Annotated in this window: 50 protein-coding genes and 1 pseudogene; 35 read left to right on the top strand and 16 right to left on the bottom strand. The window is 72.3% G+C overall.

From position 1 onward, the window contains the following. Nucleotides 1-43: 43 nt before the first annotated feature. Complete coding sequence (locus tag ACTYVM_RS23420) at nt 44-991, bottom strand: DUF3048 domain-containing protein (RefSeq protein WP_445527921.1); 948 nt, start codon at nt 989-991, stop codon at nt 44-46. Between the two features lie 270 nt (nt 992-1261). Here ACTYVM_RS23420 and ACTYVM_RS23415 point away from each other — a divergent pair, with 270 nt between their 5' ends. Next, the gene (locus tag ACTYVM_RS23415) at nt 1262-2452 is read left to right on the top strand and encodes a zinc-dependent alcohol dehydrogenase (protein WP_445527823.1); all 1191 of its coding nucleotides are present in this window, start codon (nt 1262-1264) and stop codon (nt 2450-2452) included. Nucleotides 2453-2658: 206 nt separating this feature from the next. Here ACTYVM_RS23415 and ACTYVM_RS23410 read toward each other — a convergent pair whose 3' ends face one another. Then, nucleotides 2659-2829 (bottom strand): hypothetical protein, encoded by a 171-nt coding sequence (locus ACTYVM_RS23410; RefSeq protein WP_445527822.1) that lies wholly within the window; start codon nt 2827-2829, stop codon nt 2659-2661. 25 nt (nt 2830-2854) lie between these two features. On the opposite strand from ACTYVM_RS23410, the gene ACTYVM_RS23405 reads away from it, so the two are divergent. Next, nucleotides 2855-5188 carry an FUSC family protein gene (locus ACTYVM_RS23405; RefSeq protein WP_445527821.1) on the top strand — a complete coding sequence of 778 codons (2334 nt, stop codon included), beginning with the start codon at nt 2855-2857 and terminating at the stop codon, nt 5186-5188. 400 nt (nt 5189-5588) lie between these two features. Here the strand turns inward: ACTYVM_RS23405 and ACTYVM_RS23400 are convergent, their stop codons facing one another. Next, nucleotides 5589-6656, bottom strand: coding sequence for an ATP-dependent DNA ligase (locus ACTYVM_RS23400; RefSeq protein WP_445527820.1), 1068 nt, complete (start codon nt 6654-6656; stop codon nt 5589-5591). Between the two features lie 74 nt (nt 6657-6730). Between ACTYVM_RS23400 and ligD the strand changes: the two genes are divergently transcribed. Both ligD and ACTYVM_RS23390 read left to right on the top strand, forming a co-directional pair. Further along, the gene (gene ligD, locus ACTYVM_RS23395) at nt 6731-7768 is read left to right on the top strand and encodes a non-homologous end-joining DNA ligase (protein WP_445527819.1); all 1038 of its coding nucleotides are present in this window, start codon (nt 6731-6733) and stop codon (nt 7766-7768) included. Between the two features lie 106 nt (nt 7769-7874). Next, nucleotides 7875-8951 (top strand): LacI family DNA-binding transcriptional regulator, encoded by a 1077-nt coding sequence (locus ACTYVM_RS23390; RefSeq protein WP_445527818.1) that lies wholly within the window; start codon nt 7875-7877, stop codon nt 8949-8951. Between the two features lie 25 nt (nt 8952-8976). On the opposite strand, the gene ACTYVM_RS23385 is transcribed toward ACTYVM_RS23390, so the two are convergent. Further along, the gene (locus tag ACTYVM_RS23385; RefSeq protein ID WP_445527817.1) at nt 8977-9768 is read right to left on the bottom strand and encodes a VOC family protein; all 792 of its coding nucleotides are present in this window, start codon (nt 9766-9768) and stop codon (nt 8977-8979) included. A 268-nt stretch (nt 9769-10036) separates the two neighbouring features. On the opposite strand from ACTYVM_RS23385, the gene ACTYVM_RS23380 reads away from it, so the two are divergent. Continuing rightward, the gene (locus tag ACTYVM_RS23380; protein ID WP_400031312.1) at nt 10037-10303 is read left to right on the top strand and encodes a WhiB family transcriptional regulator; all 267 of its coding nucleotides are present in this window, start codon (nt 10037-10039) and stop codon (nt 10301-10303) included. Here ACTYVM_RS23380 and ACTYVM_RS23375 read toward each other — a convergent pair whose 3' ends face one another. From ACTYVM_RS23375 to ACTYVM_RS23365, 3 genes are all read right to left on the bottom strand, one after another. Next, nucleotides 10304-11278, bottom strand: a complete 975-nt coding sequence (locus tag ACTYVM_RS23375; RefSeq protein ID WP_445527816.1) for an acyl-ACP desaturase — start codon at nt 11276-11278, stop codon at nt 10304-10306. A 238-nt stretch (nt 11279-11516) separates the two neighbouring features. Then, nucleotides 11517-12293 carry a dimethylargininase gene (ddaH, locus tag ACTYVM_RS23370; protein ID WP_445527815.1) on the bottom strand — a complete coding sequence of 259 codons (777 nt, stop codon included), beginning with the start codon at nt 12291-12293 and terminating at the stop codon, nt 11517-11519. 103 nt (nt 12294-12396) lie between these two features. After that, entirely contained in the window at nt 12397-14022 is a 1626-nt protein-coding gene (locus tag ACTYVM_RS23365) for an ABC-F family ATP-binding cassette domain-containing protein (protein WP_445527814.1), read from the bottom strand. 309 nt (nt 14023-14331) lie between these two features. Between ACTYVM_RS23365 and ACTYVM_RS23360 the strand changes: the two genes are divergently transcribed. Beyond that, nucleotides 14332-15003, top strand: coding sequence for a GOLPH3/VPS74 family protein (locus ACTYVM_RS23360; protein WP_445527813.1), 672 nt, complete (start codon nt 14332-14334; stop codon nt 15001-15003). 9 nt (nt 15004-15012) lie between these two features. Here ACTYVM_RS23360 and ssgD read toward each other — a convergent pair whose 3' ends face one another. Further along, complete coding sequence (gene ssgD / locus ACTYVM_RS23355; protein ID WP_445527812.1) at nt 15013-15429, bottom strand: spore wall synthesis regulator SsgD; 417 nt, start codon at nt 15427-15429, stop codon at nt 15013-15015. Nucleotides 15430-15669: 240 nt separating this feature from the next. Between ssgD and ACTYVM_RS23350 the strand changes: the two genes are divergently transcribed. Together ACTYVM_RS23350 and ACTYVM_RS23345 are read left to right on the top strand one after the other, a co-directional pair. After that, nucleotides 15670-15996, top strand: a complete 327-nt coding sequence (locus tag ACTYVM_RS23350) for a plasmid stabilization protein (RefSeq protein ID WP_400031325.1) — start codon at nt 15670-15672, stop codon at nt 15994-15996. A gap of 90 nt (nt 15997-16086) precedes the next feature. Next, nucleotides 16087-16788 (top strand): endonuclease V, encoded by a 702-nt coding sequence (locus tag ACTYVM_RS23345; RefSeq protein WP_445527811.1) that lies wholly within the window; start codon nt 16087-16089, stop codon nt 16786-16788. 149 nt (nt 16789-16937) lie between these two features. Here the strand turns inward: ACTYVM_RS23345 and ACTYVM_RS23340 are convergent, their stop codons facing one another. After that, complete coding sequence (locus ACTYVM_RS23340; RefSeq protein ID WP_445527810.1) at nt 16938-18116, bottom strand: saccharopine dehydrogenase family protein; 1179 nt, start codon at nt 18114-18116, stop codon at nt 16938-16940. Nucleotides 18117-18358: 242 nt separating this feature from the next. Between ACTYVM_RS23340 and ACTYVM_RS23335 the strand changes: the two genes are divergently transcribed. The 3 genes from ACTYVM_RS23335 (at nt 18359) to ACTYVM_RS23325 (ending at nt 23111) form a co-directional block, all read left to right on the top strand. Next, a complete protein-coding gene (locus ACTYVM_RS23335; protein WP_445527809.1) occupies nt 18359-19552 on the top strand; it encodes a CaiB/BaiF CoA transferase family protein in 1194 nt (397 codons plus the stop codon). 98 nt (nt 19553-19650) lie between these two features. Continuing rightward, entirely contained in the window at nt 19651-20865 is a 1215-nt protein-coding gene (locus ACTYVM_RS23330; protein ID WP_400031334.1) for an acetyl-CoA C-acetyltransferase, read from the top strand. Between the two features lie 50 nt (nt 20866-20915). After that, on the top strand, nt 20916-23111 hold the full coding sequence (locus ACTYVM_RS23325) for a 3-hydroxyacyl-CoA dehydrogenase NAD-binding domain-containing protein (protein ID WP_445527808.1): 2196 nt from the start codon (nt 20916-20918) through the stop codon (nt 23109-23111). A gap of 8 nt (nt 23112-23119) precedes the next feature. On the opposite strand, the gene ACTYVM_RS23320 is transcribed toward ACTYVM_RS23325, so the two are convergent. Then, the gene (locus tag ACTYVM_RS23320) at nt 23120-23884 is read right to left on the bottom strand and encodes a MerR family transcriptional regulator (RefSeq protein WP_445527807.1); all 765 of its coding nucleotides are present in this window, start codon (nt 23882-23884) and stop codon (nt 23120-23122) included. 240 nt (nt 23885-24124) lie between these two features. Between ACTYVM_RS23320 and ACTYVM_RS23315 the strand changes: the two genes are divergently transcribed. Together ACTYVM_RS23315 and ACTYVM_RS23310 are read left to right on the top strand one after the other, a co-directional pair. Next, nucleotides 24125-25591 (top strand): amino acid permease, encoded by a 1467-nt coding sequence (locus tag ACTYVM_RS23315; protein WP_445527806.1) that lies wholly within the window; start codon nt 24125-24127, stop codon nt 25589-25591. A gap of 41 nt (nt 25592-25632) precedes the next feature. After that, nucleotides 25633-26112: a macro domain-containing protein gene (locus ACTYVM_RS23310; RefSeq protein ID WP_445527805.1), complete on the top strand. Its 480-nt coding sequence runs from the start codon at nt 25633-25635 to the stop codon at nt 26110-26112. A gap of 33 nt (nt 26113-26145) precedes the next feature. On the opposite strand, the gene ACTYVM_RS23305 is transcribed toward ACTYVM_RS23310, so the two are convergent. Beyond that, a complete protein-coding gene (locus ACTYVM_RS23305; protein ID WP_445527804.1) occupies nt 26146-27639 on the bottom strand; it encodes a M1 family metallopeptidase in 1494 nt (497 codons plus the stop codon). A 219-nt stretch (nt 27640-27858) separates the two neighbouring features. Further along, nucleotides 27859-28794, bottom strand: a complete 936-nt coding sequence (locus ACTYVM_RS23300; protein WP_445527920.1) for an FAD-dependent oxidoreductase — start codon at nt 28792-28794, stop codon at nt 27859-27861. Nucleotides 28795-28968: 174 nt separating this feature from the next. Here ACTYVM_RS23300 and ACTYVM_RS23295 point away from each other — a divergent pair. Beyond that, nucleotides 28969-29605: pseudogene (locus ACTYVM_RS23295) on the top strand (oxidoreductase); the annotation flags it as partial. Nucleotides 29606-29641: 36 nt separating this feature from the next. Continuing rightward, nucleotides 29642-31297, top strand: a complete 1656-nt coding sequence (locus ACTYVM_RS23290; RefSeq protein ID WP_445527803.1) for an ABC-F family ATP-binding cassette domain-containing protein — start codon at nt 29642-29644, stop codon at nt 31295-31297. Between the two features lie 504 nt (nt 31298-31801). Here the strand turns inward: ACTYVM_RS23290 and ACTYVM_RS23285 are convergent. After that, on the bottom strand, nt 31802-34183 hold the full coding sequence (locus tag ACTYVM_RS23285) for a Tex family protein (protein WP_445527802.1): 2382 nt from the start codon (nt 34181-34183) through the stop codon (nt 31802-31804). Nucleotides 34184-34377: 194 nt separating this feature from the next. On the opposite strand from ACTYVM_RS23285, the gene ACTYVM_RS23280 reads away from it, so the two are divergent. Both ACTYVM_RS23280 and ACTYVM_RS23275 read left to right on the top strand, forming a co-directional pair. Continuing rightward, a complete protein-coding gene (locus tag ACTYVM_RS23280; RefSeq protein ID WP_445527801.1) occupies nt 34378-35340 on the top strand; it encodes a GlxA family transcriptional regulator in 963 nt (320 codons plus the stop codon). Nucleotides 35341-35360: 20 nt separating this feature from the next. Then, nucleotides 35361-35996, top strand: a complete 636-nt coding sequence (locus tag ACTYVM_RS23275; RefSeq protein ID WP_445527800.1) for a DJ-1/PfpI family protein — start codon at nt 35361-35363, stop codon at nt 35994-35996. Nucleotides 35997-36003: 7 nt separating this feature from the next. On the opposite strand, the gene ACTYVM_RS23270 is transcribed toward ACTYVM_RS23275, so the two are convergent. Further along, nucleotides 36004-36759 (bottom strand): enoyl-CoA hydratase/isomerase family protein, encoded by a 756-nt coding sequence (locus ACTYVM_RS23270; protein ID WP_445527799.1) that lies wholly within the window; start codon nt 36757-36759, stop codon nt 36004-36006. A 142-nt stretch (nt 36760-36901) separates the two neighbouring features. Between ACTYVM_RS23270 and ACTYVM_RS23265 the strand changes: the two genes are divergently transcribed. Together ACTYVM_RS23265 and ACTYVM_RS23260 are read left to right on the top strand one after the other, a co-directional pair. Beyond that, entirely contained in the window at nt 36902-37480 is a 579-nt protein-coding gene (locus ACTYVM_RS23265) for an HdeD family acid-resistance protein (RefSeq protein ID WP_445527798.1), read from the top strand. Between the two features lie 229 nt (nt 37481-37709). Further along, nucleotides 37710-38243: an ATP-binding protein gene (locus ACTYVM_RS23260; protein WP_445527919.1), complete on the top strand. Its 534-nt coding sequence runs from the start codon at nt 37710-37712 to the stop codon at nt 38241-38243. An 81-nt stretch (nt 38244-38324) separates the two neighbouring features. Here the strand turns inward: ACTYVM_RS23260 and idi are convergent, their stop codons facing one another. Together idi and ACTYVM_RS23250 are read right to left on the bottom strand one after the other, a co-directional pair. Then, a complete protein-coding gene (gene idi / locus ACTYVM_RS23255; protein WP_445527797.1) occupies nt 38325-38915 on the bottom strand; it encodes an isopentenyl-diphosphate Delta-isomerase in 591 nt (196 codons plus the stop codon). Nucleotides 38916-39198: 283 nt separating this feature from the next. Next, nucleotides 39199-40137, bottom strand: a complete 939-nt coding sequence (locus tag ACTYVM_RS23250; protein ID WP_445527796.1) for a cation diffusion facilitator family transporter — start codon at nt 40135-40137, stop codon at nt 39199-39201. Between the two features lie 551 nt (nt 40138-40688). Here ACTYVM_RS23250 and ACTYVM_RS23245 point away from each other — a divergent pair. The 16 genes from ACTYVM_RS23245 to ispG form a co-directional block, all read left to right on the top strand. Next, entirely contained in the window at nt 40689-42494 is a 1806-nt protein-coding gene (locus tag ACTYVM_RS23245; protein ID WP_445527795.1) for a DUF5941 domain-containing protein, read from the top strand. Continuing rightward, nucleotides 42491-43243 carry a phosphocholine cytidylyltransferase family protein gene (locus ACTYVM_RS23240; protein WP_445527794.1) on the top strand — a complete coding sequence of 251 codons (753 nt, stop codon included), beginning with the start codon at nt 42491-42493 and terminating at the stop codon, nt 43241-43243. Before ACTYVM_RS23245 ends, ACTYVM_RS23240 begins: the two co-directional genes overlap by 4 nt. Continuing rightward, complete coding sequence (locus ACTYVM_RS23235) at nt 43231-44295, top strand: iron-containing alcohol dehydrogenase family protein (protein ID WP_445527793.1); 1065 nt, start codon at nt 43231-43233, stop codon at nt 44293-44295. The genes ACTYVM_RS23240 and ACTYVM_RS23235 overlap by 13 nt, the downstream gene beginning before the upstream one ends. Beyond that, nucleotides 44273-45052 (top strand): CDP-alcohol phosphatidyltransferase family protein, encoded by a 780-nt coding sequence (locus ACTYVM_RS23230; protein ID WP_445527792.1) that lies wholly within the window; start codon nt 44273-44275, stop codon nt 45050-45052. Before ACTYVM_RS23235 ends, ACTYVM_RS23230 begins: the two co-directional genes overlap by 23 nt. A gap of 53 nt (nt 45053-45105) precedes the next feature. Continuing rightward, on the top strand, nt 45106-45960 hold the full coding sequence (locus ACTYVM_RS23225) for a glycosyltransferase family 2 protein (RefSeq protein ID WP_445527918.1): 855 nt from the start codon (nt 45106-45108) through the stop codon (nt 45958-45960). Nucleotides 45961-46062: 102 nt separating this feature from the next. Further along, complete coding sequence (locus ACTYVM_RS23220) at nt 46063-46992, top strand: ABC transporter permease (protein WP_400027747.1); 930 nt, start codon at nt 46063-46065, stop codon at nt 46990-46992. 28 nt (nt 46993-47020) lie between these two features. Beyond that, nucleotides 47021-47803 carry an ABC transporter ATP-binding protein gene (locus tag ACTYVM_RS23215; protein ID WP_445527917.1) on the top strand — a complete coding sequence of 261 codons (783 nt, stop codon included), beginning with the start codon at nt 47021-47023 and terminating at the stop codon, nt 47801-47803. Between the two features lie 359 nt (nt 47804-48162). Beyond that, nucleotides 48163-49059: a squalene synthase HpnC gene (gene hpnC, locus ACTYVM_RS23210; RefSeq protein ID WP_445527791.1), complete on the top strand. Its 897-nt coding sequence runs from the start codon at nt 48163-48165 to the stop codon at nt 49057-49059. After that, nucleotides 49056-50003: a presqualene diphosphate synthase HpnD gene (gene hpnD, locus ACTYVM_RS23205; protein WP_445527790.1), complete on the top strand. Its 948-nt coding sequence runs from the start codon at nt 49056-49058 to the stop codon at nt 50001-50003. Before hpnC ends, hpnD begins: the two co-directional genes overlap by 4 nt. Further along, nucleotides 50003-50149: a DUF6380 family protein gene (locus ACTYVM_RS23200; RefSeq protein ID WP_445527789.1), complete on the top strand. Its 147-nt coding sequence runs from the start codon at nt 50003-50005 to the stop codon at nt 50147-50149. The genes hpnD and ACTYVM_RS23200 overlap by 1 nt, the downstream gene beginning before the upstream one ends. Next, entirely contained in the window at nt 50146-51576 is a 1431-nt protein-coding gene (hpnE, locus tag ACTYVM_RS23195) for a hydroxysqualene dehydroxylase HpnE (RefSeq protein ID WP_445527788.1), read from the top strand. The genes ACTYVM_RS23200 and hpnE overlap by 4 nt, the downstream gene beginning before the upstream one ends. A 71-nt stretch (nt 51577-51647) precedes the next feature. Then, on the top strand, nt 51648-52712 hold the full coding sequence (locus ACTYVM_RS23190; protein ID WP_445527916.1) for a polyprenyl synthetase family protein: 1065 nt from the start codon (nt 51648-51650) through the stop codon (nt 52710-52712). Nucleotides 52713-52831: 119 nt separating this feature from the next. Continuing rightward, nucleotides 52832-54871, top strand: a complete 2040-nt coding sequence (gene shc / locus ACTYVM_RS23185) for a squalene--hopene cyclase (protein WP_445527787.1) — start codon at nt 52832-52834, stop codon at nt 54869-54871. Further along, entirely contained in the window at nt 54871-55512 is a 642-nt protein-coding gene (locus ACTYVM_RS23180) for a phosphorylase family protein (protein WP_445527786.1), read from the top strand. The genes shc and ACTYVM_RS23180 overlap by 1 nt, the downstream gene beginning before the upstream one ends. Nucleotides 55513-55517: 5 nt before the next feature. Beyond that, a complete protein-coding gene (hpnH, locus tag ACTYVM_RS23175; protein WP_445527915.1) occupies nt 55518-56540 on the top strand; it encodes an adenosyl-hopene transferase HpnH in 1023 nt (340 codons plus the stop codon). Between the two features lie 4 nt (nt 56541-56544). Beyond that, nucleotides 56545-57671, top strand: a 1127-nt coding sequence (gene ispG / locus ACTYVM_RS23170) for a flavodoxin-dependent (E)-4-hydroxy-3-methylbut-2-enyl-diphosphate synthase (protein ID WP_445527785.1), incomplete at its 3' end; no start/stop codon positions are given.

The following is a 57671-nucleotide window of genomic DNA, read 5'->3' as shown; positions in this document are numbered from 1 at the left end:
CCGGCCGCCGTCCGGTCGCCGTCCGCGGGTCACCGGTCGGGGGTCACCGGTCGGAGGTGAAGACCACCCAGACCTGGCCCCGGGCGAAGTTCACGTCCGTGCCGTCGGCGGCCGTGAACCGCGTGCCGTCGGCCGCGCTCGGGCGTTTCCAGGTGGCGTCGTACACCCGCCCGTCGCGCAGCACCTCCGCCTTTCCCGAACCGACGGTCTCGGTGTACGGGGTGTAGTTGCCGAGCGCGTCGTGCAGGTCCGACCTGCGCACCCTCACGTGCTGCACCACGACCGTCGCGGGAACCACCTGCCCGCCGTCGGTCGTGACGGCCGGCCGGCCATCCATCGCCACCTTCCAGCCGTGCCGCCCCGCGGACCAGGTGAAGGTGAAGCGGGCCGCCGGGTAGCGGACCGTGCGCGAGGTCTCGGCGCGGCCGCCCGCGGGTGCCGGGCCGTAGTGGAAGCCGGTGGTCAGCGCGTCCGCGCCGGAGGCCGAGCCGAGGAGCCTGCCGGGGCGCAGATAGAGGTTGTGCGGGGCCGGCTTCGCGGTGCCCCGGAAGTACGCGTCGGGTTTGGCGTCGGGTGTTTTCGCGGACAGCGGGGCGGCCTCGATCAGCGGCAGCAGCTTCTTCTGGGCGCCGGAGAAGGCGAGGGTGGGGCGGTCGAACTGGCGTAGTAGTTCGAGGTCGGACTCGCGCGCGCTGCGCACCGGTCCGACGACCGGGGGCAGCCGGGTGGCGTAGAGCGCGATCAGGCGGCTCAGCCCGCCCTCGACCTGCTCGGTGTACACGATGTCGGCGGCGTTCAGACCGGTCTGGGGGCGGGCCGCCCCCACGTTGTCGATCTTGACGGCGAGGACCGGTCCGGCGTGCTTCGGGCTCGGCGCAGGGGGCTGCGGCGGGTCCGGCTCCGGCACCGGGGAGGACGCCTTTCCGCCGCGCCCGTCGTGGACGGTGCCGTGCCGCGCCGTGCAGCCCGCCGTCGGGGTGGCCGTCGCCATGGCGGCCAGCAGCGCCACCGCCGAGGCCGCGTACCGTGCTCGCGCGTTTCGTCCGTTGCCCACCGTTCGGCCCCCGTCTCCGCGTCCCTGCCTCTGAATACCTCTGAATATGTGTTTGTCCGTTCATCGGCGGCCATACCCGTTCGGCTCCGACCGGGCACGGCCTACTGGGCCGATCGGCCCCATGAGCCGACCTGCGGTTCGGCGGGTCGGGCCCGGGTACCCGGGCGCGGCAGGGGAGACGCGGAACGACGGAGGGAGCGCGCCGCGATGAAGGCAGTGACGTGGCAGGGCAAGCGCGACGTTCGGGTCGAGGAGGTCCCCGATCCGAAGATCCAGGAGCCGACGGACGCCGTCATCCGGATCACCTCGACCGGTCTGTGCGGCTCCGACCTGCACCTCTACGAGGTGCTCACGCCGTTCATGACACCGGGCGACATCCTCGGCCACGAGCCGATGGGCATCGTGGAGGAGGTCGGCGCCGGGGTGGCGAACCTCAAGCCCGGCGACCGGGTGGTCGTACCGTTCCAGATCTCCTGCGGCCACTGCTTCATGTGCTCCGCGGGCCTGACGACCCAGTGCGAGACCACCCAGGTCACCAGCGAGGGCATGGGCGCCGCCCTGTTCGGCTACACCCGCCTGTACGGGGCCGTCCCGGGCGCCCAGGCCGAGTACCTGCGCGTGCCGCAGGCCCAGTTCGGCCCGGTCAAGCTTCCCGAGGGCCCGCCCGACGAGCGGTTCCTCTACCTCTCGGACGTGCTGCCGACCGCCTGGCAGGCGGTCGTCTACGCCGACGTGCCGCGCGGCGGAAGCGTGGCCGTGCTCGGACTCGGCCCCATCGGCGACATGGCGTGCCGGGTCGCCAAGGCACGCGGCGCCGAGCGGGTGTTCGGCGTGGACCTGGTCCCGGAACGGCTGGTCCGGGCGCGTCGGCGGGGCGTGGAGACGTACGACCTGCGCGGCTTCGACAACGAGAAGGAACTGGTCGCGGCGATCCGCGACGAGACCCAGGGACGCGGACCCGACGCCGTGATCGACGCGGTCGGCACCGAGGCGCACGGCAGCGCGGCCGCCCGGCTCGTCCAGCAGGCCGCGACGGTGCTGCCGCACGCCCTGGGTGGACCGCTCGCGGAACGCTTCAGCGTGGACCGGCTCGCCGCCCTGCACACCGCCATCGAACTGGTGCGCCGCGGCGGCACGCTCTCCCTGAGCGGCGTCTACGGCGGCACGGCCGACCCCATGCCGATGATCACGCTCTTCGACAAGCAGATCCAGATGCGCATGGGCCAGGCCAACGTCCGCCGCTGGACCGACGAGATCATGCCCTTCCTGACGGACGAGGACCCGCTGGGCGTCGACGACTTCGCCACGCACCGGCTGCCGCTGACGGACGCCCCGCACGCGTACGAGATGTTCCAGCGCAAGCAGGAGGGGGCCGTCAAGGTCGTCATGCGCCCGTGAGCGTCCGCGACCCGCGGACGCCATCCAGTACGGGCACATGCGCACCGTCATGGGCGCCCGCACCTCCAGCGGCTACGCGAGCCGCAGCCGCCGCGGCATCCACGGCGTTCTCGACATCGAGACTGCCCTTCGGGATAGGGGGCAGGGCGCCCGACGCCTGCAGCAGCGGGCGCCCCGGCCGTGAACCTGCAGGCAACCGGTGCTGCCTACTGCCGGGCCTTGTTGATGGCGTTGTGGAGCTTGTTGAACCCCACCCATCCCCAGTAGACGCGGTGGTGGGTGATCAGCCCGTGGTCGAGATCCATGGACTCGACCACGTCCGTCTGGTCGCCCTTCGGAGTTTCGCGCGGGTACTCCCGTCCAGCGTCACCCGGCACGAGTTCCGTAGGTAGGGTTGACTGGGTGCCGCAGGAATGGTGGAAACCGACCTGGTCAGTACCAGCCGCGATGCGCGCCGTGCGGGCGGCCGTCGTTGTCCCGTCGCTGTTCGCGATCGCCTACAAGGTGATCGGCAGCCCACAGACCGCGCTGTACGCCACCTTCGGCGGGATCGCCACGCTGGTCATCGCCGGATTCGGCGGTACCAGGACCAACAAGCTGTCCGCGCACACGCAGCTCGCCGTCGTCGGCAGCCTCGCGCTGATCATCGGCACGCTGGTGAGCGGGACAACCTGGCTCGCCGCCCTGGTCACGGTCCCCGTCACGTTCGCGATCTTCTTCGGCGGGATCGTCGGCCCGAACGCGGCGACCGGCGCCATCGCGGCCATGTTCGCCTACGTGCTGCCGGTTGTCTCCGCGGGCGGCGCTGCCACGATTCCGAGCCGGCTTGAGGGCTGGTGGATGGCGTCCCTCGCCGGAACCATCGCGGTGCTGCTGCTCTCGCCGCCCGCGCCGGGGGAGCGGCTGCGCGCCGCCACCGCCGAACTGGCGGGCGAGCTGGCCGACCGGCTGCGCGCCGCCGCCGACAGCCAGACGACGACGCCCGCGGCGATGCGCGCGGCCAAGGAGCGACTGCGCGCCGTGTTCGACGCCGCGCCGTATCGCCCGACCATGATTGGCACCGCCGACCAAGCGCTGGGCAGCCTGGTGCAGCTGCTGGAGTGGGGCGCGTCGCAGGTCGGCGACGCGTTCGACGGGCACATCGACCTGACCCGTTCCTGCCCGCAAGACCGCGCGCTGCTGCGCGCCGCCGCAGGCCTGTTCGCCGATACGCAGGCGCTGCTCGCCGGCCAGGCGGCCAACCCCGATTTCGCCGCTTTGGAGAAGGCGCGGACGCTGTCGGCGGAGCGTCTGCGTGACCTGTCCGGCCGCGCCGGTGAGCCGGACGCACGGGTCGCGGCGGCGCAGGCGGTGCACGCGCAGTCGATCGCGGTCGTCGCCCGCGGCGCCGCCGCGGACGCGCTGATCGTCAGCCACCGTGCCTCCGCCGAGGCGGTCGAGGCGGAGCGCCGTGACTGGTACGGCTTCTCCACCGACGCTGCCACCGCCGCGGCGGCCCCGGCCGCCATCGTGCCTGCAACCGCCACGCCTGCCGCCGCCGCGCTGGCCGCGGCGGCCAACTCACCCCGGATGCAGGGCCTGATCGGTGCGGTCACACTGGTGCGGCGGCACGCGTCCGTCCGCTCGGTCTGGTTCCTCAACTCGCTGCGCGCGGCGGTGGCGCTCGCCGCTGCCGTCGCCGTCGCGGACGCGTCCGGGGTGCAGCACGCGTTCTGGGTGGTGCTCGGCACACTGTCGGTGCTGCGCACCAGCGCCGCGGCGACCGGATCGACGGCGTTGCGCGCGCTGGGCGGCACCGTCGTCGGCTTCGTGGTGGGGGCGGCGCTGCTCATCGGGGTCGGGACCCATCCCGGCGCGCTGTGGGCGGTATTCCCGGTGGCGGTGCTCGTCGCCGCGTACGCGCCGGGAACCACGCCGTTCCTGGTCGGGCAGGCCGCCTTCACGGTGACGGTCGTGGTGGTGTTCAACCTGCTCGCCCCGGTCGGCTGGACGATCGGGCTGCTGCGGATCGAGGACGTGGCGATCGGCTGCGGTGTCAGCGTGGCGGTCGGCGTGCTGCTGTGGCCACGCGGGGTGTCGTCGGTGGTCGGCGACGATCTCGCCGACGCCTTCCGCTCCGGCGCGGCGTTCCTGACCCAGGCGGTGGACTGGGCGCTCAGCGAGCTGATGGTGCCGCCGGCCGCCTCGATCGCCGCGGTGAGCGCGGGCATCAGGCTCGACGATGCGATGCGCTGCTTCCTCACCGAGCAGGGAAGCAAGAAGCTGGGCAAGGAAGACCTGTGGACGCTGGTCAACGCCGCGACCCGGCTGCGGCTGACCGCGCATACCCTGGCCGCGCTGCGGCCGGCCACGCCGGTCGCGTCGGCCGGCCCCGGGAGCGCCTGCCTGCCGCTGGCGGGGTCGGACGGGTACGCGGGCGCGCCGGCCTGCACCGGGCTCCGGATCGAGGCGGCGGACCTGGCCGGGTTCTACGGAACGATCGCCCAGGAGGTGAGCCGGCCATCACCCCGACCGACGACGGTTTCGCCGCCGCTGTTGATGGCGTCAGCCATGCCAGGGCAGGCGTCAACGGCCGACGCGAACGCACCAGTCGAAGCGTCGCCGGAGCCTGAACTGCCGCACCCGCACCTGCTCTGGGTGCAAGAGCACCTGCGTCACCTGAGCAAAGACGCCCAGTCGGTGAGCGAGCCCGCGCAGCACATGGCGGAGGTCCGCCGCCGCCCCTGGTGGCGGTAGCACAAGGTCGGTTAACGGCAACCTGGTCGCGGACCTCAAGCGGCACGGCGACCTGAAAAACCAGTTCTACGAACGCGTTCGCAACGAAACCCAGCAGATCCCGGAAACCGAGAAGCGACTCAGGGAAACCGTCACCAAACTCAGGAAGACCGTCTCGAACCAGAAAGCCGAGATCGAAGAACTCCGCCAGCTGGTCACCAACCTCACCCTCGCCAATGCCGTTCTCACCCAGAACACGGACGCTCCGATAGAACCTGACCCGGTTCCCGACAACATCTCCCGTTCCGCCGACCCACCATTTGAGGCCCTCCCACACACTGGGCCGCTCCGGTGCTCTCAAACCGGGTCGGCCCCTCTTCACTCTGCCCCCCCCCGGAGCAGCCTGCCGAGCCGAACACTCTCACTTGACAGAGAAGATCTCCGCCAGGTCGTAGCGGACCGGTTCCTCCAACTGGGCGTAGGTGCAGCTCTCCGGCGTGCGGTCCGGGCGCCAGCGGCGGAAACGGGCCGTGTGCCGGAACCGCGCCCCGTTCTCCATGTGGTCGTAGGCCACCTCGGCCACCCGCTCCGGCCGCAACGGCACCCAGGACAGGTCCTTCTTCCCCGACCAGCGGCTGGGCGCGCCGGGCAGCCGTGCCGCCTCGTGGGCCGCCTCGTCCGACCAGGCCGCCCACGGGTGCCCGGCCACGTCGTCCATCCGCAGCGGCTCCAGCTCCTCGATCAGCTCGGCACGCCGCTTCATCGGGAACGCGGCACACACACCGACGTGGTGCAGGGTGCCCCGGTCGTCGTACAGGCCGAGCAGCAGCGAGCCGACGACCGGGCCGCTCTTGTGGTGGCGGTACCCGGCGACCACCACGTCCGCCGTGCGCTCGTGCTTGACCTTGAACATGGCCCGCTCGTCCTGGAGATAGCGCAGTCCCAGCGGCTTGGCGACGATGCCGTCCAGGCCGGCGCCCTCGTACTGCTCGAACCACCGCCGGGCCACCTCGATGTCGGTCGTCGCGGGTGCCACGTGCACCGGGGCGGTCACCTCCGCCAGCGCCCGGACCAGCAGCGCGCGCCGGTCGGACAGCGGCACGTCGAGCAGTGACTCGCCGTCCAGGGCGAGCAGGTCGAAGACCACGAAGGAGGACGGGGTCCGCTCGGCCAGCATCCGCACCCGGGAGGCGGCCGGGTGGATCCGCTCGGTCAGCGCGTCGAAGTCCAGCCGGCCCTCCCGTGCGATCACGATCTCCCCGTCCAGCACGCACCGCTCGGGCAGCCGCTCCTTGAGCGCCTCGACCAGCTCGGGAAAGTACCTGGTCAGCGGCCTTCCGGTGCGGCTGCCGAGCTCCACCTCGGGGCCGTCGCGGAACACGATCGCCCGGAAGCCGTCCCACTTCGCCTCGTACTGCATGTCCGGCGGGATGCTCGCCACCGACTTGGCGAGCATCGGCTTCACGGGCGGCATCACCGGCAGGTCCATGCCTAGATTCTGCGCGCCCGCGCGCGTGCCCGCCCGGTGTGCGCGGTCGGCGCGCTGCCCCTACCGTGGCTCGCATGGGCGATGCGGTGGAACTGGAGGTGGGCGGCCGGACCGTACGGCTGTCCAGCCCGGACAAGGTCTTCTTTCCCGAGCGCGGACTCACCAAGCTGGACGTCGCCCGGTACTACCAGGCCGTCGCCCCCGGCATCCTGCGCGCCCTGCGCGACCGTCCCACCACCCTGGAGCGTTACCCGGACGGCATCACCGGCGAGTGGTTCTTCCAGAAACGGGCACCCAAGGGCATGCCCGCGTGGATTCCCACCGCCCACATCACCTTCCCCAGCGGGCGCAGCGCCGACGAGATGTGCCCCACCGAGGAGGCCGCCGTGGTGTGGGCCGCCCAGTACGGCACGCTCACCTTCCACCCCTGGCCGGTACGCCGCGACGACGTCGACCACCCCGACGAACTGCGCATCGACCTCGACCCCCAGCCCGGTACCGGCTTCACCGACGCCGTGCGCGCCGCCCACGAACTGCGGTCCGTGCTGGAGGAGTTCGGCGGTCTGCGCGGCTGGCCCAAGACCTCCGGCGGTCGCGGTCTGCACGTGTTCGTGCCGATCCAGCCGCGCTGGAGCTTCACCCAGGTACGACGCGCCGCGATCGCCGTGGGCCGCGAGATGGAACGCCGGATGCCCGAACAGGTGACGATCAAGTGGTGGAAGGAGGAGCGCGGCGCCCGTATCTTCCTGGACTACAACCAGACGGCCCGCGACCGCACCATCGCCTCCGCCTACTCCGTGCGCCCCCGCTCCCACGCCCCCGTCTCGGCACCCCTGCGCTGGGAGGAGGCCGACGCCGCACGGCCCGAGGACTTCGACGTGGCCACCATGCCGCCCCGGTTCGCCGAGGTCGGCGACGTGCACGCCGACATGGACGACCATGCCTTCTCCCTGGAGGCCCTGCTGGAACTGGCCGCCCAGGACGAGCGCGACCACGGGCTGGGCGATCTGCCCTATCCGCCGGAGTACCCGAAGATGCCCGGTGAGCCGAAACGGGTCCAGCCGAGCCGGGCGAAGAAGGAGGGCCCGGCCGCCGGTGAGTCCGCCGGCTGAGTGCGACGGCCGCCCTGGTGGCGGGCGCGTCGCGGCGCGAGAGCGCTCTCACGGCGGGCCCGGGCGCGGCTATCCTGATCCGCAACCGCCGGTGAGGAGCGCAGAAGTGACCGAGACAGCGTCCCGTCCCACGTTGGAGGCCGTGGCCGCGCGGGCAGGGGTGTCGCGGGCCACCGTGTCCCGGGTGGTGAACGGCGGGGACGGGGTGCGGGAGCCGCTGGCCGAGCGGGTGCGGCAAGCCGTGGAGGAACTCGGGTACGTGCCGAACCAGGCCGCCCGCAGCCTGGTGACCAAACGGCACGACGCCGTCGCCGTCGTCATCGCCGAACCGGAGCCCCGGGTCTTCGCCGACCCCTTCTTCGCACGGCAGCTGCGGGGCATCAGCAAGGAGCTGACCGCCCACGACTCGCAGCTCGTCCTGCTGCTGACGGAGGGACGCGACGACCACGCCAGGGTCGGGCGCTACCTCGCCGGCGGTCACGTCGACGGCGCGCTCGTGTTCTCGCTGCACCTCGACGACCCGCTGCCGGGGCTGATCCGGCGTGCCGGGGTGCCGACCGTGTTCGGCGGGCGGCCCGGCTGGAGCGACGACGCCGCCCCCGGCGCCGCGGACTTCGCGCGGACGGCCCAGAACCCCGCGGTCGTCTACGTCGACAGCGACAACCGGGGCGGGGCACGGGAGGCCGTGCGGTATCTGGTCGGCCTCGGCCGGACGAGGATCGGGCACATCACCGGAGCCCTCGACCAGACCTCGGCGGTGGACCGGCTCGACGGCTTCCGGGACGTGATGGCCGACGCGGATCCCCGGCTGATCGTGGAGAGCGACTTCACCCCGGCCGGCGGGGAGCGCGCCATGCGCGAACTCCTCGACCGCTGCCCGGACCTGGACGCGGTGTTCGCCGCCAACGACCTCACCGCCTCCGGAGCGCTGCGCGTGCTGCGTGAGCGCGGGCTGCGGGTGCCCGACGACGTCGCCGTGGTCGGCTTCGACGACATGCTGCCCGTGGCCGAGCAGACCGAGCCGCCGCTGACCACCGTGCGTCAGGACATCGAGGGGATGGGCCGGTTGATGGCCCGCCTCCTGCTGCGCGGCCTCGACGGGCACGGCGCCGAGGCCGGGGAGGGCGGTGCGCCGCGCGGTGTCGTCCTCCCGACCACCCTCGTACGGCGCGCGTCCGCGTGAGATCCGCCGGGCCGCCGGCACCGCCTCACGTCCGCGAAGGCGTGCTCCTGATCACCGCGAAGCGGGCGCCGTAGGGGTCGGCGAGCCTGGCGACACGGCCGACTCCCGTGACGTCGGTGGCGGGCACCCGGACCGTGCCGCCGAGTTCCTCGGCCCTGGCCACCGTCGCGTCCGTGTCCGGGACCTCGAAGTACGGCAGCCAGTACGCGCCCGTCTTGGCCTCGGTCGGGTCGTCGGAGAGGGCCACGATGCCGCCGAACATGGCGTCCTCGCCGCCCTCGGCGGGGTTGACGCACGTGTAGGTGCCGCCGGGGAAGGGCACCGCGGAGGTCTCCAGGCCCAGCACCTTGTGGTAGAACGCGGCCGCCGCGGCGATGTCCGGCGTGTACAGCTCGACCCAGCACAGCGAACCCGTCTCGCCGGCCAGGTCCACGCCCTTGATCCGCCCCGGCTGCCAGATGCCGAACGGCACGCCCGCCTTGTCGGCGAGGACCGCCATGTGGCCCTCGCCCATCACGTCCATGGGCTGGACCAGCACGGTGCCGTGCGCCTGTTCGACGGCCTTGGCGGTCGCCGCGGCGTCGGCGCTCTGGAAGTACACGGTCCAGGAGGGCGGCCCCTGATCCGGCATGGTCTGCATCCCGCCGGCCACCGTCCTGCCGTCGAGCTGGAAGAAGCCGTAGCCACCGGCCTGGGGCCCCGCCGACTGGAACCGCCAGCCGAAGAGAGCGCCGTAGAAGGAAGCGGCGCCGTCGATGTCGGGGGTGCCGACGTCGAGCCAGTTCGGAGCGCCGTTGACGAAACGGGTGGTGAGCATCCTTGCCCTCCTTCGAAGGAGCCCGGTTGTCTGCTCTGCCGAGTCTGTCACCGCCCACTGACAACCGCCGCCGCAACACGACGGCCCCGCCGCACCGGCGGCCCCGGGCGGCGGTGGAGTCCGGCTGTGTTTCCGGGGTGGTGTTCCGCGTGCCGCCGTGCGGGTGGGGTGGGTCTGAGGCCATCATCGGGGGTGGTGGGCGGCCGTGCGCGCCCGCGTTGATCCGGTGTTGAGTGAATGTTTCGCGCCACCCGGCACGATCCCGTTCATGCACTTCGAGACGACCACTCCGGCCGGCATCGCCTGGCAGGACCAGGCCCTGTGCGCGGAGACCGGGGCCGACTTCTTCTTCCCCGAGCCGGGCAGTTCGGTGCGCGAGGCGAAGCGCATCTGCGGAATGTGCGAGATGCGCTCGGCCTGCCTGGAGTACGCCCTCGCGAACGACGAGCGCTTCGGCGTCTGGGGCGGCCTGTCCGAGAAGGAACGGCAGGCCCTCGGGCGGGCCGGGCGGTCCGCCCCGTGCGCCAACGGCTGATCAGGCGCCGGCCCGCGCCGCCATCCGTGCCCGGCGCGCGGCGAGCCGCTCGTCGAACTTCGCGGCCTCCGCGTCCAGGCCGCCCATGAACAGGCCCAGCTCCTCCTGCGCCCGCAGGCCCTCGGGACCGAGGCCGTCGATCTCCAGGACCTTCAGGAAGCGCAGCACCGGCTGGAGCACGTCGTCGTGGTGGATGCGCAGGTTGTAGACCCCGCCGATGGCCATCTGCGCCGCCGCCCGCTCGAAACCGGGGATGCCGTGGCCGGGCATGCGGAAGTCGACCACCACGTCGCGCACCGCCTGCATGGTCAGGTCGGGCGCGATCTCGAACGCCGCCTTGAGCAGGTTGCGGTAGAAGACCATGTGCAGGTTCTCGTCGGTCGCGATGCGCGCCAGCATGCGGTCGCAGACCGGATCCCCGGACTGGTGCCCGGTGTTGCGGTGCGAGATGCGGGTGGCGAGCTCCTGGAAGGCGACGTACGCGACCGAGTGCAGCATCGAGTGCCGGTTGTCGGACTCGAAGCCCTCGCTCATGTGCGCCATCCGGAACTGCTCCAGCTTGTCCGGGTCGACCGCGCGCGAGGCGAGCAGGTAGTCGCGCATCACGATGCCGTGCCGGCCCTCCTCGGCCGTCCACCGGTGCACCCAGGTGCCCCAGGCGCCGTCCCGGCCGAACAGGGTGGCGATCTCGTGGTGGTAGCTGGGGAGGTTGTCCTCCGTCAGAAGGTTGACCACCAGGGCGATCCGGCCGACCTCCGTGACCTTGGACTGCTCCTTGTCCCAGGCCTCGCCGTCCTCGAAGAGACCGGGGAAGTTGCGGGCGTCGCTCCAGGGCACGTACTCGTGCGGCATCCAGTCCTTGGCGACGTTCAGATGCCGGTTCAGCTCCTGCTCGACCACTTCCTCCAGCGCGTACAGCAGCCGCGCGTCGGTCCATGCGGACTGGCTGCCGAGGTGAGGGGAGGTGAGGGTCACGGAAACTCCAGGGGGACGCGCGGGGAAACGGGAGCGGGCAGACGAAAGAGAACGGGCCCGGCGAGCGGTGCACAGGAACCTACGGGATCGTAGGCTACGAATCCGTAGGTTACGAATCCGTAGGTTAAGCTCGTCGTAAAGGTGGCTGATCAGACGGCTGCGGAAAAAGAGTTGACGGGCTCCCGGACACGCCGGAGCAGCGCAGGTCCCGCGGCCGGGACAGGCGCCGTCCACCTCGTCAGACGTACAACTCCCGCAGCCGTACCGAGAGACAGGTCACACAGCCCTCGAGCTTCTCGAACTCGCCGATGTCCACCACGACCGGCTCGAATCCGAGGTCGCCCAGCAGTTCCGCCGTCTTCGGCGCGCTCGCCGCCATCAGCAGCCTGCTGCCGCCGAGCAGCACCACATGGCTGCCGGACTCCTCCGGCACCGGCAGGAAACGCGGGTACAGCGACGGCGTGTCCACCTTCGGGATGTGCCCGATGACCGTCCCGTCGGGCAGCGCCGTCACCGCCGACTTCAGGTGCAGCACCTTGCTCACCGGTACGGTCACGACCCGCGCCCCGAGCGGTTCGAACACCGCCCGCAACTGCTGCACGCCGGCCGCGTTGGTGCGCCCGCCGCGGCCGACGTAGACCGTGTCACCGACCTTCAGCACGTCCCCGCCGTCCAGGGTGCCCGGCTCCCAGACCCAGTTGACCGAGCAGCCGAGACGGGCCACGGCCTGCTCCACCCCGGCGGTCTCGCCGCGCCGGGACCGGGCGCCCGGGCGGGTGATCAGGGCGACGTTCCGGTACACGACGACGGCGTCCTCCACGAACACCGCGTCGGGGCAGTCGTCGGCCGGTTCGACCTCGACCGTCTCCCAGTCGTGCCCGCGCAGCGCCTCGACGTACGCCTCCCACTGCCGCACCGCGAGGGCGACGTCGACCTTCTCCCGCTCGACATGGGTCACCAGCCCTTCGGCGAGACGCGGACCGGGGCGGCGGACGAGGGCCTTCTTACTGGGCACGAGGGGCCTTTCGGATCAGCGCACGGGCGGGCACCGGCGCGGCCGTGACCGCGCCGGTCCGCCATCATGCGCCAGGCGCCCGCCCGGACAAAAGCCCACGGCCCTAGGCGGGATCCGTGAGGGACTCCCAGGTGGTTTCCCGCAGTTCCCCTTCCTCCAGCAGCAGCCAGCGGGTGATGCCGACGGACTCCAGGAACGGCAGGTCGTGGCTGGCCACGATCAGGGCGCCCTCGTAGGAGTCCAGGGCGGTCGTCAGCCGGCGCACGCTCGCCATGTCCAGGTTGTTGGTCGGCTCGTCGAGCATGAGCAACTGCGGCGCGGGCTCCGCCAGCAGCAGCGCGGCCAGCGTGGCCCGGAACCGTTCCCCGCCGGACAGCGTCGCCGCCTGCTGGTCGGCGCGGGCGCCCCGGAACAGGAAGCGGGCCAGCTGGGCCCGGATCCGGTTGTGGGTGGCGCCCGGCGCCAGACGGGCCACGTTCTCGGCCACGCTCAGCTCGCCGTCGAGGATGTCCAGCCGCTGCGGCAGGAACCGCACCGGCACCTGCGCGGCCACCTCGCCCGCCACCGGCGGCAGCTCCCCGGCGACGGTGCGCAGCAGTGTCGTCTTGCCGGCGCCGTTGCGCCCGACCAGCGCGACACGCTCCGGACCGTGCAGGTCCAGACCTCCGTCCACGCGCGCGCCGTACGCGAGTTCCAGATCCCGCAGGGTGAGCACGGTACGGCCCGGCGGTACCGCCGTGTACGGGAGGTCGACGCGGATCTCGTCGTCGTCCCGTACCGCCTCCACCGCCTCGTCGAGCCGCTCCCTCGCCTCGGCCAGCCGCTCCTCGTGCATGATGCGGTGCTTGCCCGCGGACTCCTGCGCCGAGCGCTTGCGGGCGCCCATGACGATCTTCGGCTCGCGCTTCTGGTCCCACATCTTCTGGCCGTACCGCTTGCGCCGGGCCAGTTTGACCTGGGCGTCGGACAGTTCGCGCCGCTGCCTGCGCAGGTCGGCCTCGGCGACGCGCACCATGCGCTCGGCCGCCTCCTGCTCCAGGGCGAGGGCCGCCTCGTACGCCGAGAAGTTCCCGCCGTACCAGGTGACCCGGCCGGAGCTGAGGTCGGCGATCTGGTCGACCAGTTCCAGCAGTTCGCGGTCGTGGCTGACCACGACCAGCACGCCCGGCCAGGACTCGACGGCCGAGCACAGGCGGCGGCGCGCGTACAGGTCGAGGTTGTTGGTCGGCTCGTCAAGGAGCAGCACGTCCGGTCGGCGCAGCAGCAGCGCGGCCAGCCGCAGCAGCACCGACTCGCCGCCCGAGACCTCGCCGACGGTGCGGTCCAGGTCGATGCGGCCGAGCCCGAGCTCGCCGAGGGTGGCCAGGGCGCGCTCCTCCACGTCCCAGTCGTCGCCGACCGTCTCGAAGTGCTCCTCGGCGACGTCGCCGGCCTCGATGGCGTGCAGCGCGGCCCGCTGCGCGGCGATGCCGAGCGCCTCGTCGACCCGCAGCCCGGTGTCGAGCGTGACGTTCTGCGGAAGGTATCCCACCTCGCCGGCGACGCGGACGGTACCGCCGACCGGTCCGAGCTCGCCGGCGATCAGTTTCAACAGAGTGGACTTTCCCGAACCGTTGACGCCGACCAGGCCGGTCCTGCCGGGGCCGAAGGCGAGGTCGAGGCCGGTGAGGACGGGACTGCCGTCGGGCCAGGCGAAGGAGAGGGAGGTACAGGTGATGGATGAGGACATGGACGCCTCGCGATCGATGGTGGTGTCAGGGGGCAGACGCGTGTGAGACACCGCGGGGCGAGGTCACCGTGCTGGAGGGGGCCACGGGGCAGGAGAAGAGCCCTGGGCCATGTCCTTCGGGACGGCTCGGACGCCGAGGTCGCGCGCCACGCACACACCTGACCGGTGCGACGCGGTGCCTCAGGACCTCAGACGAGCAACGTCCTTCTCCAATCGGCGGCAACAGGACCGCTGCAAACGCTAGGAGGGGCCGGGACACCTGTCAACGGAATAATGGGCGGGTCCGAGCCCTCGCCGAAGGAGTCCCCCGTGCCCGACGGTTCGCTCTCGCTGCCCTCCCGCCTCTACCTGCTGGCCTGGGACACCGAGCGTCTGAAGATCACCGGCACCGCCCAGCTGCACCACCTGGTCCAGGCCGGCGCCCTGACCGAGCTGGCCCAGCGCGGGCTGCTGGTCGACGACGACGGTGTCGCCGCACCGGCCGGCCTGGACGCCGAAGCCGGCGACCCGGTGCTCGACGGGCTGCTCGAACTCGTCCGGGAGTCCCGGCCCCGCCGCTGGAAGACCTGGGTGACGCTGCACGCCCGGATCACCCTCGACGCCGTGCGCGGGCAGTTGGCCGCCGAGGGGGTGCTGCGCGCCGAGCGGCGCCGGGTGCTCGGTGTTCTTCCGTCCGTGTCCTACACCTTGGAGCGCGTCGCCGTCGTGGACGCGTTGCGGGAGGAGGCCCGCCGGGCGCTGGAGGGCCCGCTGCCGGCCGCGGAGGTCTCCGAGCGCGACGCGGCCGTCGTCGCCCTCGCGGCCGCCGCCGAACTGCGCACCGTGGTGCCCGCCAAGGAGCGCAGGCGCCACAAGCAGCGCGTCGAGGAGCTGACCGAGCGCAGCGGAGCCGCGGCCCCCGCGCTGCGCAAGGTGGTGCGCGAGGTGAGCGCGGCGGTGGTCATGACGGCCGCGGCGGCGTCCGCCGCGGCGGGAGGCTGAGCGGGGCGGTCAGCAGGCGTCCCGCATCAGCTCCGCGAGATCGTGGTCCAGGTCGAGCTGGAGGTGTTCCAGACCGAGCGGCACCAGTTCGCGCGTGGCCTCCAGGAAGCGTCGTATCTCACCGCTGCGGACGTGCACCACGGCCGTGCCCTCGGGGGCGTGGAACTCCAGGACGGTGCGGTCGTACCCGTACGGCCGCACCCGCACGTCGCCCTGGCCCTCGGCCTCCCGCAGGCCGGCCGTCAGCAGGTCACGGGCGAAGAGCCAGCAGACCTCGACGCCTTCGAGGGTGGCCGGGGCCGGGAAGGACATACGGACGGCGAACGGGTCGCGCCGGTCGTAGTGCAGCGTGGCGGGAATGCTGTGCATCCGTGGCGTGGCGGAGACCAGGCGCGCCTCCACGGACTGCTCGATGACAGTGGACAAGGCCTTGCTCCCTTGTGACGGCTGGACGAACCTCCGGGCGGATGAGGCCGTGCACTGGAAGAGACGACGGAAGTCGCCGATCCGTGCACACGAGGAGAGAGTGACCTGCGTCACCGCGTTCATTCCTGTGAGTGACGCGAATCCCGTGTCGCTCGACTGGGGGACTGGATATCGCCCGATATGGCGAATCAATCCAGAATTGCGGGTATCCGTTCCTTGCACAGAGAGGAAGTGAACGGCATGCCACGCGGTTCCAGTTCCAAGCGCGAGCGCCAGTACGAGCACATCAAGCAGAGCGCCCAGGACCGGGGGGAGGGTACCGAACGCGCCAGGGAGATCGCCGCGCGCACGGTGAACAAGGAGCGCGCCCGCAGCGGCGAGTCGAAGACCGCCGGCCGCACCTCCACCCAGGACATGTCCTCCGGCAGGCGGGGCGGTCAGCGCTCGGGCCGGGGCTCCGAGGGGCCCACCTACGACCAGCTCTACGAGGAGGCCAAGCGGCGCAACATCCATGGCCGGTCGGACATGAACAAGCAGCAGCTGCGGCAGGCCCTGGGCAAAGGCTGACCCCCGCGCCGTGCCCGGCGGGCCCGCGTCCGGTCAGGAACGCGGGCCCGTTCGCCGTACCGACTGCGCGAGGCCGTACGCTCGGCCACCATGACGACGACCGTACGCGTGCCCGAGGGCTGGCCCGCCACCGAGGAGGAAGCCCGCGCCGTCCAGGACGAGCTGCGCGGACGGGTGGTGCGGGACGAGCCGGGGCCGCCGCCCGGGACGGGCCACGTCACGGGGGTCGACGTCGCCTACGACGACGAGCGGGACCTCGTCGCGGCGGCGGCCGTCGTCCTGGACGCGGCCACCCTGCGCACCGTCGCCGAGACCACCGCCGTGGGGCGGATCTCCTTCCCGTACGTGCCCGGACTGCTGGCCTTCCGCGAGATCCCCACCGTGCTCGCCGCGCTGGACGCCCTGCCCGTCGCGGCCGGCCTCGTCGTCTGCGACGGCTACGGCCTGGCCCACCCGCGGCGCTTCGGACTGGCGAGCCACCTCGGTGTGCTGACCGGACTGCCGACGATCGGCGTCGCCAAGAACCCGTTCACCTTCACCCACGAGGACCCGGACACCCCGCGCGGCAGCGCCTCCCCGCTGCTCGCGGGCCCTGACGAGGTCGGCCGGGCCCTGCGCACCCGGGACGGCGTCAAGCCGGTCTTCGTCTCCGTCGGCCACCGGGTGACCCTGGACAACGCCTGCGCCCACACCCTCGCCCTCACCCCGGCCTACCGCCTCCCGGAGACGACCCGCCGCGCCGACGCCCTGTGCCGCCGCGCCCTGCGCGAGGCGACGGCCCCAGGCCAATAGACACCTGGTGCCGCGACAGGCAACGTTTGCCCCGCCGCGACGCCCGGCACGCTCCCCCAAGCTCTTCGAGCAGGGGGGACCCCCAGAGCACGCACCTGACGCCGCGAGGCCCGCCCTCCGGGCGGACGACGGGAGTTTGACGACAGGACCTAGCGGCTCGTCGCGATCCGGAACGTGATGCCCGCCCGGCGCAGGCGGTCGACGAGGGCGTCGCCCATGGCCACCGCCGTGGTGACCTGGCCCGCCGTCGGCGGGAGGTCGTCCAGGGCCAGCGAGAGCGCCGCCTCGGCGAACATCTTCGCCGTCTCGCCGTACCCGGGGTCGCCGCCCGCGACCTCGGTGAACACCCGCCGTCCGCCGCCCTCGCCCACGAACCGCAGCGAGAACCAGCTCCTGGCCCGCTTCTCCTCGCTCGGCCCCTCACCGGGACGCAGCCGTCCGGACAACCAGCGCCGGGCGGGCGGCAGCTGGGCGGCGGCCATGACCGCGCCGAGGGCCGCGGCGCCGCCCACCGCGACCGGCAGGTGCCGCACGGCCGCGTAGTGGCGGTAGCGGAAGTCGGGGCCGTAACGTTCCAGCACGCGCGCGGAGCGCCGCACGATCTGCGGGTCGATGGTCGGCAGCGGCACCGCCCAGGCGCCCACCTCCCCGGCGAACCGCGGCGCCCCTGTCGGAGCGGCCGCCCGCCGCCCCAGCAGCCGCGGCTCGTGCCGTGCGCGGTCCCGCGCCGCGGCCCGTATCCGCAGCGGACGGGCGAACTGGCCGAGCGCCGACGCGAGGGTCCCACCCGAGACGGCGGCGTCAGCCCGGACGAACCCGTCCACGGTCAGCGGTACGCCCTCCGGCAGTTGCCGGACGGTGAAGTACACGCCCAGGTCGGCCGGGACGGAGTCGAAGCCGCAGGCGTGCACCAGGCGCGCCCCGGTCTCGCGCGCGCGTGCGTCGTGCCGGACGTACACCAGGTCCACGAACTCGGGTTCGCCGCACAGGTCCAGGTAGTCCGTGCCGCTGTCGGCGCAGGCGGCGACGAGTTCCTCGCCCGCGTCCGCGTACGGGCCCACGGTGGTGGCCAGCACGCGAGCCTGCCGGGTGAGGTCGCGCAGGGAGTCCGGGTCGGCCACGTCGGCGCGCAGCACTCCGACGGACGCACCCGAGGGCAGCCGCTCGCGCAGTTCCCTCAGCCGTTCCTCGCTGCGGCCGGCGATCGCCCAGCGCAGCCCCTCGGGGGCGTGCGCGGCGAGGTACTCGGCGGTGAGCGCCCCCACGAAGCCCGTGGCTCCGAAGAGGACGACGTCGTACGGACGGTCGGAGTCTTTCAGCCTGCTCATGACACTCCTCGCTCTCGCAGCCCGCGCCGCTGTGCGTGGCCGAGGCTAGCGTGAGGGGTGCGCGGTCCGGCGGGCGAGGTCCCGGGGGTGACGGTCCGGCGCTGCGGGATACGGCCACGAGGCCGCCGGGTACGTCTTCGGTACGCCGGGCTGAGCGCTTGCTCGCCGAGGGCTTGTATCCACTGGAACACGTTCTTAGCATCATCGGTGTTACATCAGTTGTGTCACAGTGAGGGGACCTGATGGCGACGGCAGAGGCGGCGGGTCGGCAGGGCCCGCTGACCGGTGTGCGCGTGGTCGAACTGGCCGGCATCGGCCCCGGCCCCTTCGCCGCGATGCTCCTGGCCGACCTGGGCGCCGACGTCGTCCGGGTGGACCGCCCCGGCGGCGGGGGACTGGGCATCGACCCCGCCCACGACCTCACCAACCGCAACAAGCGCTCGGTGGTCGTCGACCTCAAGTCCCCGGCCGGCCCCGCACGCGTCCTCGACCTCGCCGCCCGCGCCGACGTCCTCATCGAGGGCTACCGCCCCGGTGTCGCCGAGCGCCTCGGCGTCGGCCCCGGGGCCTGCCACGCCCGCAACCCGCGGCTGGTCTACGCCCGTATGACCGGATGGGGCCAGGACGGACCGCTCGCCCCGCGCGCGGGACACGACATCGCCTACATCGCGGTGACCGGCACCCTCGGCATGATCGGCGAACCGGGCACGCCCCCGGCCGTCCCCGCCAACCTCCTCGGCGACTACGCCGGCGGCTCCCTCTACCTCGTGGTCGGTGTCCTCGCCGCACTGCACCACGCGCGCGCGACCGGCACCGGCCAGGTCGTGGACGCCGCGATCGTCGACGGCACCGCCCACCTCTCCGCGATGATCCACGGCATGCTCGCCGCCGACGCCTGGCAGGACCGCCGCGGTGCCAACCTCCTGGACGGCGGCTGCCCGTACTACGGCACCTACGAGACTGCGGACGGCCGCTACATGGCGGTCGGCGCCCTGGAGCAGCGGTTCTACGACGAGTTCACCGCATTGCTCGGTCTGGAGGAGCACGCCGGGGCCCGTACCGACCTTGCCCGCTGGGGGGAACTGCGCGAGGCCGTCGCCGCCCGCTTCAAGTCCCGCACCCAGCAGGAGTGGACCACCGTCTTCCAGGGCTCCGACGCCTGTGTGGCCCCCGTGCTGTCCCTGCGCGAGGCCCCGCACCACCCGCACCTCGCCGCCCGCGGCACCTTCACGGAGCACGCCGGCCTCACCCAGCCCGCCCCCGCACCCCGCTTCTCGGCCACCCCCACCGCCGTGCGCGCAGGCCCCGCCCTGCCCGGCGCCGGCACGGCGGACGTGGCCCGCGACTGGGACCTGCCCGCGCTCCTGGAGGACGAGGACGGGGAGCACGGGGACGGGGAGCACGAGTACGGCGAGGACGGGGAGGACCGCTCCTGACGGACCCACGACCGCGACCCGCCCCCGGACCCACCCCCCGGCCCGACCCGGCTCCTCCCCCCGTCCCCAGGACACCACCCTCGTCGAAAGGCTTGTCAGTGAGCACCGAAGCGTATGTGTACGACGCGATCCGCACCCCGCGCGGGCGCGGCAAGGCCAACGGCGCCCTGCACGGCACGAAGCCCATCGACCTGGTCGTCGGCCTCATCCACGAGATCCGCGACCGCTTCCCCGGACTCGACCCGGCCGCCGTCGACGACATCGTGCTCGGCGTCGTCGGCCCGATCGGCGACCAGGGCTCCGACATCGCCCGGATCGCCGCCGTCGCCGCGGGACTGCCGGACACGGTGGCCGGTGTGCAGGAGAACCGCTTCTGCGCCTCCGGCCTGGAAGCCGTCAACCTGGCCGCCGCCAAGGTGCGCTCCGGCTGGGAGGACCTGGTCCTCGCGGGCGGCGTCGAGTCGATGTCCCGGGTGCCGATGGCCTCCGACGGGGGCGCCTGGTTCAACGACCCGATGACCAACCTCGCCGTCAACTTCGTGCCCCAGGGCATCGGCGCCGACCTGATCGCCACCATCGAGGGCTTCTCCCGGCGGGACGTCGACGAGTACGCCGCCCTGTCCCAGGAGCGCGCGGTCACCGCCTGGAAGGAGGGCCGCTTCGACCGCTCCGTCGTCCCGGTCAGGGACCGCAACGGGCTCGTCGTCCTCGACCGCGACGAGCACCCCCGCCCCGGCACCACCGCCGACTCCCTCGCGAAGCTCAAGCCGTCCTTCGCGGACATCGGCGAGCTGGGCGGCTTCGACGCCGTCGCCCTGCAGAAGTACCACTGGGTGGAGAAGATCGACCACGTCCACCACGCGGGCAACTCCTCCGGCATCGTGGACGGCGCCTCGCTCGTCGCCGTCGGCTCCCGCGAGGTCGGCGAGCGGTACGGCCTGACCCCCCGCGCGCGGATCATCTCCGCCGCCGTCTCCGGCTCCGAGCCCACCATCATGCTCACCGGGCCCGCGCCCGCCACCCGCAAGGCGCTCGCCAAGGCCGGCCTGACCATCGACGACATCGACCTCGTCGAGATCAACGAGGCGTTCGCGGCGGTCGTGCTGCGCTTCGCGAAGGACATGGGCCTGTCCCTGGACAAGGTCAACGTCAACGGCGGCGCCATCGCGCTGGGCCACCCGCTCGGCGCCACCGGCGCGATGATCCTCGGCACCCTCGTGGACGAACTGGAGCGCCAGGACAAGCGCTACGGCCTCGCGACCCTCTGCGTCGGCGGCGGCATGGGCGTCGCCACGATCGTCGAGCGCGTCTGACCCGCCCCCAGCGGCTCCCTCAGAACCCAGACTTCAACGGAGACCCCGACATGACCGAGAGCACCACCATCCGCTGGGAGCAGGACGACACCGGCGTCGTCACCCTCGTCCTCGACGACCCGAACCAGTCCGCGAACACCATGAACCAGGCGTTCCGCGACTCCCTCGCCGCCGTCGCCGACCGGCTGGAGGCGGAGCAGGACTCCGTCCGCGGCGTCATCCTCACCTCCGCGAAGAAGACCTTCTTCGCGGGCGGCGACCTGCGCGACCTGATCCGGGTCACCCCGGACACCGCGCAGGACCTGTTCGACGGCGGCCTCGCGCTCAAGCGGAACCTGCGCCGCATCGAGACCCTGGGCAAGCCGGTCGTCGCCGCGATCAACGGCGCGGCCCTGGGCGGCGGTTACGAACTCGCCCTGGCCTGCCACCACCGGATCGCGCTCGACACCCCCGGTACCAGGATCGGCTGCCCCGAGGTGACCCTCGGCCTCCTCCCCGGCGGCGGCGGGGTCGTCCGCACCGTACGGCTGCTGGGCATCACCGACGCCCTGCTCAAGGTGCTGCTCCAGGGCACCCAGTACAACGCCCGGCGCGCCCAGGAGAACGGGCTCGTCGACGAAGTGGCCGCCTCCCCGGAGGAGTTGCTGGCCAAGGCGCGCGCCTTCATCGACGCCAACCCGGAGTCGGCACAGCCCTGGGACAAGCCCGGCTTCCGCATCCCGGGCGGCACCCCGGCGAACCCGAAGTTCGCCGCCAACCTGCCCGCCTTCCCGGCCAACCTGCGCAAGCAGACCAACGGCGCCCCCTACCCGGCCCCGCGCAACATCCTGGCCGCAGCCGTCGAGGGCGCCCAGGTCGACTTCGAGACCGCCCAGGTCATCGAGGCCCGCTACTTCGTGGAACTGGCCGCCGGGCAGACCTCGAAGAACATGATCCAGGCGTTCTTCTTCGACCTCCAGGCCGTCAACTCCGGCGCCAGCCGGCCCCAGGGGATCGAACCCCGCCAGGTCCGCAAGGTGGCCGTCCTCGGCGCCGGGATGATGGGCGCGGGCATCGCCTACGCGTGCGCCCGCGCGGGCATCGAGGTCGTCCTGAAGGACGTGTCCCCGGACGCGGCCGCCCAGGGCAAGGGCTACTCCGAGAAGCTGTGCGCCAAGGCCGTCGCCAAGGGCCGTACCAGCCAGGAGAAGGCGGACGCGGTGCTCGCCCGCATCACGCCCACCGCGGAGGTCGCCGACCTCGCGGGCTGCGACGCGGTGATCGAGGCCGTCTTCGAGGACCCGGCGCTCAAGCACAAGGTGTTCCAGGAGATCGAGCAGGTCGTCGCGCCGGACGCGCTGCTGTGCTCCAACACCTCCACCCTGCCGATCACCCTGCTCGCCGAGGGCGTGGAGCGCCAGGCCGACTTCATCGGGCTGCACTTCTTCTCCCCCGTGGACAAGATGCCCCTGGTCGAGATCATCAAGGGCGAGCGCAGCGGCGACGAGGCGCTGGCCCGCGCCTTCGACCTGGTGCGGCAGATCAACAAGACCCCGATCGTCGTGAACGACTCGCGCGGTTTCTTCACCTCCCGGGTCATCGGCCAGTTCATCAACGAGGGCGTGGCCATGGTCGGCGAGGGCATCGAGCCCGCGTCGGTGGAACAGGCGGCGGCCCAGGCGAGCTACCCGGCCAAGGTGCTGTCCCTGATGGACGAGCTGACCCTCACGCTGCCCCGGAAGATCCGGGCCGAGTCGCGGCGGGCGGTGGAGGAGGCGGGCGGCACCTGGACCCCCCACCCCGCGGACGCGGTCGTCGACCGCATGGTCGACGCGTTCGGCCGCACGGGCCGCAGCGGCGGCGCCGGCTTCTACGACTACGGCGAGGACGGCTCCCGCACCGGACTCTGGCCCGGCCTGCGCGAGCACTTCGGGAAGCCGGGGTACGAGATCCCGTTCCGCGACATGCAGGAGCGCATGCTCTTCGCCGAGGCGCTCGACACGGTCCGGCTCCTGGAGGAGGGCGTCCTGACCTCCGTCGCCGACGCCAACATCGGCTCGGTCCTCGGCATCGGCTTCCCGGGCTGGACCGGCGGCGTGCTCCAGTACATCAACGGCTACGACGGCGGCGCCGGGGCAGGGACCGGCCTGCCCGGCTTCGTGGCCCGCGCCCGGGAACTCGCCGAGCGCTACGGCGAGCGGTTCACCCCGCCGGCGCTGCTCGTGGCGAAGGCGGAGAAGGGGGAGACCTTCACCGACGCGCGCTGACGAGCCGTTCAGCCGGACGGCGGCTCCTGCGCTCCCCGGGGACCGGCTCCCCGGGGGCGCTGCGCTCCGGCCGCGTCCGGATCCGTGTCCAGCCAGGCCCGCAGCTCCTCCTTCAGCGAGCGCTGGAAGGTGGTGAGCAGGGCCTGCACCACCAGAGGGTGCATGTGGGCGGACAGGGACCTCACGTCCCGGGTGTCGCGTTCGGCGACGGCGTCGCGCAGCAGCTTCGACAGCTCGTGGGCGGCCGTGCGCGCGTGCTCGGTCAGCACCGTACGGGCGGCGAGGATCGTCTCCTGGGACAGGGGCACGTCGAGGAGTTCCACACCGAGCCGCAGCAGACCGCAGTCCACCCGGAAGGACTCGCCGTCGGCCTCGACGACGTTCATCGCGGCCAGCCGCCGGACGTCCTGAGTGCCGAGCGGCCGGCCGGCCCGGCGCTCCAGCTCCCGCCGGGTCAGCGACTCCACGGCGTCCGGCGCCCAGGACGCGACCACCGCGCGGTGGATGGCGAGGTCGTGCGGGGTGAGGTCCGGCGGCAGCTGCCCCAGATGGCGCTCGATCGCGGCGAGCGTCATGCCGCGCAGCTGCATCTCCTCGATCAGCGCCAGGCGCGCCAGGTGCTCAGGGCCGTAGCGGCCCACCCGGCGCGGGCCGAGCACCGGCGGCGGCAGCAGGCCGCGGCCGCTGTAGAAGCGGACCGTGCGCACCGTGACGCCGGCCCGCGCGGCCAGCTCGTCGATCGTGAGGGTCGGCTCGTCGGAGTCGGTCGTCATCGCAGCAGTATCGCTGTCTCACCGATGCTGTGAAAGCCCTGACCTGCCGGTGTGCGGGGCGTGACCGATAAGCGAAGGTCGTGTGAGAAGTCCCGCTCTGTGACGTCCGCCATCGCAGGGAGGCCGAACGTCCTGGGAACCTGCTGTTCTGGTCTGTACCGCGATCATGGGTGGTGCGGGCCGCAACACGTACGGACACCCGGGCACGCGTCGCCCGGGCACCAGAGAGTGGAACCACCCGTGAGCAAGGAATCCGCGCACACGACCCAGGTCGCCCCCCACACCCAGGCGACCGGGACGCCCGCCGACGCGGGCGACGCCGGATACAGCAAGGATCTCAAGCACCGCCACGTCAACATGATCGCCATCGGCGGGGCGATCGGCACCGGACTCTTCCTGGGAGCGGGCGGTCGCCTGCACAACGCGGGCCCCGCGCTGGCGCTGGCCTACCTCGTGTGCGGCGTCTTCGCGTTCTTCGTCGTCCGGGCGCTGGGCGAGCTGGTCCTGTACCGGCCCTCGTCCGGATCCTTCGTGTCGTACGCGCGCGAGTTCCTCGGTGAGAAGGGCGCCTACGTCGCCGGCTGGATGTACTTCCTGAACTGGTCGACGACCGGTATCGCCGACATCACGGCGATCGCGCTCTACACGCACTACTGGAGCATGTTCACGTCCGTCCCGCAGTGGGTGCTCGCGCTGGTCGCCCTCGCCGTGGTCCTCACCGTGAACCTGATCTCGGTGAAGATCTTCGGCGAGATGGAGTTCTGGTTCGCCATCGTCAAGGTCGCCACCCTGGTCGGCTTCATGCTGATCGGCGTCTTCCTGCTGGCCACGCGGCACCCCGTCGACGGGCACACCCCCGGCCTGAACATGATCACCGACCACGGCGGCCTGCTGCCGCACGGCACGATGCCGGTCGTCCTGGTGATGCAGGGTGTGATCTTCGCGTACGCCGCCCTGGAACTGGTCGGTGTCGCCGCCGGCGAGACCGCCGAGCCGGAGAAGGTCGTCCCGCGCGCCGTGAACTCCATCATGTGGCGCGTGGGCCTGTTCTACGTCGGCTCCGTCGTCCTGCTGGCCCTGCTGCTGCCCGGCTCGGTCTACTCGGCCGGGGAGAGCCCGTTCGTCACGGTCCTGTCGAAGATCGGCGTCCCGGCGGCCGGCGACATCATGAACCTCGTGGTCCTCACGGCCGCCATGTCGTCCCTGAACTCCGGCCTGTACTCCACCGGCCGCATCCTGCGCTCCATGGCCACGGCGGGCTCCGCGCCCCGGTTCACCGGCGTGATGAGCCGCAGCCAGGTCCCCTACGGCGGCATCCTGCTGACCAGCGCGGTCTGCGTGCTCGGCGTCGGCCTGAACTACCTCGTGCCCAGCCAGGCCTTCGAGATCGTGCTGAACGTCGCCTCCCTCGGCATCGTCAGCACCTGGGTGATCATCATGGTCTGCCACCTGGTCTTCGTCCGCCGCGCCCGGGACGGCCGGGTCACCCGCCCGCACTTCCGCCTCCCCGGCAGCCCGGTCACCGAGATCGCCACGATCGCCTTCCTGCTGGCCTGCCTGGGCCTGATGTGGAACGACCCGGACGTGGGCCGCAAGACCCTCCTGCTGATCCCGGTGATCGCGGTCCTGCTCGTCACCGGCTGGTTCGCCGTCCGCCGCCGCGTCGCCCGCACGGCCGACCGCGAACTCTCCGACCTCGTGGACTGACGCCCCACTCCACTGTCAGTGCCCCCTCGTACCGTGGCGTCATGTCGGAGATCACGTATATCCGAGGCGACGCCACCAGGCCGTCGGGCGAGGGCGCCAAGGTGATCGCCCACGTCGCCAACGACCTCGGTGGCTGGGGGAAGGGGTTCGTCCTGGCCCTGTCGCGGCGCTGGCCGGAGCCGGAGGCCGCCTACCGCGCCTGGCACCGGGACCGGGCGGCGAACGACTTCGGCCTGGGCGCCGTCCAGCTCGTCCCGGTCGACCGGGACCTGTGGGTGGCCAACATGATCGGCCAGCACGGCATCCGGAGGGGCGGCAGGGGCGTGCCCGTGCGGTACGAGGCGATCGGCACGGCGCTGGGGCGGCTCGCCGGACGCGTCGTGGAACTCGGCGCGTCCGTCCACATGCCCCGCATAGGCTGCGGCCTGGCCGGCGGCAGGTGGGACCGGGTCGAGCCGCTGATCGAGGAGCGGCTGGTGCGGCGGGGGATCGCGGTGACGGTGTACGACGTCGAGGGGTGAGGCCGGGCGGCCGGTGGACCGCCCGGCCGTGGGTCACCTCGTGTGCACGTCGTTCGTCGCCTCGATCTTCTTCCACGACCTCGGCTCAGCGGGAGCCGCCGACGTCTTCGCCAAGGACACCGCGTGCGCCGCGGGGGCGGCCGGCTTGGACGGCTGGAACAGCCAGGTGTCGAACAGGGCCGCGAGCGGCCTGCCCGAGACCTGCTCGGCGTACTTCTGGAAGTCGGCCACGGAGGCGTTGCCGTAGGCGTACTTCTTCGGCCAGCCCTTCAGCAGGGCGAAGAACGCCCGGTCGCCGATCTCGTTGCGCAGCGCCTGGACGGCGAGCGCGCCCCGGTCGTAGACCGCGGCGTCGAACTGGTCGTCCGGACCCGGGTCGCCCGGCGCGACCGTCCAGAAGGGGTCGTCGGCGGGGTGCGAGGCGTACACCCAGTCCGCCAGCTCCTGCGCGGTGCCCTCACCCTCGTGCTCGGACCACAGCCACTGGGCGTAGCGCGCGAAGCCCTCGTTGATCCAGATGTCCTTCCAGCCCTTGAGCGACACGCTGTCGCCGTACCACTGGTGGGCCAGCTCGTGCACGACGACAGACGTGTTGGAGCCGTTCGCGAACTGCTTCGGGCTGTAGTACACGCGGGTCTGCGTCTCCAACGCGTACCCGGTCGTCGTGTTCGGCACATAGCCGCCGGCCGAGCCGAACGGATACGGCCCGAAACAGCCGCTCAGCCAGTCGACGATCTCCCCGGTGCGCTCCACGCTCGCGCGCGCCGCCCCGGCGTTGTCGCCGAGGTCCCTGCTGTAGGCGTTGAGGACGGGGACGCCGTCCTGCGAGGTGCCCGTCGTGATGTCGAACTTCCCGATCGCGAGCGTGGCCAGGTAGGTGGCCTGCGGCTTGTCCTGGCGCCAGTTGTAGCGGGTCCAGCCGAGCTGCGAGCTGGTCGACCGGAGGGTGCCGCCGGAGATCACCTGCGTGCCGTCCGGCACGGCCACCGACACGTCGTAGGTGGCCTTGTCACTCGGGTGGTCGTTGCTCGGGAACCACCACCAGGCCGCCTCCGGCTCGTCCGCCGCGATCCCGCCGTCGGGGGTGCGGTGCCAGGTGGTGAAGCCGTACGCGCTCTTCGTGGACGGCACCCCGCTGTAGCGGACCACCACCGTGATCGGCGTGTCCTCGGCCAGCGGCTGCTTCGGGGTGATCACCAGTTCGTGCTCGCCGGAGGTGACGAAGGCGGCCGTGGTGCCGTTGACCCGCACCTCGCTGACGTCCAGCAGGAAGTCCAGGTCGAAGCTGGACAGGTCCTGCGTGGTCCGCGCCTCGATCGTCGCCGTGCCCTCCAGCTCGTCCGTGGCCGGCTGGTACTTCAGCCTGAGGTCGTAGTGGGAGACGTCGTATCCGCCGTTGCCGTAGTACGGGTAGTAGGGGTCGCCGATGCCCGGTGCGCCGGGGGAGTGGCTCGCGGCCGATGCCGGGATCGCCAGCAGCAGGACGGCCGCCGCCAGTGCGCCCGGCGCGATCAGTCTGCGGTGCACGTCAGCTCCAAGTCGTAGGGGCACGAGGTTCGTTCGGAGCCTATTGAGTCCCGGTGGTCACGGGCGTGTCCATGCCCACCGCGGTCACACGATCGTCATTCGGCCGTCATGAGCGGCGCATGTTCGGGGGCCTTTCCGGCCAGGTGCGTCCGGCCGCCCCGCGCACGCCGGTGACCGCCCACGGGCCCCCGGGGACGGACCGGAACGCACCCCGCCCGCTCAGGCGGCCGGGTACGCCAGCCCGGCCGCCCGGCGCGCGCAGCCCCAGGCCACGGTGACCCCCGCCCCGCCGTGGCCGTAGTTGTGCACCAGCACCCGCCCGCCCGGCAGCTCCTCGCGCTCCAGCCGCACCGCGTGCCGGGACGGCCGCAGCCCGACCCGGTGCGCCAGCACCCGCGCCCCTGCGATCTCCGGCCGCAGGGCCGCGCACCGCTCGACGATCCGCGCGGCCACCGCCGGGTCGGGCGTCAGCGACCAGTCGTCCTCCTCGGCCGTGCCGCCGAGGAGGAGTCCGTCCGGCTGCGGGAAGACGTAGACGGGGGACTCCGAGGCCGGGTCCACGGACGTCAGCCACGTCGTGATCCCCGGGTTCTCCACGACGACGAGCTGACCACGTACGGGACGCATCGCGGGATCGGGAACCAGCTCACGGGCGCCGAGGCCGGTGCAGTTCACGACCACCCGGGCGTCGACCGCCGCCAGATCCGTCACGCCCCGCTCCTCCACGACTCCGCCCGCCGCGGTCAACCGCTCCCGCAGCCACGGCAGATGAGCCGGCATGTCGATCAGCGGAAGCCGCGCCCACAGCGCCGGGCCCGCCGCCCACTCCCCGGCGTGCGCCGGGCGCAGACCGGGCACCCGCGCCGCCCACGGCCCCAGCGAGTCGAGCCGCGTCCCGCCGTGCACGCCCTCGACGAGGCGTACGCCCGTCTCGTCGGGGCGCGCGGCCAACTCCTCGTACACCGCGAGGGATTCGAGCGACCACTCCCCGACGAGCGACTCCGGCTCGATCCGGTACGGCCACCACAGCGCGCCGGCGACCGCCGACGTCGTCCGCTCGGCCGGCTCCCGCGTCCACACCCGCACCCGCCGGCCGCGCTCGGCCAGCACGAGGGCCGTCGTCAGCCCGATGACGCCGCCGCCGACCACCACCACGTCGGTACCCGGTCCACTGTCCACGCAGCTGTCCACGCAGCGCACGGTAGCGGAAGACGCACACCGTGCTCATCCCGCCCCAGGGCCGGGAATGCTCACGGCATGCCTGCCGAGTACACGACCTTCGGCCTGGCCCCGGCGACACGTCCCGGGGAACTCCTCGCCGACGGCGGTCACCAGCTCCCCGGCCCGTTCCGCTTCGACGGCGCCGAGTACCGCGCGGCGCTGGGCGCCCTGCTGGACGGCGGCGGCCCCGCGCCCCGCCGCCGGGTGCTGCTCGTCGGGGCCCGGGCCGCCGTCCTCGCCAGGCTCGCCGCCGCCCTGCGCACCATCGGCGTCGGCGCCGACATCACCCGCGACGTGCACGCCGTCCACCCCGACGAACTGCGCCAGTACGGCGCCGTCGCCTTCGGCCGGGCGATCGGTCCGCTCGAACGCGCCGCCGTCCGGGGCGCTGTCGAGCGCGCGGGCGCCGACGTGACCTACGTCGACGGCCTGGCCCCGGTCGTTCCGCTCCTGGTCGCCCAGATCGAACACGCCCTGGACCGCGGTCCGGTGGAGCGACGACGGCTGACCCGGCCGGTGGCCGCCGACGGCACGGCGGAGGTCGAGGTCGGCTCCGCCTGCCGGGTCCGGATCACCGCCCACCGCCTCGACCGGCTCCACCGCACGCACACCCGGGAGGTCTTCAACGGCGTCCTGGAGCCGGGCCGGCACCGCCTGGTGCTGGACGCCAGGGCGGTGAAGGGGGGAGTCCTTCCTGGTGGCGCGGGCGTCGGGCGCGGTACTGGTGACGGCGACGGCGCGCTGAGCACGGCCGGACACGGCCGTTAGGATCGGTCCTCTGATGACTGCCACCCTCGTTGCCAAGAACCTCGCCGCCGGGCACGGCGACCGCGCGCTGTTCGCCGGACTGGACCTCGTCGTCGCGCCCGGGGACGTGATCGGGCTGGTCGGCGCCAACGGCGCGGGCAAGTCCACGCTGCTCAGGATGCTCGCCGGGGTGAGCACCCCGGAACAGGGCGAGGTCACGCTGTCCCCGCCGGCGGCGAGCGTCGGGCACCTTCCCCAGGAGCCGGAGCGCAGGCCCGGGGAGACCGTGCGGGAGTTCCTGGCCCGCCGGACCGGGGTGTCCGAGGCCCAGCGGGTGATGGACGAGGCCACGCAGGCCCTGGTCGAGGGAGCGCCGGGCGCGGACGACGCGTACGCGAGCAGCCTGGAGCGGTGGCTCGGCCTCGGCGGCGCCGACCTCGACGAGCGCGCCGAGGAGGTCGCCGACTCGCTCGGCCTGGCCGTCGGCCTCGACCAGCCGATGACGTCCCTCTCGGGCGGACAGGCGGCCCGCGCCGGACTCGCCTCGCTGCTGCTGTCCCGCTACGACGTCTTCCTGCTCGACGAGCCGACCAACGACCTCGACCTGGCCGGCCTGGAGCGCCTGGAGCGGTTCGTGACCGGCCTGCGCGCCGGGACGGTCGTCGTCAGCCACGACCGCGAGTTCCTCACCCGCACCGTCACCAAGGTCCTCGAACTCGACCTTGCCCAGCGGCAGATCAACCTCTACGGCGGCGGATACGCGGCCTATCTGGAGGAGCGGGACGTGGCCCGCCGGCACGCCCGCGAGGACTACGACGAGTACGCCGACAAGAGGGCCGCCCTCCAGGACCGGGCCCAGATGCAGCGCGCCTGGATGGACAAGGGCGTGAAGAACGCCCGGCGCAGGGCGGGCGGCGACAACGACAAGATCGGCCGCAAGTTCCGCAGCGAGGCCAGTGAGAAGCAGGCGGCGAAGGCCCGCCAGACCCAGCGCATGATCGAACGCCTCGAGGTCGTCGAGGAGCCCCGCAAGGAGTGGGAGCTGCGCATGGAGATCGCGTCGGCCCCGCGGTCGGGCGCGGTCGTCGCCACGCTCCGGGACGCGGAGGTGCGCCGGGGCGGCTTCGTGCTCGGCCCGGTGTCCCTCCAGATCGACTGGGCGGACCGGGTGGCGGTCACGGGCGCCAACGGCGCGGGCAAGTCGACGCTGCTGGCCGCGCTGCTCGGCTGGATTCCGGTGGACGCCGGGCACGCGGCGCTGGGTTCCGGCGTGCTGGTCGGCGAGGTCGACCAGGCCCGCCGCGTCTTCCACGGGCCCGAGTGCCTGCTGGACGCCTTCTGTGCGGCGGTGCCGGACACCGAGCCGGTGGAGGCGCGGACGCTGCTCGCCAAGTTCGGTCTCAAGGCGGACCATGTGACGCGTCCCGCCGAGACGCTCTCGCCGGGCGAGCGGACCCGGGCCGCGCTCGCCCTCCTCCAGGGCAGGGGCGTCAACCTCCTGGTCCTGGACGAGCCCACCAACCACCTGGATCTGCCGGCCATCGAGCAACTGGAGTCGGCGCTGGACTCCTACCAGGGCACCCTGCTGCTGGTCACCCACGACCGCCGCATGCTCGACGCGGTACGCGTCACCCGCCGACTGGAGGTCGCCGGGGGCAAGGTGACGGAGCGCCAGGGCCTGCTGCCTTAGCCGGACCCGCGGTAAGCGCTCCGAAGCGGGGTCTTACACTCGGTCACCGTTGCCCAGCGGAACGAAACCGCAGATCGGAAGGCATGGTCTCCCATGTTCCAAGACGCCCCCATTTATCACCAACTCGTAGCCGAGCGAGGCGACGTGCCCGCGCGCGTGCGCGACGCGGCCACGGCCATACACAGCCAACTCGAGGCCGTGATGCGAACGGGGCTGCCCAACGCCGCCTTCGAGCCAGGCCCGCCGCCCCCGGGCGCGACCCCACGCCCCCACTCCGAACTCCTCCCGGGCCAGCACCCGCCACACTAGTGCCGCGGCGGGCGAACGTCGCCTGTCGCGACACCAGCGCCCCACCGCCACCGGCCCCCCGACGAACCACCCGCACCGGCCCGTCAACGGTGTGCCACCAGCGGTGGGCGACTGTCGGCGGTCAACGGTCCGTCCATGGCCGACCTGCCCCCGGGCTCGCCCACCGGCGAGGGGCGAGCCCAGAAGGCGGACGGGTCAGCGGCGGGCGTTCTTCGGGTCGAGCAGGCCCGCGCGGCGCAGGGCGTCGGCCATCGCGCTGTTGGCGGGCGGGGGCGCCTGGCGGGAGCCGCCACCGCCACCGCCACCGCCGCCGCGGCCCTGGCGCTGCTGCGGCGGACGGCCGCCGCGCCGGCGCCGCTCACCGCCGTCGCCCTGCCCCTGACGGTCCTGCGCCGCCGCCTCGTCGTCCAGACGCAGCGTCAGCGAGATCCGCTTGCGCGGGATGTCGACGTCCAGCACCTTCACCTTGACGATGTCGCCGGGCTTGACGACATCGCGCGGATCCTTCACGAACTGCTTCGACATGGCCGAGACGTGCACCAGACCGTCCTGGTGGACGCCGACGTCGACGAACGCGCCGAAGGCCGCCACGTTCGTCACCACGCCCTCCAGGACCATCCCGGACGACAGGTCGGCGATCTTCTCGACGCCCTCCTTGAAGGTGGCCGTCCTGAACGCCGGCCGCGGGTCGCGCCCGGGCTTCTCCAGCTCCCGCAGGATGTCGCTCACCGTCGGCAGACCGAACGTGTCGTCCACGAAGTCGGCCGCCCTGAGTGAGCGCAGCACCCCGGTGTTGCCGACCAGCGAGGCCACCTCCTGGCCCGTGGTCTTCACCATCCGGCGGACCACGGGGTACGACTCGGGGTGCACGCTGGAGGCATCCAGCGGGTCGTCGCCGCCGCGGATCCGCAGGAAGCCCGCACACTGCTCGTAGGCCTTCGGACCCAGCCGCGAGACCTTCTTCAGCTGCCCCCGCGAGGTGAACGGCCCGTTGGCGTCCCGGTGCGCCACGATGTTCTCCGCGAGCGACGAGGTGACGCCGGAGACGCGCGCGAGCAGTGGCACGGACGCCGTGTTCACGTCCACGCCGACGCCGTTCACACAGTCCTCGACCACCGCGTCGAGGGAGCGGGACAGCTTCACCTCGGACAGGTCGTGCTGGTACTGGCCGACGCCGATCGACTTGGGGTCGATCTTGACCAGTTCGGCCAGCGGGTCCTGGAGCCGGCGCGCGATGGACACCGCGCCGCGCAGCGACACGTCCATGTCGGGCAGCTCCCGCGAGGCGTACGCCGACGCCGAGTACACCGACGCGCCCGCCTCCGACACCATCACCTTGGTGAGCTTCAAGTCCGGGTGCCTGGCGATGACGTCGGCGGCGAGCTTGTCGGTCTCCCGGGACGCGGTGCCGTTGCCGATCGCGATCAGCTCGACCGCGTGCTCCTTGGCCAGCCGGGCCAGCTTGGCGACGGCCTCGTCCCACCGGTTGGCCGGCACGTGCGGGTGGACGACGTCGGTGGCGACGACCTTGCCGGTCGCGTCGACCACGGCGACCTTCACGCCCGTGCGGAACCCGGGGTCCAGGCCGAGGGTCGAGCGGGTGCCGGCCGGCGCGGCCAGCAGCAGGTCGCGCAGGTTGGCCGCGAACACGTTCACCGCCTCGTCCTCCGCGGCCGTGCGCAGCCGCAGGCGCAGGTCGATGCCCAGGTGGACGAGGACCCGGGTGCGCCAGGCCCAGCGGACCGTGTCCTGCAGCCACTTGTCGGCGGGCCGGCCGCGGTCGGCGATCTGGAAGCGGTGGGCCACGATCCCCTCGTACGACGACGGGCCGTCCACCGGCTCCTCCGGCTCCAGGACGAGGTCGAGGACCTCCTCCTTCTCCCCGCGCAGCATCGCCAGGATCCGGTGCGAGGGCAGCTCGGTGAACGGCTCGGCGAAGTCGAAGTAGTCGGCGAACTTCGCGCCCGCCTCCTCCTTGCCCTCCCGCACCTTGGCGGCCAGCCGCCCGCGCCCCCACATGCGCTCGCGCAGCTCGCCGATCAGGTCGGCGTCCTCCGAGAACCGCTCGGTGAGGATCGCCCGCGCGCCGTCCAGGGCCGCCTGCGGATCGGCGACGCCCTTGTCCGCGTCGACGAAGGTGGCCGCCGCCGCGAGCGGCTCCACGGACGGATCACCGAGCAGGCCCTCGGCCAGCGGCTCCAGGCCCGCCTCCCGGGCGATCTGCGCCTTGGTCCGCCGCTTCGGCTTGTACGGCAGGTAGACGTCCTCAAGACGCGCCTTGGTCTCGGCGCCGCGGATCCGTGCCTCGAGTTCGTCGGTGAGCTTGCCCTGCTCGCGCACCGACTCCAGGATCGCCGTCCGCCGCTCCTCCAGTTCCCGCAGATAGCGCAGCCGCTCCTCGACGGTGCGCAGCTGCGCGTCGTCGAGCATCTCGGTCGCCTCCTTGCGGTAGCGGGCGATGAAGGGCACCGTCGAACCGCCGTCCAGCAGCTCCACGGCGGCCTTGACCTGCCGCTCCCGTACGCCGAGCTCCTCGGCGATCCTGCCCTCGATGGACGCTGTGAGGGGTGTCGTCACGATCCCGTACCGCCTTCTCCACTCCGGTGTGCGCCGCAATTGTGGCAGGCCCCACGGACATCCGGGCCGCAGGGCGCCGTCCGGCGAGGCGAACCACCGTCACTCACGGCATCGGTGGTGACGGAGGGGGCGTGGCAGGAAAGGTGGGAGACCTGTCATTGCGGCCATCATCCGGGCGGCGAAGAATCGGTCGCATGGCGCAGCGAACCGTTCTCGTCGTCCTCTTCGACGGCGTCCAGAGCCTCGACGTCACCGGCCCGGTGGAGGTCTTCGCCGGTGCCGACCGGCACCTACCGGGGACGTACCGCATCCACACGGCCTCCCTGGACGGCGGCCCCGTCCGCAGTTCCAGCGGTCTGACTCTGGCACCGGACTCCCCGCTCGCCGAGGCGCCCGCGCCGCACACCCTGCTCGTGCCCGGCGGGGAGGGCACCCGCCGGCCGGATCCGCGTCTGGTCGACTGGATCCGCGGGCACGGGCCGGGCGCCGCGCGCCTGGTCTCGGTGTGCACCGGCGCGATCCTGCTGGCCGAGGCGGGCCTGCTGGACGGCCTTCGGGCCACGACCCACTGGGCGTACTGCGCAAAGCTCGCCCGCGACCATCCCGCCGTCGAGGTCGACGCCGACCCGGTCTGGGTGCGCGACGGGCACGTGGCGACCTCGGCCGGCGTGACCTGCGGCATCGACCTGGCCCTCGCGCTCGTCGAGGAGGACCTCGGCCGCGAGGTCGCGCTGAGCGTCGCCCGCCACCTGGTGGTCTTTCTGCGCCGGCCCGGCAACCAGGCCCAGTTCAGCGCCCAGCTCGCCGCCCAGACGGCCCGGCGCGAGCCCCTGCGGGACGTACAGCAGTGGATCACCGAGCATCCGGCGGACGACCTGTCCGTGGAAGCGCTCGCCGCCCGTGCCCGCCTCTCGCCGCGCCACTTCGCCCGCGCCTTCCGTGCGGAGACCGGCACGACCCCCGGCCGCTACGTCGACCGGGTCCGCCTCGAACACGCCCGCCGGCTCCTCGAGGACACCGCCGACGGTGTCGAGGAGGTCGCCCGTGCCAGCGGCTACGGCACGCCGGAGGCCATGCGGCGCGCGTTCGTCAAGGCGCTGGGCGCCGCCCCGGCCGAGTACCGGCGCAGGTTCCGCCCCGCTTCCGCCACCACCTGACACCCGACGGAGGGAAAACCGTGCAGATCGCCATCGTGCTCTTCGACCGCTTCACCGCCCTGGACGCCGTGGGCCCCTACGAGACCCTCGGCCGGCTCCCGGGCGCGGAGACCGTCTTCGTCGCCGAGCGGCCCGGACCCGTCCGCACCGACACCGGGCACCTCGCGCTCACCGCCGACCGGGCCCTGGACGAGGTCACGAACCCCGGCATCGTCGTCGTCCCGGGCGGCCCCGGCCAGTCGGCGCAGATGGACAACGAGACCCTGCTGGCCTGGCTGCGCACCGCCGACGCCACCAGCACCTGGACCACCTCCGTGTGCACCGGCTCGCTGCTGCTCGCGGCCGCCGGGCTCCTGGACGGCCGCCGCGCGACCTCGCACTGGCTGGCCCTCGACCAGCTGGGGCGCTTCGGCGCCGAGCCCACGGGGGAGCGGGTCGTCGTCGACGGCAAGTACGTCACGGCCGCCGGCGTCTCCTCGGGCGTCGACATGGGCCTGACCCTGCTCGGCCGGATCGCGGGCGACGAGCGCGCCCAGGCCGTCCAGCTGCTGATCGAGTACGACCCGCAGCCGCCCTACGACGCCGGGTCTCCGGCCAAGGCGCCCGCGCACCTCGTCGAGAAGTTCCGGGCCGACAGCCGCTTCATCCTGACGTAGGCGCCGGTCACGGGCCCTGGCGCACGCTCCAGGTGAACCCGGGGGTCCGGCGCTCCAGGAACGCGGCGACCCCCTCCGCGGTGTCGCCGCTCGCGCGTGCCTGCTCGGCCCAGTGGGCGTCGCGGTCCGTGCGGCCGTCCGCGAACTCCTTCGCCGCGGCCTGCGTCAGCTGCGAGCGGGCGGCGAGGATCCTGGTGAACTCCGTGATCCGCTTGGTGAGTTCGCCCTCGGGCAGTACCTCGTCGATCAGGCCCGTGCGCAGCGCGTGCTCCGTGTCGATCAACTCGCCCGAGAAGAGCAGGTACTTGGCGGTCGCCGGGCCCACCAGGGAGGCCAGGCGACGGGTGGAGGAGGCGGGGTAGACGATGCCCAGCTTGGCGGGCGTCACCCCGAACAGCGCCCCCGCCTCGGCGAACCGCAGGTCGCAGGCCGCCGCGAGCTGGGCGCCGCCGCCGACGCAGTACCCGCGCACCGCCGCCAGCGTCGGCTTGGGGAACGCGGCGAGCGCCTCCTCGGCCCGCGCCGCCAGGTGCTGCGCCTCCCGCGGCGAGCCGCGCAGCGTGGAGATGTCGGCACCGGCGCAGAACGTCGCGCCCGCCCCGGTCAGCACCAGCACCCGGACGTCCGGATCGGCCGCGAGATCGTCCAGGAGCGGCGGCAGCGCCCGCCACATCGCGGCGGTCATCGCATTGCGCTTGGCCGGGTGGTGGATGACGACGGTGGCCACCGCCCCGGTGACGTCGTGCAGCAACTGCGGCTCCATGCGCCGGATGCTATCCGCCCGGCCGAGCGTTTGATCAAGAAGGGTCGGGGGACAGTTACGACACGGCAGCAAAGGGAACAAAGCGGAACAAAGGAAACAAAAGGTGGAAGCGGGGGGTCCGTACGGCTGTGAGGAGGCGCCGATGGCCAGGTTCACCAAGCCCCGCAGCGAGACGGCGAGGATGCGCCGCAGTTTCGGCTGGCTCGCCGGACTCGGGGTGGTCCTGGTGGTCGCCGGACTCGTCGGACTCGTCTACACGGCGGCCGTCACGCTGACCTCCATGCTCCTGTTCGGCTGGCTGCTGCTGATCGGCGGTCTGGTCGGGCTGCTGCACGCGGTGCAGGCGCGCGGCTCGAACTTCTTCTGGCTCGGTGCCATCGTGGCCGCCCTGAACATCGCGGCGGGCGTGGTGATCATCGGCCATCCGCACGCGGCGGCCACCGCGCTCACCATGTTCGCGGCCCTGCTGTTCCTCACCGGCGGCCTGTTCCGGTTGGTCGGCAGCGCCGTGGTGCGCGGCCCCCAGTTCGGCTGGACGCTCCTGCTGGGTGCCTTCTACCTGCTGCTGGGCATCCTGGTGCTGGGCTCCTGGCCGAGCAGCAGCCAGTACGTGATCGGCGCGTTCTTCTCCCTCGCCCTGCTCTTCGACGGCCTCGGCCTGATCGCGACCGGCTTCGGCGGCCGCCGGGTCGTCGGCATGGTCTCCGACCGGACCGCCTAGCGGCGTCCCGGCCGGGACGGGCGCCGGCGCGCGTGGACCGTACAACCCGAAAAGTTCGCGAAGTCGGCGCGGACGGGACAGGACCGGTCCCGCCCGCGACCGAGTCGTACGCCAACGGTCACAAAGCGCTTGAAACACGCTGACTTGTGTTCAGTCCTTGGGCTGAGAGCGGTGCGTTACCAACACTCGACGTGTGGTGACAATCGAGCGCGAGGGCGGCGACCGGACGATGGACGACCACGGGCGCGGGTACGGCTCACGCCCGGAGGGCGACGCGGGGGCACCCCTCCACGACGTACCGCCGGATCCGCTGCCGTACGAGGGGGTCTGGCGGTTCACCGCGCCCGCCGTCGACGCCTCGGTCCCGCAGGCCCGGCACGCGGTCCGGGACCTGCTGCTGCGCCAGGGCGTCCCGGTCTCGGACGACCTGGTCCACGGGCTGCTGCTGATCGTGTCCGAGCTGGTCACGAACGCCGTACGGCACGCGGCGCTGCTGTCGCCGATGCTCGCCGTGGAGGTCGCGGTCGGCGCCGAGTGGGTGCGGGTGTCCGTGGAGGACAACCACCCCTACCGCCCGACCGCCCTGGAGACCGACCACGGGCGCACCGGCGGGCGCGGGCTGCTGCTGGTCCGCGAGATCGCGCGGGAGGCCGGCGGGGTCTGCGACGTCGAGCACACCGCGAGCGGCGGCAAGGTGATCTGGGCCGCCCTGCCGCTCAAGCCCGCGCACCGGGCGGGGCAGACGGGAATGACGGGAATGTGACGACAGGCCTCCGGCCCGCGCGGCCCCTCCCGCCGGGCCCGACGCGAAGGGCCGGACGCGAAGGGGCGTCGCTGCCGGTCCTCACCAGCCGGCGGGACCCGTCAGCTCCCTGATCGCGGGCCGGGCCGCGTCCAGCACGGTCGGGAACCAGACGGAGAAGGGGTCCCGCGCATGCCGCTCCGCCAGCTCGGCGGGCGTCACGAACGCCGTGGCGCCGACCTCGTCGGGGTCCGGCCGCAGCGGGGACTGCACCAGGCCGACGAAGAGGTGGTTGTACTCCTTCTCCACCAGGCCCGAGTCCGGGTCCGGGTGGTGGTAGCTGACCGTGCCCGCCTCGGCGAGCAGCGACGGGGAGATCCCCAGTTCCTCGTAGGTGCGCCGGGCCGCCGCCGCCATGGGCGCCTCACCGGGGTAGGGGTGGCCGCAGCAGCTGTTGGACCACACACCGGGGGAGTGGTACTTGCCCAGCGCCCGCTGCTGGAGCAGCAGCCGGCCGCGGTTGTCGAACAGGAACACGGAGAAGGCGCGGTGCAGCCGTCCTGGTGGCTGGTGGGCGGACAGCTTCTCCGCGGTGCCGATCGTCACACCGTCCTCGTCGACCAGTTCCAGCAAGATCGCGTCCGCGGTGCCGTTCGGCGAGCTGAGCTTCGCGGTGGCAGGTGTGGTCGGCATACCCATCCTTCACTTCGGTCCTCGAGTCCCAAGTCTGCCGTACGAAACCGGCACTCCCGGCACTTCCCGGCACTGCGCATGTCCCGTTGTCCCACGCGGCGCCGTGGTACCGCGGCTCGTCACCGGCCGGGCACGTAGGTGATCGTGCCCGCCCGTGTGCGCCCGGAACCGTCCGGGTGTCCCTTGGCGAGATCACGCGCATACACCCGGCTCGCGCGGGCCGGAGCGGGCGCCGTGTGCGCCGCTGGTCACCTCGCCGGCCCGGGTCGCGGGGCGGGTCCCGTCAGTGGCACAGGCGGGCCTCGTGCTCCGCGTGCCCGCTCGGCTCCAGCTGGAAGGTGCAGTGCTCCACGTCGAAGTGGTCCCCGAGGCAGCCCTGAAGGTCGTGGAGCAGCTTCTCGTGGCCGGTGGCGCTGAGCGTGTCGGAACGGACGACCACGTGCGCGGAGAGCACCGGCAGACCCGAGGTGATCGTCCAGGCGTGCAGGTCGTGCACGTCCTCCACGCCGTCCAGCGCCAGGATGTGCGCCCGGACCTCGTCCATGTCGACGTTCTTCGGGGCCGCCTCCAGCAGCACGTCGAGGGTCTCGCGCAGCAGCCGGAGGGTGCGCGGCACGATCAGCAGGCCGATGACCAGGGAGGCGACGGGGTCGGCGGCCTGCCAGCCGGTGAGAAGGATCAACGCGGCCGAGAGCATGACGGCCACCGAGCCGAGCGCGTCCGCGGCCACCTCCAGGAAGGCGCCCCGTACATTCAGGCTCTCCTTCTGGCCGCGCATCAGCAGCATCAGGGAGACCGAGTTCGCCACCAGGCCGATCGCGCCGAACACGATCATCAGCCCGCCGTGGGTGGGAGTCGGGGCGAGAAACCGCTGGATCGCCTCGTAGAGCACATAGCCGCCGACGCCGAGCAGCAGCAGGCAGTTGGCGAGTGCGGCGAGGATCTCCGCGCGGGCGTACCCGAAGGTGCGGTTCCGGCTCGGCGGGCGGTTGGCGAAGTGGATGGCCAGCAGCGCCATGCCGAGGCCGAGGGCGTCGGTGGCCATGTGGGCGGCGTCCGCGATCAGCGCCAGCGAGTCCGCGAGCAGGCCGCCGACGATCTCCACCACCATCACGGTGAGCGTGATCGACAGGGCGATGCGCAGCGTGCCGCGGTGCGCCGCGCCGGCCGTGCCGCCGGCTCCGACGCCGTGTACGTGCCCGTGGTCGTGACCGGCCCCCATGGGATGACCGCCCTTCCGTGTTGCCTCCGGGATCACAGTGAACTACGGGTGGGGGGTATCGGGCAACGCGGCACTGAACACCGTTGTCATGTGCCCTGACCTGCGCAAACGAACCGCAGGTCAGCGTGTGCGACGCCCCGGGTGCCGTGCTGCGGCAACCGGCCCCGCCACGCCGGACGGCCCCTTTCGGGTACCCCGGAAGCGGGTCCGGCGGCCCGGCTTCCGGGGTTGCCGCCCGCTTGCGCGCGGACAGGTGCACCGCCCCCGGTGATCGGTCCGTGTCGGGGGAGTTCCACCCCTGCCGCAACCGGATGTGACGAATGCCCGATGTGGTGCGGAGTTTGTGGCCCGGCGGCCGGATCACCCATGATGATCGCGGCGCAGGCTCTGGCAGACCAGGTCGGTCGGGTCAGTGAACGGGCGGTGAACGTTGGCTTCCCGCCATCCGATAGCCTCTGCCGACATGTCGCCCGGGTGCCGCAGGCAGGCAGGCGGCGCCCTACATGTACATGACTGGCGCGGACGCGTCGGTACCCAGGGAGTGAGTTCGGTTGTCGATCGCCATCCTGACCGGTCAGCCGGTCCCCGGATCATCGATCGAGGGCGATCTGCGGTCCCTCGGCTTCGACGTGCGGGTCGCAGCCGACGGCACCGACGCCGAGACACTGCTCGCCCAGGTGCCCGGTGACCAGCGGGTCGCCCTCGTCGACGCCCGGTTCGTCGGCCATCCGCACGCGCTGCGCCTGGGCCTGACCGACCCCCGCTTCCCGCTCGCCGCCGTCCCCGGCGCGGTGACCGCCCGCCCGGCCGGCCGCCAGGCGCTGACCCGTGCGATGGCCCGCGAGAACTCCGCCGACGGCGTCGGCGGCGCGGTCCCCGCCGCCGGCCTCGCGGACCGGATCTCCGACGCCCTGGACGCCGACGGCGCCGACGTGCACCGCCCCGTGCTCGGCAGGCTCGTCGCCGCCGTGCCCGAGGACCCCCAGGCCCGCAACGAGGCACGGCAGGCCGTCACCGCCGTCGACGACGAGGACGTCCGCCTGAAGTCGGCCGTCAAGGCCCGCGACGGCTTCTTCACCACCTTCTGCATCAGCCCGTACTCGCGCTACGTCGCCCGCTGGTGTGCTCGCCGCGGCCTGACCCCCAACCAGGTCACCACGGCCTCCCTGCTCACCGCGCTCATAGCCGCGAGCTGCGCCGCCACCGGCACCCGCGGCGGCTTCGTCGCCGCCGGCGTGCTGCTGATCGCCTCGTTCGTGCTGGACTGCGCCGACGGCCAGCTGGCCCGCTACTCGCTCCAGTACTCCACCCTCGGCGCCTGGCTGGACGCCACCTTCGACCGGGCCAAGGAGTACGCCTACTACGCCGGCCTCGCGCTGGGTGCCGCCCGCGGCGGCGACGACGTCTGGGCCCTGGCCCTGGGCGCCATGATCCTGCAGACCTGCCGGCACGTGGTCGACTTCTCCTTCAACGAGGCCAACCACGACGCCACGGCCAACACCAGTCCCACCGCCGCACTGTCCGACAAGCTCGACAGCGTCGGCTGGACGGTCTGGGCGCGCCGGATCGTGGTCCTGCCCATCGGCGAGCGTTGGGCGATGATCGCGGTGCTGACGGCGCTCACGACCCCCAGGCTCACGTTCTACGTCCTGCTCGTCGGCTGCGCCCTGGCGGCGGCGTACACCACGGCGGGCCGCGTCCTGCGATCGGTGACGCGCAAGGCACGGCGTACCGACCGGGCGGCGCAGGCGCTGGCGGACCTCGCGGACACCGGGCCGCTGGTCGGACTCCAGGTCCGCTTCCTGCCCGGCAGGTTCCGTGCCACCGCGCCCCTCAACGCCGCCGTCGGCGCGGTCATGGTGACGCTCGGTGCCTGGCTGTGGGGACCGAGCTGGTGGGTCGTCCTGATGGCCTGCGTCTACGTCCTGCTGGCCGGCGAAGCCCTCGACCACGCCCTCAAGGGCCCCCTCGACTGGCTCGTCCCCCCGCTGTTCCGCGCCGCCGAATACGGCACCGTGCTGATCCTCGCGGCCAAATCCGGGGTGAACGGAGCCCTTCCCGCGGCTTTCGGCCTGGTGGCGGCCGTCGCCTACCATCACTACGACACGGTGTACCGCATCCGCGGTGACGCCGGAGCGCCGCCGGCCTGGCTGGTGCGCGCCCTCGGCGGGCAGGAGGGGCGGACACTGCTCGTCGCCGTGCTGGCCGCGCTGCTCACCGCCCCACAGTTCAAGGTCGCGCTCACGGCCCTCGCCGTGGTCGTCGCCCTGCTGGTGCTCGCCGAGAGCACCCGTTTCTGGGTGGCCTCTCATCTGAGGGGCGCACCCGCCGTACACGATGAAGGAGTACCCGCATGATCGGCCTCGTGCTGGCGGCCGGCGCCGGACGGCGCCTGCGCCCCTACACCGACACCCTGCCCAAGGCGCTGGTGCCGGTGGGGCCCGACGGTGCGGAGGACGGCCCCACGGTCCTGGACCTCACCCTCGGCAACTTCGCCGAGATCGGCCTGACCGAGGCCGCGATCATCGTCGGCTACCGCAAGGAGGCCGTCTACGAGCGCAAGGCGGCCCTGGAGCAGAAGTACGGCCTGAAGCTCACCCTGATCGACAATGACAAGGCCGAGGAGTGGAACAACGCCTACTCCCTGTGGTGCGGCCGTGACGCCCTCAAGGACGGCGTGATCCTCGCCAACGGCGACACCGTGCACCCGGTCTCCGTCGAGAAGACCCTGCTCGCCGCCCGCGGCGACGGCAAGAGGATCATCCTCGCCCTGGACACGGTGAAGTCGCTGGCCGACGAGGAGATGAAGGTCGTCGCCGACCCCGACAAGGGCGTTCGCAGGATCACCAAGCTGATGGACCCGGCCGAGGCCACCGGCGAGTACATCGGCGTCACCCTGATCGAGGGCGACGCCGCCCCGGAGCTGGCCGACGCGCTGAAGGCCACCTTCGAGCGGGACCCGCAGCTGTACTACGAGGACGGCTACCAGGATCTCGTCAACCGCGGCTTCAAGATCGACGTGGCGCCGATCGGCGACGTCAAGTGGGTCGAGATCGACAACCACGACGACCTCGCCAAGGGGCGTGACATCGCGTGCCTGTACTGACCCGGCTCATTCCGTCGCCGGTCGCCGTCGACATCCGCCGGGGCGCGCTCGACGACCTGGCCGTGATCCTCTCCGACGAGCGGATCTCGCCCTCGGGACGGCTGGCCTTCGCCATCAGCAACGGCTCCGGCCGGGCGCTGCGCGAGCGGTTCGCCCCGGCCTTCCCGGGCGCCGACTGGTTCGAGGACGCCGACGGCACCATCGACGGTGCGGTCAGACTCGCCGACTCCGTCAAGCGGGCCGGCCGCTACGACGCGGTGGTCGGCCTCGGCGGCGGCAAGGTCATCGACTGCGCCAAGTACGCGGCGGCCCGCGTGGGCCTGCCGCTGGTCGCGGTGGCCACCAACCTGGCCAACGACGGGCTGTGCTCGCCGGTCGCCACGCTGGACAACGACGCGGGCCGGGGCTCGTACGGCGTACCCAATCCGATCGGCATCGTCATCGACCTCGATGTGATCCGCGAGGCTCCTGAGCGCTTTGTGAGCGCCGGCATCGGCGACGTGATCTGCAAGATCTCCGCCGTGGCCGACTGGGAGCTCTCGCACCGCGAGACCGGGGAGAAGATCGACGGCCTCGCCGCCGCGATGGCCCGGCAGGCGGCCGAGGCCGTGCTGCGGCACCCTGGCGGCATCGCCGACGACACGTTCCTGACGACGCTCTCCGAGTCCCTGGTCCTGTGCGGCATCTCCATGTCGGTGGCCGGGGACAGCCGCCCGGCGTCGGGTGCCTGCCACGAGATCAGCCACGCGTTCGACCTCCGGTTCCCGCAGCGCAACGCGCTCCACGGCGAGCAGTGCGGCCTCGGCGGCGCGTTCGCCACCTATCTGCGCGGCGACGTGGACACGGCCGGACAGATGGCCGACGTGCTGCGCCGGCACGGACTGCCGGTGCTGCCGAAGGACATCGGCTTCACGGTGGACGAGTTCGTCCAGGTCGTCGAGTTCGCCCCGGAGACCCGGCCCGGCCGCTACACGATCCTCGAACACCTCGCCCTCAAGACCGACCAGATCAAGGACGTCTACGCCGACTATGTCAAGGCCATCGGTAGCTGAACTGAGACCGGTCGTCCATCCGGCAGGGGTGAAGGACCGGCGCAGCGGAGAGCACTGGGCGGGACGCCTCTACATGCGCGAGGTGTCCCTGCGGGTGGACCGCTACCTGGTGGGCACCAGGGTCACGCCCAACCAGCTCACGTACCTGATGACCGTCTTCGGCGTCCTGGCGGCCCCCGCCCTGCTGGTGCCGGGGATCGCGGGCGCCGTCCTCGGTGTGCTGATGGTCCAGCTGTACCTGCTGCTGGACTGCGTCGACGGCGAGGTCGCCCGCTGGAAGCAGCAGTTCTCGCTGGGCGGGGTCTACCTGGACCGGGTCGGGGCCTATCTGACCGACGCCGCCGTCCTGGTCGGGCTCGGGCTGCGCGCCGCCGACCTGTGGGGATCCGGGCGGATCGACTGGCTCTGGGCCTTCCTCGGGACCCTGGCCGCACTCGGCGCGATCCTGATCAAGGCCGAGACCGACCTCGTCGGCGTCGCCCGGCACCAGGGCGGCCTGCCGCCGGTCCAGGAGAGCGCGGCCGAACCGCGCTCCTCCGGCATGGCGCTGGCCCGCCGGGCCGCCGCGGCGCTCAAGTTCCACCGGCTGATCCTCGGGATCGAGGCGTCCCTGCTGATCCTGGTCCTCGCGATCGCCGACACGATCAGGGGCGACCTGTTCTTCACCCGGCTGGGCACGGCCGTGCTCGCCGGCATCGCGCTGCTGCAGACCCTGCTGCACCTGGTGTCCATCCTCGTCTCCAGCAGGCTGAGGTGAGCGGCGTGACCCCTGCGAGCGCTCCGCTGAAGGTCGGCGCCGTCGTCATCACCATGGGCAACCGCCCCGAGGAACTGCGGGCCCTGCTCGACTCGGTCGCCACGCAGGACGGCGACCGCGTCGAGGTGGTCGTCGTCGGCAACGGCTCGCCCGTCCCGGACGTCGCAGAGTTCTCGTCGGTTGTACGGACCGTCGAACTGCCGGAGAACCTCGGCATCCCCGGCGGCCGCAACGTCGGCATCGAGGCCTTCGGGCCGGGCGGCGGCGACGTCGACATCCTGCTGTTCCTCGACGACGACGGCCGGCTCGCCCGGAGCGACACCGCCGAGCTGTGCCGCCAGGCCTTCGCCGCCGACGACCGGCTCGGCATCATCAGCTTCCGTATCGCCGACCCGGACACCGGTGAGACCCAGCGCCGCCACGTGCCGCGGCTGCGCGCCGCCGACCCGATGCGCTCCTCCCGGGTCACCACCTTCCTCGGTGGCGCCAACGCCGCGCGCACCCGGGTCTTCGCGGAAGTCGGCGGCCTGCCGGACGAGTTCTTCTACGCCCACGAGGAGACCGACCTGGCGTGGCGGGCCCTCGACGCGGGCTGGATGATCGACTACCGGTCCGACATGGTGCTGTACCACCCGACGACCGCGCCGTCGCGGCACGCGGTGTACCACCGCATGGTCGCGCGCAACCGGGTGTGGCTGGCCCGCCGCAACCTGCCGCTGCTCCTCGTCCCGGTCTATCTGGGAGTGTGGCTGCTACTCACGCTGGCCCGCCGCCCCTCGCGTCCGGCCCTGAGGGCCTGGCTCGGCGGCTTCCGGGAGGGCTGGACCACAGCCTGCGGGCCGCGACGGCCCATGAAGTGGCGTACGGTGTGGCGACTCACCCGACTGGGCCGTCCGCCGGTCATCTGACAAGCTCGTTCCCCGCGGGTACCCGGCCCAACCCGGCCGGCGCTCCAGCCATGCCCGTACATCCGCACTGGCAGCGCATCTCGAAGACGAAAGTTTCCACTTGTGAGTGAGACAACGCATGACGGCGGGGTCGCCCTGGGCGCGGCTCCGTCGCCCGACGAGGGCCTCACCCCGGCCCAGCTTGCCGACAAGTACGGGCTGTCCGTCAGCGGCGCCCGGCCCCCGCTCGGGGCGTACGTCCGGCAGCTGTGGGGGCGGCGCCACTTCATCCTCGCCTTCTCCCAGGCGAAGCTGACCGCCCAGTACAGCCAGGCCAAGCTCGGCCAGCTCTGGCAGGTGGCGACGCCCCTGCTGAACGCCGCGGTGTACTACTTCATCTTCGGCGTCATCATCGGGGCCACCCGCGGGCTCGACCGGCACACGTACATCCCGTTCCTGGTGACCGGGGTGTTCGTGTTCACCTTCACCCAGACCTCGGTCATGGCCGGCGTCCGCGCCATCTCCGGCAACCTGGGACTGGTGCGCGCGCTGCACTTCCCGCGCGCCTCGCTGCCGATCTCGTTCGCGCTCCAGCAGCTCCAGCAGCTGCTGTACTCGATGATCGTGCTGTTCGTGGTGGTCATCGCCTTCGGCAGCTACCCGGGCCTGTCCTGGCTGCTGATCGTGCCGGCGCTGGCGCTGCAGTTCCTGTTCAACACCGGGCTGGCGCTGATCATGGCCCGGATGGGTGCCAAGACCCCCGACCTCGCCCAGCTCATGCCGTTCGTCACGCGGACGTGGATGTACGCGTCGGGTGTGATGTTCTCCCTCAGCGGCATGCTCGCCGGGAAGCCGGACTGGGTCATCCGGCTGATGCAGGTCAACCCCGCCGCCATCTACATGGACCTGATCCGCTTCGCGCTGATCGACGGCTACGACTCCTCGCACCTGCCGCCGCACGTCTGGGTCGGCGCGCTCGGCTGGGCCGTGCTCGTCTTCGTGGGTGGCTTCGTGTATTTCTGGAAGGCGGAGGAGAGGTACGGCCGTGGCTGACCGGGACCACCACCACGACATGCGCGACATGCGCGACAGCGGGCCGCGGGTGCCCACCGTGATCGCGGACGAGCTGCACATCGTCTACCGCGTCAACGGCACCAGGGCCGGCAAGGGCAGCGCCACCGCCGCGCTCAGCCGCATTCTCAAGCGGGGCTCCGACAACGAGGCGCGGGGTGTGCGCAAGGTGCACGCCGTCAGGGGCGTCTCCTTCGTCGCCCACCGCGGCGAGGCGATCGGCCTGATCGGCTCCAACGGCTCCGGCAAGTCCACGCTGCTGCGCGCCATCGCCGGCCTGCTGCCCGCCGAGCGGGGCCGGGTCTACACCGACGGCCAGCCCTCGCTGCTCGGCGTGAACGCGGCGCTGATGAACGACCTGACGGGCGAGCGCAACGTCATCCTGGGCGGGCTCGCCATGGGCATGTCGCGCGAGCAGATCAAGGAGCGCTACGAGGGGATCGTCGACTTCTCCGGCATCAACGAGAAGGGCGACTTCATCACCCTGCCGATGCGCACGTACTCCTCCGGCATGGCCGCCCGGCTGCGCTTCTCCATCGCCGCCGCCAAGGACCACGACGTCCTGATGATCGACGAGGCCCTGGCCACCGGCGACCGCAAGTTCCAGAAGCGGTCCGAGGCGCGCATCCGGGAACTGCGCAAGGAGGCCGGCACAGTGTTCCTGGTCAGCCACAACAACAAGTCCATCCGTGACACCTGCGACCGGGTGCTGTGGCTGGAGCGCGGGGAACTGCGCATGGACGGCCCCACCGAAGACGTGCTCAAGGAGTACGAGGAGTTCACGGGCAAGTAGCCCGCGGGCGAGGGGCCCCGCCGGAACGCGTCCGGCGGGGCCTGTCGTTCGCAAAGGATGTGTCAACTCGCGCCGTGCTGAGGAATCTTGACACCAATCGGTGTGTTGTTGTGATGTGCAGGACACCCCCGCGCGGCGTGCTGCGTTGTACAACGTAAGCTGTAGCGGTCCCGGAAAGCGGCAAGTGGGGAGATAATGCGCGACACCCTCCGCCGACGCCGCCGCGCGGACGGACGGGCGGCGTGTCCGAAATAGTGTGTGTTGGGTCGGCAGTGTAGAACGGGAGATGTGACGGCAATGGCTACGGAAACTCCCCAGCTCAACGGAGCAGGTGCCGTGCCCGTGCCGGGCAGTGGACGATGACGCGGACACCGACGGCGCGCGACCCCGAGCGCGCCACCCTCGACAAGGCCGCGGGTGAGAACTTCCCCGTGGCACCGTTCTTCCTGCCCAGAGCCTGGCGCCTCGACCTGATGGCCGTCTACGGCTTCGCCCGCCTCGTCGACGACATCGGCGACGGCGACCTGGCCCCCGGCGGCGCGGACGCCCGGCTGCTCGGCGTGTCGCCCGACGAGGCCGAGGACCGCATGGTCCTCCTCGACGCGTTCGAGGCCGACCTGCGCCGGGTCTTCGACGGCACCCCGCGTCACCCGCTGCTGCGCCGGCTCCAGCCCACCGTCCACCGCCGCTCACTGACCCCCGAGCCGTTCCTCGGCCTGATCGCCGCCAACCGGCAGGACCAACTCGTCACGCGGTACGAGACCTACGACGACCTCCTCGCCTACTGCGAACTGTCCGCCAACCCCGTCGGTCGCCTCGTCCTCGCCGTCACCGGCACCTCGACGCCCGAGCGCGTCCGCCGCTCCGACGCCGTCTGCACCGCCCTGCAGATCGTCGAGCACCTCCAGGACGTCCGGGAGGACCTCGGACGCGACCGCATCTATCTGCCCGCCGCCGACATGAAACGTTTCCACGTGCAGGAGTCCGATCTCGCCGCGCCCACCGCGGGCGCCTCGCTGCGCGCCCTGGTCGCGTACGAGGCGGAACGCGCCCGCGGTCTGCTGAATGAAGGCGCCCCCCTGGTGGGTAGCGTCCACGGCAGGTTGAAGCTGCTGCTCGCGGGGTTCGTGGCGGGGGGAAGAGCGGCGGTCCACGCGATCGCCGCCGCCGAATACGACGTACTTCCCGGCCCGCCCAAGCCCGGGAGGACCCGGTTGCTGCGTGAGGTGGGCGTGACTCTGCGAGGAGAGGGGTGATCCGGGCCGTGGAGTCGGAACACGTGTCCGCGCCGGTGCTCGCCGCCTACAGCTACTGCGAGGCGGTCACAGGGCAGCAGGCCCGCAACTTCGCCTACGGCATCAGACTGCTGCCGACGGCCAAGCGGCGGGCGATGTCGGCGCTGTACGCGTTCTCCCGGCGCGTCGACGACATCGGCGACGGAGCGCTGCCCGACGACGTGAAGATCACCCGTCTGGAGGACACACGGGCCTTGCTCGGCCGGGTCCGCGACGGCGCGGTCGAGGACGACGACACCGACCCCGTGGCCGTCGCCCTCAGCCACGCCGCCCGGGTCTTCCCGATCCCGCTCGGCGGCCTGGACGAACTCATCGACGGCGTCCTGAAGGACGTCCGCGGCGAGACGTACGAGACCTGGGAGGACCTGAAGGTCTACTGCCGCTGTGTGGCCGGGGCCATCGGACGGCTCTCCCTCGGCGTGTTCGGCACCGAACCGGGAGCGCGCGGCGCCGAACGCGCCCCCGAGTACGCCGACACGCTGGGGCTCGCGTTGCAGCTGACCAACATCCTCAGAGACGTCCGCGAGGACGCCGAGGGCGGCCGCACCTATCTGCCCGCCGACGACCTCGCCAAGTTCGGCTGCTCGGCCGGGTTCCACGGGCCGACGCCGCCGGAGGGCTCCGACTTCGCGGGCCTGGTGCACTTCGAGGTGCGGCGGGCCCGCGCCCTGTTCGCCGAGGGCTACCAGTTGCTGCCGCTGCTGGACCGCCGCAGCGGTGCCTGCGTCGCCGCCATGGCCGGCATCTACCGCCGCCTGCTCGACCGCATCGAGCGCGAGCCGGAGGCCGTGCTGCGCGGCCGGGTCTCGCTGCCCGGACACGAGAAGGCGTACGTCGCCGTGCGCGGCCTGTCCGGCCTCGACGCCCGGCACGTCGCCCGGCAGTCCGTCAGGAGGCGTGCCTGATGGTGAGGGTGATGTCGGCGCACGGTGGGACCACCGGCGAGGAGCGGCGGGCAACCCTGCGGTGCCGGGCCGCGTCCCTGACGGCAACGGTCGCCCGCGAAGCACCCGCTCACCGCGGCGGACGCACAGGGGAGGGCGCGCGATGACCGACGGCACACGGCGGGACGGACCGCTCACGGACGCCACGGGACCGGCCGGGCGGCACGCCGTCGTGGTCGGCGGCGGCCTGGCCGGCCTCACCTCCGCGCTGGCGCTCGCCGACGCCGGAATGCGCGTGACGCTGCTGGAGGGCAGACCCCGCCTGGGCGGGCTCGCCTTCTCCTTCCAGCGCGGCGACCTCACCATCGACAACGGCCAGCACGTGTACCTGCGCTGCTGCACCGCCTACCGCTGGTTCCTCGACCGGATCGGCGGCGCCGCGCTCGCCCCGTTGCAGAACCGCCTCGAGGTGCCCGTCGTCGACGCCGCGCGACCCGAGGGCCGGCGGCTCGGCACGCTGCGGCGCGACCCGCTGCCCGTACCCCTGCACCTCGGGCGCAGCCTTGCCACCTACCCGCACCTCTCGCTCGCCGAGCGGGCCCGGGTGGGCCGCGCCGCGCTGGCGCTCAAGGGGCTCGACCTCGCCGATCCGACCCTGGACGCACAGGACTTCGGCAGCTGGCTGACCGCGCACGGCCAGTCGGCGCGCGCCGTCGAGGCCCTGTGGGACCTGGTCGGGGTCGCCACCCTCAACGCGGTCGCGAGCGACACCTCGCTGGGGCTCGCCGCGATGGTGTTCAAGACCGGACTGCTGTCCGACCCGGGCGCGGCCGACATCGGCTGGGCCCGCGTCCCGCTGGGCGAACTGCACGACGGGCTGGCCCGCAGGGCGCTCGACGCCGCGGGCGTGCGTACCGAGGTCCGTACACGCGTCACCTCCCTCTCCCTCAACGGAAACGGGAGCTGGAACGTTCAGGTTCCCGGCGAGAAGCTGCTCGCCGACGCGGTCGTCCTCGCCGTACCGCAGCGCGAGGCCCACGGACTGCTGCCGCCCGGCGCCCTGGACGCCCCGGACCGGCTGCTCAGGATCGACACGGCGCCGATCCTCAACGCCCACGTCGTCTACGACCGCACGGTGCTGAACGCGCCCTTCTTCGCGGCCATCGGCACACCCGTGCAGTGGGTGTTCGACCGCACCGAGGCGGCCGGCCTGAAGCACGGTCAGTACCTCGCGGTGTCCCAGTCGGTGGCGCAGGACGAGATCGACGCGCCGGTCGCCGTGCTGCGCGAGCGCTACCTGCCCGAACTGAGGCGGCTGCTGCCCCGCGCCCGCGGCGCCGAGGTGAAGGACTTCTTCGTGACCCGGGAGCGCACGGCGACGTTCGCCCCGGCCCCCGGCGTCGGACGGCTGCGGCCCGGCGCCCGCACCAAGGCCCCCGGCCTGTACCTGGCCGGAGCGTGGACCGCCACAGGGTGGCCCGCGACCATGGAGAGTGCGGTCCGCAGCGGTGTGAAGGCGGCCGAAGCCGCGCTGAGCGCCCTGGGCCGGCCCCGCCCGAGCCGTCTCTTCGCCATCGAGGAGGCGGCGGCATGACATTCGATCAGCAGCCCACGGCAGGCCCCCGCACCTCCGGCACCGCAACAAGAGGAGAGACTGTGCCCACTGTGCCCCCGGCCTCGACGGCCGCTCGGAGGACCGCGGTGGACGTGACCGCGCTGTTGGAGCGCGGCCGGACCCTGGCCACGCCGGTACTGCGGGCGGCCGTCGACCGCCTGGCGCACCCCATGGACACCGTCGCCGCCTACCACTTCGGCTGGATCGACGCCGAGGGCAACCCGGCACGCGGGGACGGCGGCAAGGCCGTGCGCCCGGCCCTGGCCGTGCTCTCCGCCGAGGTCACCGGGGCCGCGCCCGAGGCCGGTGTGCCCGGCGCGGTCGCCGTGGAGCTCGTCCACAACTTCTCCCTGCTGCACGACGACCTGATGGACGGCGACGAACAGCGCCGCCACCGGGACACCGTCTGGAAGGTGCACGGCCCGGCCCAGGCCATCCTGGTGGGCGACGCGCTGTTCGCTTTGGCCAACGAGGTGCTGCTGGAGCTGGGCACGGTCGAGGCCGGCCGGGCCGCCCGCCGTCTGACCACCGCAACCCGCGCCCTGATCGACGGGCAGGCGCAGGACATCTCCTACGAGCACCGCGACCGGGTCAGCGTCGCGGAGTGCCTGGAGATGGAGGGCAACAAGACCGGTGCCCTGCTCGCCTGCGCCTCCTCGGTCGGCGCGGTCCTCGGCGGCGCGGACGACCGCACCGCCGACACGCTGGAGACCTACGGGTACCACCTCGGCCTGGCCTTCCAGGCCGTCGACGACCTCCTCGGCATCTGGGGCGACCCGGGGGCCACCGGCAAGCAGACCTGGAGCGACCTGCGTCAGCGCAAGAAGTCCCTGCCGGTGGTGGCCGCGCTCGCGGCGGGCGGCCCGGCCTCCGAGCGGCTCGGCGAGATCCTCGCCGCCGACGCCAAGAGCAGCGACTTCGCGAACTTCTCCGAGGAGGAGTTCGCGGCCCGCGCCGCCCTCATCGAGGAGGCGGGCGGCCGGGAGTGGACGGCCGAGGAGGCGCGCCGTCAGCACACCATCGCCATCGAAGCCCTCGACGCCGTCGACATGCCCGAGCGGGTACGGGCCGCGTTCACGGCGCTCGCCGACTTCGTCGTCGTACGAAAGAGATGATCACTATCGGTCGAACCAGCCTCGCGTAGTCGCCGGCCGGTGCTGCAAGGTGGTTTCAGGCACCGGCCGACGGCGGACCCACAGCAGCACGACTTGCACGACTGCACGAAGGGGAAGCCATGACAGCGACGACCGACGGAAGCACCGGGGCGACACTGCCGACCCGCGCTGCCGCGGCCAGTGAAACCGTACTCAGCACCCCCGAGGCGGCCGGGGTACAAGAAGCCGCCGCAGCCGCCGCCCGGCGGGCCACCGACTACCTGCTCGCCCACCAGGACGCCGAGGGCTGGTGGAAGGGCGACCTCGAGACGAACGTCACCATGGACGCCGAGGACCTGCTGCTGCGCCAGTTCCTCGGCATCCTGGAGGAGGACACCACCCGGGCCGCCGCGCTCTTCATCCGCGGTGAGCAGCGCGAGGACGGCACCTGGGCCACCTTCTACGGCGGCCCGGGCGAACTCTCCACCACCATCGAGGCCTACGTCGCCCTCCGGCTGGCCGGCGACGCGCCGGACGAGCCCCACATGGCCCGGGCCTCGGCCTGGATCCGCGCGCGGGGAGGCATCGCGGCCTCCCGTGTCTTCACCCGGATCTGGCTGGCCCTGTTCGGCTGGTGGAAGTGGGAGGACCTGCCCGAACTGCCGCCCGAGCTCATGTGGTTCCCCAAGTGGTTCCCGCTCAACATCTACAACTTCGGGTGCTGGGCGCGGCAGACGATCGTTCCGCTGACCGTCGTCTCGGCCAAGCGCCCGGTGCGTCCGGCCCCGTTCCCGCTCGACGAACTGCACGCCGACCCCGGCCATCCGCGTCCGTCGCGGTCGCTCGCGCCGGCGAGGACCTGGGACGGCCTCTTCCAGCGGCTCGACATGGTGGTGCGCGGCTACCGCACCGTCGCCGTGCGCAGGGTGCGCGAGGCCGCCATGAACTCGGCCGCCCGCTGGATCATCGAGCGCCAGGAGAACGACGGCTGCTGGGGCGGCATCCAGCCGCCGGCCGTGTACTCGGTCATCGCGCTGTACCTGCTCGGATACGACCTCGAGCACCCGGTGATGCGGGCGGGCCTTCAGTCGCTGGACCGTTACGCCGTGTGGCGCGAGGACGGCGCCCGGATGATCGAGGCCTGCCAGTCGCCGGTGTGGGACACCTGCCTGGCCACCATCGCGCTCGCCGACGCCGGACTGCCCGCCGACCACCCCCAGATGGTCAAGGCCGCGGACTGGATGCTGGGCGAGGAGATCGTCCGCCCCGGCGACTGGTCGGTGCGGCGTCCCGGACTGCCGCCGGGCGGCTGGGCGTTCGAGTTCCACAACGACAACTACCCCGACATCGACGACACCGCCGAGGTCGTCCTCGCCCTGCGCCGGGTCCGGCACCACGACCCGGAGCGGCTGGACAAGGCCATCGGACGCGGGGTGCGCTGGAACCTCGGGATGCAGTCGAGGAACGGCGGCTGGGGAGCCTTCGACGTCGACAACACCAGCCCCTTCCCCAACCGGCTGCCGTTCTGCGACTTCGGCGAGGTGATCGACCCGCCGTCGGCGGACGTCACGGCGCACGTCGTGGAGATGCTCGCCGCCGAGGGCCTGTCCCACGATCCGCGTACCCGGCGCGGCGTCGACTGGCTGCTGGCGGAACAGGAGCCGAACGGCTCGTGGTTCGGCCGCTGGGGCGTCAACTACCTCTACGGCACCGGGTCGGTGGTGCCCGCGCTGACCGCCGTCGGCCTGCCCGGCTCCCACCCGGTGATCCGGCGCGCGGTGGCCTGGCTGGAGAGCGTGCAGAACGACGACGGCGGCTGGGGCGAGGACCTGCGCTCCTACGACCAGGTCGAGGAGTGGAGCGGCAGGGGCGCCTCCACCGCCTCGCAGACCGCCTGGGCCCTGATGGCCCTGCTCGCGGCGGGGGAGAGGGACTCCAAGGCCGTCGAGCGCGGCGTCGAGTGGCTCGCGGCCACCCAGCGGGAGGACGGCTCCTGGGACGAGCCGTACTTCACCGGTACCGGCTTCCCGTGGGACTTCTCCATCAACTACCACCTGTACCGGCAGGTCTTCCCGCTCACCGCGCTCGGCCGGTACGTGCACGGCGATCCCTTCACCGGCCGGCGGCCCACCGCCGGTTCCCGCACCGACCGGCTCGGCGTCGAGGTCAAGGGGAGCTGATGCGCACACAGCCCGGACCGGCCCCGCTGCTGATCGCCTGCGCGCTCGGCATCGAGCGTCTCGCCCTGCGCGCCGGTGAGCGCGGCGGAGCGGACGGGCCGGTCACCGTCCTGCGGACGGGCATGGGACCCAGGGCGGCGGAACGGTCCGTCACCCGGGTCCTCGCCGGCCCGCCGCTGGACCGGGCCGCGGTGCTCGCCACGGGCTTCTGCGCCGGACTCGCCCCGGGCATGCACCCCGGCGACCTCGTCGTCGCCGAGGAGACCCGGGACCCGCGCGGTACCGTCCCCTGCGTCGGTACCGAACTGCTGGTGAAGGAACTCACCCGGACGCTGCCCGGGCGCACCGTGCACACCGGGCCGCTCACCGGCTCCGACCACGTCGTGCGCGGACCCGAGCGGTCCGACCTGCGCGCCACCGGCGCGATCGCGGTCGACATGGAGTCGGCGGCCACGCTCCTGAGCGCGGTGCGCGAGGGCCTGCGCCCTGTTGCGGCCGTGCGGGTGGTCGTGGACGCTCCAGAACACGAACTCGTCCGTATCGGGACGGTGCGCGGTGGAATATCAGCCTTCCGTGTTCTCCGTTCCGTCCTGCCGACTTTTTTCGAATGGCACCGTAATGTGCTGCTCCCCAGGAGGTGAGCCAGTTGGCCATGCCGCTGCGCCAGTCCATCAAAGTCGCCACATACTTGGCCGAACAGAAGGTACGCAAGCGGGACAAGTTCCCGCTGATCGTCGAGCTTGAACCGCTCTTCGCCTGCAACCTCAAGTGCGAGGGCTGCGGCAAGATCCAGCATCCGGCCGGAGTGCTCAAGCAGCGCATGCCCGTCGCCCAGGCGGTGGGAGCGGTGCTGGAGTCCGGTGCGCCGATGGTGTCCATCGCGGGCGGCGAGCCCCTGATGCACCCGCAGATCGACGAGATCGTCCGGCAGCTGGTGGCCAAGCGGAAGTACGTCTTCCTGTGCACCAACGCGCTGCTGATGCGCAAGAAGATGGACAAGTTCAAGCCGTCTCCCTACTTCGCCTTCGCGGTGCACATCGACGGGCTGCGGGAGCGGCACGACGAGTCGGTGGCGAAGGAGGGTGTGTTCGACGAGGCGGTGGAGGCCATCAAGGAGGCCAAGCGGCGCGGCTTCCGGGTGACCACCAACTCCACCTTCTTCAACACCGACACCCCGCAGACCATCGTGGAGGTGCTCAACTACCTCAACGACGACCTCAAGGTCGACGAGATGATGATCTCGCCCGCCTACGCCTACGAGAAGGCGCCCGACCAGGAGCACTTCCTGGGCGTGGAGCAGACCCGCGAGCTGTTCCGGAAGGCCTTCGCGGGCGGCAACAGGCGCCGCTGGCGGCTGAACCACTCCCCGCTGTTCCTCGACTTCCTCGAGGGCAAGGTCGACTTCCCGTGCACCGCGTGGGCGATCCCGAACTACTCGCTGTTCGGCTGGCAGCGCCCCTGCTACCTGATGAGCGACGGGTACGTGCCGACGTACCGGGAGCTCATCGAGGACACCGACTGGGACAAGTACGGTCGGGGCAAGGACCCGCGGTGCGCCAACTGCATGGCGCACTGCGGCTACGAGCCCACCGCCGTGCTGGCCACCATGGGATCGCTCAAGGAGTCCCTGCGCGCCATGCGCGAGACGGTGTCCGGGAACCGGGACTGACGCCATGACAGCCATTCCTCTGGGAGTCCCCGAGGTACCGGCCCGACCGATCGCCGAGCGCCGCAGGAGCCGGCGGATCCAGGTCGGGTCGGTGGCGGTGGGCGGGGACGCGCCGGTGTCGGTGCAGTCGATGACGACGACGCGTACGTCGGACGTCGGGGCGACGTTGCAGCAGATCGCGGAGCTGACGGCGTCGGGGTGCCAGATCGTGCGGGTGGCGTGTCCGACGCAGGACGACGCGGACGCGCTGGCGACGATCGCGCGCAAGTCGCAGATCCCGGTGATCGCGGACATCCATTTCCAGCCGAAGTACGTGTTCGCGGCGATCGAGGCGGGGTGCGCGGCGGTCCGGGTGAACCCGGGCAACATCAAGCAGTTCGACGACAAGGTCAGGGAGATCGCCAAGGCGGCCAAGGACCACGGCACGCCGATCCGTATCGGTGTGAACGCGGGGTCGCTGGACCGTCGGCTGCTCCAGAAGTACGGGAAGGCGACTCCGGAGGCGTTGGTCGAGTCGGCCCTGTGGGAGGCGTCCCTCTTCGAGGAGCACGACTTCCGCGACATCAAGATCTCGGTCAAGCACAACGACCCGGTCGTGATGATCGAGGCCTACCGGCAGCTCGCCGAGAGGTGTGACTACCCCCTCCACCTCGGTGTCACCGAGGCCGGTCCCGCCTTCCAGGGCACGATCAAGTCGGCCGTCGCCTTCGGCGCGCTGCTCTCCCAGGGCATCGGCGACACCATCCGGGTGTCGCTGTCCGCGCCGCCGGTCGAGGAGGTCAAGGTCGGCATCCAGATCCTGGAGTCGCTGAACCTGCGGCAGCGCGGCCTGGAGATCGTCTCCTGCCCGTCCTGCGGCCGTGCCCAGGTCGACGTGTACAAGCTGGCGGAGGAGGTCACGGCCGGTCTGACCGGTATGGAGGTGCCGTTGCGCGTCGCGGTGATGGGCTGCGTCGTCAACGGTCCGGGTGAGGCCCGCGAGGCCGACCTCGGAGTCGCGTCGGGCAACGGCAAGGGGCAGATCTTCGTGAAGGGCGAGGTCATCAAGACCGTGCCCGAGTCGAAGATCGTGGAGACCCTGATCGAGGAGGCGATGAAGCTCGCCGAGCAGATGGAGCAGGACGGCGTCGC

It is taken from the genome of Streptomyces cyslabdanicus, assembly GCF_052663305.1.
The sequence above is the reverse complement of the archived record's forward strand: the minus strand, read 5'-3'. Positions and strand labels throughout refer to the sequence as shown.

Coding starts and splice junctions, on each gene's coding strand:
- ACTYVM_RS23385 (WP_445527817.1), bottom strand. CDS start 9,768: ATGCTCACCACCCGTTTCGTCAACGGCGCTCCGAACTGGCTCGACGTC.
- ACTYVM_RS23335 (WP_445527809.1), top strand. CDS start 18,359: ATGGCGACGGCAGAGGCGGCGGGTCGGCAGGGCCCGCTGACCGGTGTG.
- ACTYVM_RS23325 (WP_445527808.1), top strand. CDS start 20,916: ATGACCGAGAGCACCACCATCCGCTGGGAGCAGGACGACACCGGCGTC.
- ACTYVM_RS23260 (WP_445527919.1), top strand. CDS start 37,710: ATGGACGACCACGGGCGCGGGTACGGCTCACGCCCGGAGGGCGACGCG.
- idi (WP_445527797.1), bottom strand. CDS start 38,915: ATGCCGACCACACCTGCCACCGCGAAGCTCAGCTCGCCGAACGGCACC.
- hpnC (WP_445527791.1), top strand. CDS start 48,163: ATGACGCGGACACCGACGGCGCGCGACCCCGAGCGCGCCACCCTCGAC.
- ACTYVM_RS23230 (WP_445527792.1), top strand. CDS start 44,273: ATGTCAAGGCCATCGGTAGCTGAACTGAGACCGGTCGTCCATCCGGCA.
- ACTYVM_RS23225 (WP_445527918.1), top strand. CDS start 45,106: ATGGGCAACCGCCCCGAGGAACTGCGGGCCCTGCTCGACTCGGTCGCC.
- ACTYVM_RS23270 (WP_445527799.1), bottom strand. CDS start 36,759: ATGGAGCCGCAGTTGCTGCACGACGTCACCGGGGCGGTGGCCACCGTC.
- ACTYVM_RS23215 (WP_445527917.1), top strand. CDS start 47,021: ATGCGCGACAGCGGGCCGCGGGTGCCCACCGTGATCGCGGACGAGCTG.
- ACTYVM_RS23350 (WP_400031325.1), top strand. CDS start 15,670: ATGCCACGCGGTTCCAGTTCCAAGCGCGAGCGCCAGTACGAGCACATC.
- ACTYVM_RS23400 (WP_445527820.1), bottom strand. CDS start 6,656: ATGGACCTGCCGGTGATGCCGCCCGTGAAGCCGATGCTCGCCAAGTCG.
- ACTYVM_RS23290 (WP_445527803.1), top strand. CDS start 29,642: ATGACTGCCACCCTCGTTGCCAAGAACCTCGCCGCCGGGCACGGCGAC.
- ACTYVM_RS23310 (WP_445527805.1), top strand. CDS start 25,633: ATGTCGGAGATCACGTATATCCGAGGCGACGCCACCAGGCCGTCGGGC.
- ACTYVM_RS23420 (WP_445527921.1), bottom strand. CDS start 991: ATGGCGACGGCCACCCCGACGGCGGGCTGCACGGCGCGGCACGGCACC.
- ACTYVM_RS23240 (WP_445527794.1), top strand. CDS start 42,491: ATGATCGGCCTCGTGCTGGCGGCCGGCGCCGGACGGCGCCTGCGCCCC.
- ACTYVM_RS23340 (WP_445527810.1), bottom strand. CDS start 18,116: ATGAGCAGGCTGAAAGACTCCGACCGTCCGTACGACGTCGTCCTCTTC.
- ACTYVM_RS23180 (WP_445527786.1), top strand. CDS start 54,871: ATGCGCACACAGCCCGGACCGGCCCCGCTGCTGATCGCCTGCGCGCTC.
- ACTYVM_RS23415 (WP_445527823.1), top strand. CDS start 1,262: ATGAAGGCAGTGACGTGGCAGGGCAAGCGCGACGTTCGGGTCGAGGAG.
- ACTYVM_RS23280 (WP_445527801.1), top strand. CDS start 34,378: ATGGCGCAGCGAACCGTTCTCGTCGTCCTCTTCGACGGCGTCCAGAGC.
- ACTYVM_RS23345 (WP_445527811.1), top strand. CDS start 16,087: ATGACGACGACCGTACGCGTGCCCGAGGGCTGGCCCGCCACCGAGGAG.
- ACTYVM_RS23365 (WP_445527814.1), bottom strand. CDS start 14,022: ATGTCCTCATCCATCACCTGTACCTCCCTCTCCTTCGCCTGGCCCGAC.
- ligD (WP_445527819.1), top strand. CDS start 6,731: ATGGGCGATGCGGTGGAACTGGAGGTGGGCGGCCGGACCGTACGGCTG.
- ACTYVM_RS23380 (WP_400031312.1), top strand. CDS start 10,037: ATGCACTTCGAGACGACCACTCCGGCCGGCATCGCCTGGCAGGACCAG.
- ACTYVM_RS23250 (WP_445527796.1), bottom strand. CDS start 40,137: ATGGGGGCCGGTCACGACCACGGGCACGTACACGGCGTCGGAGCCGGC.
- ACTYVM_RS23320 (WP_445527807.1), bottom strand. CDS start 23,884: ATGACGACCGACTCCGACGAGCCGACCCTCACGATCGACGAGCTGGCC.
- shc (WP_445527787.1), top strand. CDS start 52,832: ATGACAGCGACGACCGACGGAAGCACCGGGGCGACACTGCCGACCCGC.
- hpnE (WP_445527788.1), top strand. CDS start 50,146: ATGACCGACGGCACACGGCGGGACGGACCGCTCACGGACGCCACGGGA.
- ACTYVM_RS23265 (WP_445527798.1), top strand. CDS start 36,902: ATGGCCAGGTTCACCAAGCCCCGCAGCGAGACGGCGAGGATGCGCCGC.
- ACTYVM_RS23200 (WP_445527789.1), top strand. CDS start 50,003: ATGGTGAGGGTGATGTCGGCGCACGGTGGGACCACCGGCGAGGAGCGG.